Annotated in this window: 55 protein-coding genes; 34 read left to right on the plus strand and 21 right to left on the minus strand. The window is 40.6% G+C overall.

The window, feature by feature from the left end; genetic code table 11:
- Positions 1-44: 44 nt before the first annotated feature.
- Positions 45-425: a hypothetical protein gene (locus I8751_RS12845; RefSeq protein ID WP_214439549.1), complete on the minus strand. Its 381-nt coding sequence runs from the start codon at positions 423-425 to the stop codon at positions 45-47.
- A 682-nt stretch (positions 426-1107) separates the two neighbouring features.
- On the opposite strand from I8751_RS12845, the gene I8751_RS12850 reads away from it, so the two are divergent.
- The 4 genes from I8751_RS12850 (at position 1108) to petJ (ending at position 3399) form a co-directional block, all read left to right on the plus strand.
- On the plus strand, positions 1108-1374 hold the full coding sequence (locus I8751_RS12850) for a hypothetical protein (RefSeq protein WP_318780320.1): 267 nt from the start codon (positions 1108-1110) through the stop codon (positions 1372-1374).
- A gap of 126 nt (positions 1375-1500) precedes the next feature.
- Positions 1501-1992 (plus strand): photosystem II cytochrome c-550, encoded by a 492-nt coding sequence (gene psbV / locus I8751_RS12855; protein ID WP_214439550.1) that lies wholly within the window; start codon positions 1501-1503, stop codon positions 1990-1992.
- A gap of 375 nt (positions 1993-2367) precedes the next feature.
- A complete protein-coding gene (gene petE / locus I8751_RS12860; RefSeq protein WP_214439551.1) occupies positions 2368-2787 on the plus strand; it encodes a plastocyanin in 420 nt (139 codons plus the stop codon).
- Between the two features lie 267 nt (positions 2788-3054).
- Complete coding sequence (gene petJ, locus I8751_RS12865; RefSeq protein ID WP_214439552.1) at positions 3055-3399, plus strand: cytochrome c6 PetJ; 345 nt, start codon at positions 3055-3057, stop codon at positions 3397-3399.
- 144 nt (positions 3400-3543) lie between these two features.
- Here petJ and I8751_RS12870 read toward each other — a convergent pair whose 3' ends face one another.
- Positions 3544-5019 (minus strand): hypothetical protein, encoded by a 1476-nt coding sequence (locus tag I8751_RS12870; RefSeq protein WP_214439553.1) that lies wholly within the window; start codon positions 5017-5019, stop codon positions 3544-3546.
- A 468-nt stretch (positions 5020-5487) separates the two neighbouring features.
- Here I8751_RS12870 and I8751_RS12875 point away from each other — a divergent pair, with 468 nt between their 5' ends.
- On the plus strand, positions 5488-6183 hold the full coding sequence (locus I8751_RS12875) for an esterase/lipase family protein (protein ID WP_214439554.1): 696 nt from the start codon (positions 5488-5490) through the stop codon (positions 6181-6183).
- A 100-nt stretch (positions 6184-6283) separates the two neighbouring features.
- Positions 6284-6898 (plus strand): cytochrome b N-terminal domain-containing protein, encoded by a 615-nt coding sequence (locus I8751_RS12880; protein ID WP_214439555.1) that lies wholly within the window; start codon positions 6284-6286, stop codon positions 6896-6898.
- A gap of 11 nt (positions 6899-6909) precedes the next feature.
- On the opposite strand, the gene I8751_RS12885 is transcribed toward I8751_RS12880, so the two are convergent.
- Complete coding sequence (locus I8751_RS12885; protein WP_214439556.1) at positions 6910-7836, minus strand: amino acid ABC transporter permease; 927 nt, start codon at positions 7834-7836, stop codon at positions 6910-6912.
- 73 nt (positions 7837-7909) lie between these two features.
- On the minus strand, positions 7910-8977 hold the full coding sequence (locus tag I8751_RS12890) for an amino acid ABC transporter substrate-binding protein (protein ID WP_214439557.1): 1068 nt from the start codon (positions 8975-8977) through the stop codon (positions 7910-7912).
- A 699-nt stretch (positions 8978-9676) separates the two neighbouring features.
- Here I8751_RS12890 and I8751_RS12895 point away from each other — a divergent pair.
- A complete protein-coding gene (locus tag I8751_RS12895) occupies positions 9677-10234 on the plus strand; it encodes a hypothetical protein (RefSeq protein WP_214439558.1) in 558 nt (185 codons plus the stop codon).
- A 77-nt stretch (positions 10235-10311) separates the two neighbouring features.
- On the plus strand, positions 10312-10956 hold the full coding sequence (locus I8751_RS12900) for a DUF3318 domain-containing protein (RefSeq protein WP_214439559.1): 645 nt from the start codon (positions 10312-10314) through the stop codon (positions 10954-10956).
- A 256-nt stretch (positions 10957-11212) separates the two neighbouring features.
- On the opposite strand, the gene I8751_RS12905 is transcribed toward I8751_RS12900, so the two are convergent.
- The gene (locus I8751_RS12905; RefSeq protein ID WP_214439560.1) at positions 11213-12010 is read right to left on the minus strand and encodes a 7-carboxy-7-deazaguanine synthase QueE; all 798 of its coding nucleotides are present in this window, start codon (positions 12008-12010) and stop codon (positions 11213-11215) included.
- A gap of 210 nt (positions 12011-12220) precedes the next feature.
- Here I8751_RS12905 and I8751_RS12910 point away from each other — a divergent pair, with 210 nt between their 5' ends.
- On the plus strand, positions 12221-13258 hold the full coding sequence (locus I8751_RS12910) for an anti-sigma factor antagonist (protein ID WP_214439561.1): 1038 nt from the start codon (positions 12221-12223) through the stop codon (positions 13256-13258).
- Positions 13259-13404: 146 nt separating this feature from the next.
- Here the strand turns inward: I8751_RS12910 and I8751_RS12915 are convergent, their stop codons facing one another.
- The 5 genes from I8751_RS12915 to I8751_RS12935 all read right to left on the minus strand — a co-directional run bounded on the left by I8751_RS12915 (position 13405) and on the right by I8751_RS12935 (position 17806).
- Positions 13405-14451, minus strand: coding sequence for an ABC transporter permease (locus I8751_RS12915; protein WP_214439562.1), 1047 nt, complete (start codon positions 14449-14451; stop codon positions 13405-13407).
- Between the two features lie 52 nt (positions 14452-14503).
- Entirely contained in the window at positions 14504-14749 is a 246-nt protein-coding gene (locus I8751_RS12920; RefSeq protein WP_214439563.1) for a DUF7219 family protein, read from the minus strand.
- A 30-nt stretch (positions 14750-14779) separates the two neighbouring features.
- Positions 14780-15532, minus strand: coding sequence for an alpha/beta fold hydrolase (locus tag I8751_RS12925; RefSeq protein ID WP_214439564.1), 753 nt, complete (start codon positions 15530-15532; stop codon positions 14780-14782).
- Between the two features lie 176 nt (positions 15533-15708).
- Positions 15709-16221, minus strand: a complete 513-nt coding sequence (gene fldA / locus I8751_RS12930) for a flavodoxin FldA (RefSeq protein WP_214439565.1) — start codon at positions 16219-16221, stop codon at positions 15709-15711.
- 688 nt (positions 16222-16909) lie between these two features.
- Complete coding sequence (locus I8751_RS12935) at positions 16910-17806, minus strand: alpha/beta fold hydrolase (protein ID WP_214439566.1); 897 nt, start codon at positions 17804-17806, stop codon at positions 16910-16912.
- Positions 17807-18202: 396 nt separating this feature from the next.
- Between I8751_RS12935 and I8751_RS12940 the strand changes: the two genes are divergently transcribed.
- Entirely contained in the window at positions 18203-18793 is a 591-nt protein-coding gene (locus I8751_RS12940) for a hypothetical protein (RefSeq protein ID WP_214439567.1), read from the plus strand.
- 100 nt (positions 18794-18893) lie between these two features.
- Positions 18894-19688 (plus strand): armadillo-type fold-containing protein, encoded by a 795-nt coding sequence (locus tag I8751_RS12945; protein ID WP_214439568.1) that lies wholly within the window; start codon positions 18894-18896, stop codon positions 19686-19688.
- Here I8751_RS12945 and ftsE read toward each other — a convergent pair whose 3' ends face one another.
- The 5 genes from ftsE to I8751_RS12970 all read right to left on the minus strand — a co-directional run bounded on the left by ftsE (position 19689) and on the right by I8751_RS12970 (position 22688).
- A complete protein-coding gene (gene ftsE, locus I8751_RS12950; RefSeq protein WP_214439569.1) occupies positions 19689-20438 on the minus strand; it encodes a cell division ATP-binding protein FtsE in 750 nt (249 codons plus the stop codon).
- A 336-nt stretch (positions 20439-20774) separates the two neighbouring features.
- On the minus strand, positions 20775-21188 hold the full coding sequence (locus I8751_RS12955; protein ID WP_214439570.1) for a type II toxin-antitoxin system VapC family toxin: 414 nt from the start codon (positions 21186-21188) through the stop codon (positions 20775-20777).
- On the minus strand, positions 21185-21466 hold the full coding sequence (locus I8751_RS12960) for a hypothetical protein (RefSeq protein WP_225894132.1): 282 nt from the start codon (positions 21464-21466) through the stop codon (positions 21185-21187). The genes I8751_RS12955 and I8751_RS12960 overlap by 4 nt, the downstream gene beginning before the upstream one ends.
- A 227-nt stretch (positions 21467-21693) precedes the next feature.
- On the minus strand, positions 21694-21852 hold the full coding sequence (locus I8751_RS12965) for a hypothetical protein (RefSeq protein ID WP_214439571.1): 159 nt from the start codon (positions 21850-21852) through the stop codon (positions 21694-21696).
- A gap of 80 nt (positions 21853-21932) precedes the next feature.
- On the minus strand, positions 21933-22688 hold the full coding sequence (locus I8751_RS12970) for a WecB/TagA/CpsF family glycosyltransferase (RefSeq protein ID WP_214439572.1): 756 nt from the start codon (positions 22686-22688) through the stop codon (positions 21933-21935).
- A 646-nt stretch (positions 22689-23334) separates the two neighbouring features.
- On the opposite strand from I8751_RS12970, the gene I8751_RS12975 reads away from it, so the two are divergent.
- The 3 genes from I8751_RS12975 to I8751_RS12985 all read left to right on the plus strand — a co-directional run bounded on the left by I8751_RS12975 (position 23335) and on the right by I8751_RS12985 (position 26360).
- The gene (locus I8751_RS12975) at positions 23335-24054 is read left to right on the plus strand and encodes a response regulator transcription factor (RefSeq protein WP_214439573.1); all 720 of its coding nucleotides are present in this window, start codon (positions 23335-23337) and stop codon (positions 24052-24054) included.
- A gap of 197 nt (positions 24055-24251) precedes the next feature.
- The gene (locus I8751_RS12980; protein ID WP_214439574.1) at positions 24252-25925 is read left to right on the plus strand and encodes a SpoIIE family protein phosphatase; all 1674 of its coding nucleotides are present in this window, start codon (positions 24252-24254) and stop codon (positions 25923-25925) included.
- A gap of 3 nt (positions 25926-25928) precedes the next feature.
- Positions 25929-26360, plus strand: coding sequence for an ATP-binding protein (locus I8751_RS12985; protein ID WP_214439575.1), 432 nt, complete (start codon positions 25929-25931; stop codon positions 26358-26360).
- 100 nt (positions 26361-26460) lie between these two features.
- On the opposite strand, the gene I8751_RS12990 is transcribed toward I8751_RS12985, so the two are convergent.
- On the minus strand, positions 26461-26910 hold the full coding sequence (locus I8751_RS12990; RefSeq protein WP_214439576.1) for a nuclear transport factor 2 family protein: 450 nt from the start codon (positions 26908-26910) through the stop codon (positions 26461-26463).
- Between the two features lie 198 nt (positions 26911-27108).
- On the opposite strand from I8751_RS12990, the gene queG reads away from it, so the two are divergent.
- Together queG and I8751_RS13000 are read left to right on the plus strand one after the other, a co-directional pair.
- Complete coding sequence (gene queG, locus I8751_RS12995; protein WP_214439577.1) at positions 27109-28080, plus strand: tRNA epoxyqueuosine(34) reductase QueG; 972 nt, start codon at positions 27109-27111, stop codon at positions 28078-28080.
- Positions 28055-28690, plus strand: coding sequence for an HAD-IA family hydrolase (locus I8751_RS13000; protein ID WP_214439578.1), 636 nt, complete (start codon positions 28055-28057; stop codon positions 28688-28690). Before queG ends, I8751_RS13000 begins: the two co-directional genes overlap by 26 nt.
- An 86-nt stretch (positions 28691-28776) precedes the next feature.
- Here I8751_RS13000 and I8751_RS13005 read toward each other — a convergent pair whose 3' ends face one another.
- Complete coding sequence (locus I8751_RS13005; RefSeq protein WP_214439579.1) at positions 28777-29157, minus strand: hypothetical protein; 381 nt, start codon at positions 29155-29157, stop codon at positions 28777-28779.
- A 219-nt stretch (positions 29158-29376) separates the two neighbouring features.
- On the opposite strand from I8751_RS13005, the gene I8751_RS13010 reads away from it, so the two are divergent.
- The 4 genes from I8751_RS13010 to I8751_RS13025 all read left to right on the plus strand — a co-directional run bounded on the left by I8751_RS13010 (position 29377) and on the right by I8751_RS13025 (position 32294).
- Complete coding sequence (locus I8751_RS13010; protein ID WP_214439580.1) at positions 29377-29907, plus strand: orange carotenoid protein N-terminal domain-containing protein; 531 nt, start codon at positions 29377-29379, stop codon at positions 29905-29907.
- Between the two features lie 118 nt (positions 29908-30025).
- Positions 30026-30223 carry a DNA-binding protein gene (locus I8751_RS13015; protein ID WP_214439581.1) on the plus strand — a complete coding sequence of 66 codons (198 nt, stop codon included), beginning with the start codon at positions 30026-30028 and terminating at the stop codon, positions 30221-30223.
- Positions 30220-30606, plus strand: coding sequence for a type II toxin-antitoxin system death-on-curing family toxin (locus I8751_RS13020; protein ID WP_214439582.1), 387 nt, complete (start codon positions 30220-30222; stop codon positions 30604-30606). The genes I8751_RS13015 and I8751_RS13020 overlap by 4 nt, the downstream gene beginning before the upstream one ends.
- A 176-nt stretch (positions 30607-30782) precedes the next feature.
- Positions 30783-32294 carry a hydroxysqualene dehydroxylase gene (locus I8751_RS13025; RefSeq protein ID WP_214439583.1) on the plus strand — a complete coding sequence of 504 codons (1512 nt, stop codon included), beginning with the start codon at positions 30783-30785 and terminating at the stop codon, positions 32292-32294.
- A gap of 508 nt (positions 32295-32802) precedes the next feature.
- Here the strand turns inward: I8751_RS13025 and I8751_RS13030 are convergent.
- Both I8751_RS13030 and I8751_RS13035 read right to left on the minus strand, forming a co-directional pair.
- Positions 32803-33243, minus strand: a complete 441-nt coding sequence (locus tag I8751_RS13030) for a hypothetical protein (RefSeq protein ID WP_214439584.1) — start codon at positions 33241-33243, stop codon at positions 32803-32805.
- Between the two features lie 143 nt (positions 33244-33386).
- Positions 33387-34241: a DUF72 domain-containing protein gene (locus tag I8751_RS13035; RefSeq protein ID WP_214439585.1), complete on the minus strand. Its 855-nt coding sequence runs from the start codon at positions 34239-34241 to the stop codon at positions 33387-33389.
- A 245-nt stretch (positions 34242-34486) separates the two neighbouring features.
- On the opposite strand from I8751_RS13035, the gene I8751_RS13040 reads away from it, so the two are divergent.
- A complete protein-coding gene (locus tag I8751_RS13040) occupies positions 34487-35299 on the plus strand; it encodes a DUF1838 domain-containing protein (RefSeq protein WP_214439586.1) in 813 nt (270 codons plus the stop codon).
- A 131-nt stretch (positions 35300-35430) separates the two neighbouring features.
- Here I8751_RS13040 and I8751_RS13045 read toward each other — a convergent pair whose 3' ends face one another.
- On the minus strand, positions 35431-36411 hold the full coding sequence (locus I8751_RS13045; RefSeq protein WP_214439587.1) for an aldo/keto reductase: 981 nt from the start codon (positions 36409-36411) through the stop codon (positions 35431-35433).
- Positions 36412-36590: 179 nt separating this feature from the next.
- Complete coding sequence (locus I8751_RS13050; protein ID WP_214439588.1) at positions 36591-37619, minus strand: D-alanine--D-alanine ligase family protein; 1029 nt, start codon at positions 37617-37619, stop codon at positions 36591-36593.
- A 141-nt stretch (positions 37620-37760) separates the two neighbouring features.
- On the opposite strand from I8751_RS13050, the gene I8751_RS13055 reads away from it, so the two are divergent.
- The 13 genes from I8751_RS13055 to I8751_RS13115 form a co-directional block, all read left to right on the plus strand.
- Positions 37761-37904, plus strand: a complete 144-nt coding sequence (locus I8751_RS13055) for a hypothetical protein (protein WP_214439589.1) — start codon at positions 37761-37763, stop codon at positions 37902-37904.
- 43 nt (positions 37905-37947) lie between these two features.
- On the plus strand, positions 37948-38415 hold the full coding sequence (locus I8751_RS13060; RefSeq protein ID WP_214439590.1) for a GNAT family N-acetyltransferase: 468 nt from the start codon (positions 37948-37950) through the stop codon (positions 38413-38415).
- Between the two features lie 288 nt (positions 38416-38703).
- Positions 38704-39297 (plus strand): PEP-CTERM sorting domain-containing protein, encoded by a 594-nt coding sequence (locus I8751_RS13065; RefSeq protein WP_214439591.1) that lies wholly within the window; start codon positions 38704-38706, stop codon positions 39295-39297.
- A 290-nt stretch (positions 39298-39587) separates the two neighbouring features.
- Positions 39588-39761: a hypothetical protein gene (locus tag I8751_RS13070; RefSeq protein ID WP_214439592.1), complete on the plus strand. Its 174-nt coding sequence runs from the start codon at positions 39588-39590 to the stop codon at positions 39759-39761.
- Between the two features lie 1043 nt (positions 39762-40804).
- On the plus strand, positions 40805-43825 hold the full coding sequence (locus I8751_RS13075; protein ID WP_214439593.1) for a peptidase domain-containing ABC transporter: 3021 nt from the start codon (positions 40805-40807) through the stop codon (positions 43823-43825).
- 91 nt (positions 43826-43916) lie between these two features.
- Positions 43917-45503 (plus strand): HlyD family efflux transporter periplasmic adaptor subunit, encoded by a 1587-nt coding sequence (locus I8751_RS13080; protein ID WP_214439594.1) that lies wholly within the window; start codon positions 43917-43919, stop codon positions 45501-45503.
- A gap of 96 nt (positions 45504-45599) precedes the next feature.
- Entirely contained in the window at positions 45600-46097 is a 498-nt protein-coding gene (locus I8751_RS13085; RefSeq protein ID WP_214439595.1) for a DUF427 domain-containing protein, read from the plus strand.
- A gap of 103 nt (positions 46098-46200) precedes the next feature.
- Positions 46201-46530, plus strand: coding sequence for a hypothetical protein (locus tag I8751_RS13090; protein WP_404800431.1), 330 nt, complete (start codon positions 46201-46203; stop codon positions 46528-46530).
- 230 nt (positions 46531-46760) lie between these two features.
- Entirely contained in the window at positions 46761-47111 is a 351-nt protein-coding gene (locus tag I8751_RS13095) for a YtxH domain-containing protein (protein ID WP_214439597.1), read from the plus strand.
- A gap of 11 nt (positions 47112-47122) precedes the next feature.
- Positions 47123-47701 carry a DUF948 domain-containing protein gene (locus I8751_RS13100; RefSeq protein WP_214439598.1) on the plus strand — a complete coding sequence of 193 codons (579 nt, stop codon included), beginning with the start codon at positions 47123-47125 and terminating at the stop codon, positions 47699-47701.
- 466 nt (positions 47702-48167) lie between these two features.
- Complete coding sequence (locus I8751_RS13105; protein WP_214439599.1) at positions 48168-48977, plus strand: TPM domain-containing protein; 810 nt, start codon at positions 48168-48170, stop codon at positions 48975-48977.
- A 112-nt stretch (positions 48978-49089) separates the two neighbouring features.
- A complete protein-coding gene (locus I8751_RS13110) occupies positions 49090-49716 on the plus strand; it encodes a precorrin-8X methylmutase (protein ID WP_214439600.1) in 627 nt (208 codons plus the stop codon).
- Positions 49717-49814: 98 nt separating this feature from the next.
- Positions 49815-50017: helix-turn-helix domain-containing protein (locus I8751_RS13115; protein WP_214439601.1), on the plus strand; the 203-nt coding region annotated here is incomplete at its 3' end.

Here is a 50017-nt window from a genome sequence, read left to right on the forward strand (position 1 = left end):
CCCCCCGCACCCTGCCCCAATTCCTCTTACCCATGCCCCATGCCCTATTTTTGAGGATTTGCTCCTCGACAAACAATTTCCATTGCATTCGCTTCTGGAGTACCAGGTTTAGGAAAAATTTCGCGCTTAGTTTGATCGTCACGGATTAAATGTCCAGCCGAGGTATAAACAGACAATCTTTTGGAAAACAACCTCTGCTGACCACAAGCAGCACGAAGAGTAGTTTGTGCTGTACCTTTATCATGCTTCTGTAAAAGGATATACTCGTTTCCTTTAATCGATGCCAAGTCAAGCACAATTGGCTCGCCATTACCATCAGAGCCTACTTGAATATACAGATTGTTGTTATTTGCCTGGGCGATCGCTGTGCTACCCAATGAAAGTGCAAATACTGTTATTAGACTACCAAAGCTCTTTAAAAACATAAAGTTTAAAAGTGAAAAACTGTATATTCTTTTGTATTCATGTAAAGGTAATTTATGGTGCAGTGAAATTACTAAATATTTCTTATTGAATAAATAATTGACAAATAAATTACTAGTAGTTGTGGTTAAAAACTTTGGCATTGTGCTACAATGTAATTTACAAAATTTACGGTTTTATACCTACACAATAAAAATGTAAACAAATAACAGTTTTTTACTCCTAGTAAATATAAAAAAATCCAGCCATTGTTAAACAAAGCTGGATTACAGGGTATGAATTATGATTTGAAATATATTTTTTCCTAAATTAATGCTGAAATTCACTTGTTTACCGTAATTCGGTTGTTATTCAAATAGTTATTAACTTGATAATAAAGAAGCGATCGCAGAGTGTACGTACTCAAAAAGAAAACCCCGCCTATTAAGCGGGGTAGCATTGACGACAATGTTGTGAGTATTCCACTGCATGAGATCCTAAAAACACAGCAATTATCAGGATTTAACAAAATATTACCTTGTTGATCAAAGTATTTTGCCTCTCTTATTGTATATATAGTTATCTATCGTTAGTAAGATGATTTTCTAGGTGTGATCTTAGCAAAGAGCGATCGCTGTTTTCAGAAGCCTCTCCTGCTCCCTCGATCCCCAAACCATATTTTGGGCAACAAATTGCACTCTTAACGTGATATTGGTATTACAGCGACTCAATCTCTATCTGTCAGTTAAAAACATTATGGGTTTTGCCGACCTATCGATCGCAGAGATAGCAGCAGACTACAGTATTCCTGTAGAAGAGGTGTTTTCTCTGTGCGACCAACTGGGAATTGCCTATAAACACCAAAAGACCCGTTTGGCGTTAGAGGATGCAAAGGCAATTATTTCGCAAATATTGTCTGAAATATACCCAAGAGGTACAAGCGACTCGATGGGTGATACCGGAGTCACCTAAAGGGCTATATTCGGGCTTTGGCTAATCGCTAACGACGAAGAATAATCAGCCATTAGCAATTAGCAACGTGGAGATTGGGCATCGCTTTCTTAGCTGTGTTGAGCGTCAAAATCTTTAAGGGGAAACATGTTTAGAAGACTAATTGGCGTTGTTGTAGCTGCCGTTTTGCTGACGTTCCAGCTAACTGTAGGTAGCGCGACAGCGGTGGAACTGGACAAAGCGATCCGAACAGTGCCATTAAATGATCAGGGCGATACCGTCGTACTCAGCCTAAAACAAGTCAAAGAAGGCAAACGCTTATTTCAATACGCTTGTGCCCAATGTCATGTTGGCGGCGTTACCAAGACCAACCAAAACGTAGGACTTGAACCAGAAGCGCTAGCACTGGCAACACCAAACCGTAACAATATTGAAGGTTTGGTGGATTATATGAAAAATCCTACTACCTACGATGGTGAAGAGGAAATTTCCGAATTACATCCCAGCATCAAGAGCGCAGATATTTTCACAGAAATGAGAAATCTGACAGATGATGACTTGACAGCGATCGCAGGTCATATTCTCCTGCAACCCAAGGTTGTTGGTGACAAATGGGGAGGCGGTAAAATTTACTACTAAAAACCTCAATCATTTCTGAATGCTGAGTCATTGGGTATCAGGCACTTGTACTGAGCCTGTCCTGAGCGCAGCCTCTCGTAAAGAAGGGCGTAGCCGAAGTATTGGGAAGAAGGGTAAAGGGCAGGAGTAAGGGGGAATGGGTTTGTTTCTTCATCCTTTACCCTTTAACCTTTAACCTTTAACCTTTTCCCAAGATTGTTTATCCCCTAATCCCTAAACTTTTCTAATAGTTATTGCTATTTGTACAAGTTTTTGCTATCAATTTTTCATCATTGTTAAAAAAAAAAATTGCATCTACGACAGATTGTCATATTTAGCGTTGATTGTATTTAAAATGGAATAAGGAAAATAAAAACTATTTGTTAGGAGAGAGCCATGAAATCGATTGCGGCAAGCTTGCGACGCTTTAGTTTAGCTGTATTGACGATTCTTTTAGTTGTTAGCAGCTTTGCTGTTTTTACTCCTAGTGCTGCGGCTGAAACACATCAGGTGAAACTGGGTAGTGATAAAGGAATGCTGGCATTTGAACCGGCAAAGTTAACGATTAAACCAGGCGACACAATTGAATGGGTGAATAACAAAGTTCCTCCCCATAATGTTGTATTTGATGCTGCTAAAAACCCAGAGAAGAGTGCCGACCTAGCAAAGTCTCTATCTCATAAACAGTTGTTGATGAGTCCTGGTCAAACCCAAACCACAACTTTCCCCGCAGACGCACCTGCTGGTGAATACACCTTCTATTGCGAACCACACCGTGGTGCTGGCATGGTTGGTAAAATTATTGTCGAAGGCTAGAAACAACTCTGTCGAGACAAGATGATTTTTCTGGGATGACTCCGCGAAACTAGCATAACGTGCCGCATTTTTAGTGGCGCATACGATAGGCAAATGGCGGTGACGAGTTTTATTTCCGCCCAGAATGCTCAACGCCCCCGGCGATGAAAGGAATCAACTCGTCACCGCTAATTTTGTTCAAATTTAACCTATATTAATAATGAATAGCGTTTATACTCTCCAGAATAGTGGCTTGAGGTTTATAGAGGCTGCTTGTAAGGAGACATCTTGAGAATATTTTTATTGATATTGCTATCAGTGATCGCTTTATTTAAATTGACATCTATTCAGCCAGCGTTAGCCGCTGAAACATCCAACGGTGCCAATATCTTCAATAATAACTGTGCTGCTTGCCATATAGGTGGCGGCAACATCCTAATTTCTCAAAAAACATTGAAAAAGGAAGCATTATCCAAGTACCTGGAAAACTACAACACCGACTCAATTCAGGCGATTATCTACCAAGTACAAAACGGCAAAAATGCTATGCCTGCCTTCAAAAGCAAATTGAGCGCTCAAGAAATCTTGGAGGTAGCTGGTTACGTTTTTCAAAAAGCGGAACAAGGTTGGTAGATGATAGCAGAGGGAGCAAGAAGAGGGGGAAAAGGTTAAAGGGTAAAGGGTAAAGGATGAAGAAACAAACCCTTTAACCCTTTAACCCTTTCCCTTTCCCCCTTACCCCTTCTTCCCAATGCCCAATGCCCTATGCCCCTTATTTTATTTATCTGTATCAGAACTTTTTCTTTGTTCTCTGAAATCCCGCAACTTTTCTATTAGCTTTTGATCAGATTCTTCAGAGGGCGACAGTTGGGTGCTATTAGCTCCCGGTGTAGATAATGGTTTAGTGGTAACTGTCGGCTTAGGTGCTGGCTGATCGTTTCTAATTCGCAGTGCGGGTAATGGTTTAACAGTCGCTGCTGGTGTTGGTTGATTAGTAGTAACTCCTGGAGTAGACAATGGCTTGGGAAGAACTACATTTGGTGTTGGTTCTTGAGTCGCTTCAGCAGTATTGTCGATGTTGTTTTGAAAACGCAGGCTAAAAGGATAACGGTTAGTCTGCTTATCTGCTTTCGGAGCCTTTGCATTAAAATATTCTCTGGCTTTTGATCGTAGATCAGGAGAAAGGGACTTGTCTTGGAACTTAATGTCTAAAACTTTACCTTCAGAATCTACTACTAAAAAACCCAAGACCGTACCTTCAAGACCAGGTTTATTTATGGAGATAATGTCACGAATGACGGCTTTTTCTTGGGAGTTGGGATATTGCTGCTGGACTGCTTTTCTTAAATCTTCGTATGAGTTGACTTGTGCAATGAGCGCTTGTTGACTTGTTTTTGTGGATAACTCAGGCATCACAGGTGTAGACCCTTGCTGCCATTTGGGAACAGTTTCTCTTGCTAGGATTAACTCATCTTCCACTTTTGGAGTTTTTGCTACAGGTGCTACCAGTGGCTGGTTTGGAGCCAGTTTAGATGCATCATTGCCAGGCAAAGTAGGTTGTGGAACTGTATTGTTAGTGGTTGGGGTATTAATAGGATTGGGAGATGGAGCATTCAGCAGATCACGGGGTAGTTTAGCCGAGTTTAATGCTGGTAGTCTATCTACGGGTAGTGGTTTGGATGCTGCTATTTCTATTTCCTTGTCGTTAAAACGAGGAACTGACGGAATCTGGGTAAACTTTTTATCGGCAGCGTTGAAACCAGAAGTATCAAAGCTAAAGTCTTCTTTGGGAACTATCTGTGAAGATTGTTCTTGAGGTGAAGATGCAATCCGATAGTTGTCAGGTCTGCTGACAATTGGCGGTAGTATCGGCTGTGTATATGCAGGTAGTGGTAATGGGGGTAATATAGTCGTCTGGGCATCCAAGTTGGGAGGAACTTGCTGAGAAAATTGCTGTTGGGAAGGTAACTGTGGTTGTAAAGGTAACTGTGCTTGCAAGGGTAGTTGCGGTTGTAAAGCAACTTGAGGTGCAGTACCTGGAGTTTGTGGTAAACGATTTTGGTCAGCTTGGCTTAATTCCAAAATTCCGACTGATTTTGGTGATGCTGACTCTTTAGGTTGACTGGAATTTACAGGCATCAATGGCACAATCAATGCAATAGCACCGTGGATACCAAGAGAAGCTATTGCCGCTATTCCAGTTGGCTGGCCTAATATTTCTGGTATATTTTTTAGCAAGGAGACGTAAGACATATTTGTTATCGTTCACTCAGCTCAGTTGCAGTTGAATTAGCAAAGCATTTGATCTTAATTGCAATAGATGCGTTCCTTTAAAAATAATAACTTTCTACGCTAGTACTCAAAACAGCAAAATCGTTTTTTTTCAAGTTTTTATTTTAATGACGCAGTGTTGCACTTGGGAAGTTGCATTTGCTGATGAAGTTCTGGAAAATGATTACTTTTAAAAGGCGCTTTTTGTGAAAAGATGCACAGCGAAAACTGAAACTTAGGATAGTTGTCAGTATTGGGTGATGACATCAGTCTAAATGCATATCCATGTTTGTTTGAGTCGCTTGTTTCAGTAGCCAACTGTTTTTTAGCTAGTCACGCTTCCGTAACAGATGGCAAGCTTGCTGATCAATAATATGGACTGTGGCTGAATCATACCACATCAGTCCAGTTGCAAACTGTTGTTCACTTTACTGTTTTTCAAAAGCCAAAATGCCATTACCTACTGTTATTGTGCCTGGATATTTAGAAAGCGCGATCGCCTATCGTGAATTAGAACACTCTCTAGAGCAATTGGGTTTTCCCACAATTACAGTATCCCTACGCCGACGCGACTGGATACCTACAATTGGTGGCAGATCTGTAACACCAATTTTGCAACAATTAGATCACACAGTCAAAAAGATGTTGCAAAAACATCAGGCTACTCAAGTCAACTTAATTGGCCATTCCGCAGGGGGTTGGATCTCTCGCATTTACCTAGGAGATCAGCCTTATGCAGCCAGAGGTGAAGTCAAATCCTTTGTTTGGGAAGCTCACCCTTTGGTTGCTACTCTCATCAGCCTAGGCACACCCCATATTAGTCAAGAACGCTGGACACGCCAGAATTTGGATTTTGTTACCAATAATTACCCTGGAGCATTTTACAAACATGTTCGTTATGTTTGCGTAGCCGGAAAAACAATTTTTGGGGCCAGACAAAGAGGTAGTTGGCTAGCTTACAGTAGTTATCAACTAACTTGTGGCATCGGTAATACCTGGGGAGATGGCATCACACCCATTGCATCTGCTCATCTAGAAGGTGCGGAAAATCTTGTTATTGCAGGAGTTAGACATTCTCCTAGGAATCGGGGAATTTGGTATGGTTCCTCAGAACCATTAAAAACTTGGGTAAATTATTTAATTTAAAAAACTTTATTTCTTACAAAGTGTTGCAACATATTTTAATAAATCTTAGTTACAATTGTAATAAAAATACACTTTAAATCACAACTTAGAGAGGTCAGCCATGCAAAGCACCCAGTTCGATAGGATTTTGCGGCGACTAGCAACTATACTCTCAGTCGTTATTCTTACCTTGTGCTTGATTTATGTCTCCACCGGAGTTTTGCTGTCTTTTTACTACGAACCGACAGCAGGCGGCGCTTATAATTCACTCAAAACAATTGATACAGAGGTAACATACGGCTGGTTATTTCACAGAGCGCATGATATTGCTGGTAATTGGGCAATTGCGATCGCTCTAGTGCAAATTGTAGTGATGTTTTTGAGTCGGCAATTTCGCCAGAGTTGGCTAATCGCTTGGATAAGTGGGATTTTCTTTACCCTAAGTGCGATCGCTTTAGATTGGACATCAATGATTTTAGATTGGACTCAAGAAGGATATTGGCGTTTTAGCATTGAGCTAGGAAACATTCAAGCAATTCCTTTGATTGGTAATCAATTACGAGACATTTTGACGGGTGGTGGTGCAATCAGCAGTGTCACCGTCCAACACTTATACACGATACACAGTTACATTATTCCTATTGCTGCCATACTGTTTGCGGTAGTACATTTATTGGCTCTCTTGTGGCAAGAACAGCAAATGTATCAACAAGAGCCTGAAAGCGAGTTGACTTAATGCTGACTTGCTTATCTTTCTTGAATTTGCACTGTGCGATTGAACAAATTCATCACCACAGAGATAGTTAAACTGAGGGTAAGATAGGTAAGCATGATGATCAACATCACTTCTACGGCTTTTCCCGTTTGGTTAAAAGTGGTGGAGGCGACAAAATAAATATCAGGGTAGCCGATCGCGATCGCTAAACTAGAATTTTTCGTCAAATTTAGATATTGACTTGTTAATGGTGGGATGATTACCCGCAAAGCTTGAGGGAAAATTACTAGCCGCATCACTAATCCCGGTTTTAACCCCAGCGATCGCGCTGCTTCCCATTGTCCTTTAGGTACTGATTGAATCCCGCCTCGGACAATTTCTGCAATAAAAGCACCCGTATAAAAAACCAACCCCAGCAGCAAAGCCGAAAACTCTGGAGATAAATTAAACCAGGGAAGTTCTAAACCATTTTGACTTAGACCAGCAAATCCCCAAACAGAAATCTGATTTTCTTGCTTGGGAAAACTTAAGAAAACGGCAAAGTACCAAAACAGCAATTGCAATAGTAAGGGTGTATTGCGGAAAATTTCTACATATACTAGGGCGATCTTCCTTAATAACCAGTTATCAGATAACCGGGCAATCCCAGCAGTTATCCCCACAATTGTAGTTAAGACAATCCCCATCAATGCTATCCGCAATGAGTTAATTAACCCCACCCACAAAGCGCGACTGTAGGTATCGGTTGGGTTGTAATTAATTATCGTCTCACCAATATCAAATGAGGCTTGCTGTTTGAGAAAATCAAATCCCAACTGAATGCCTAATTGCTGCAAATTACGAATGAGGTTGCCCCAAAGTATTGTTACCACAATTACGGCTAAAAATACGGCGATTAATTGCGTTGCAATCAACCAAAATCGATTATCACGCCAGATAGGTGGTTTGGAATTTGTCATTGGTCAGTTGTCAGTGGTCAGTTGTCAGTGGTCAGTTATCGCCATGTCTCCCTCATCTATCTTTCCTTGCTTCCTACCGGAATGGTGGAGAATACAGCAGTCCTCCTTGACTCCATAATTTATTTTCACCGCGAGCTAAATTGAGTTTGGTCTTTGGCCCCAGGTTGCGATCGTAAATCTCACCGTAGTTACCGACATGTTTGATTATTCTGGCAGCAAAGTCATTTGTTAAACCAAGTCCCTCACCAAGATTTCCTTCAGTGCCCAAAAAGCGCTTAATATCTGGATCGTTACTATTGGCAAACTGTCCCACATTCTGGGAATTAATGCCCAATTCTTCGGCTTTAATTAGAGAATAAACCGCCCACTTGACAGTATTTGCTAATTTAGGATCTCCTTTGGCGACTGCTGGCGCAAGTGGCTCCGAAGAAATGACTTCATCAAGAATCACGTTATCTTCTGGCTTGGGTAGAGTTGTGCGCCGAGCTACTAATGCCGAACGATCAGCTGTAATACCTTGACAACGACCTTCAGCATAAGTGGCAAAGGTAATATTCACGTCTTCAAAAACAACAGGTTTGTAGGTGATGCCTCTTTTTCGCATTTGGTCTGCTAAGTTTTGCTCGGTAGTAGTACCAGCTTGAACACAGATTGCTTTATCTTTTAGATCTGCTAGGGACTTAATACCGCTATTTTTACCAACCATGATGCCTTGACCGTCATAAAAGACGACAGGCGCAAATTCTAAACCAACTGAGGTATCACGACTGAGAGTCCAAGAAGTATTACGGCTGAGAACATCAACTTCCCCGGTTTGTAAAGCTGTAAAGCGCTCTTTGGCATTGAGATTACGAAATTCTACTGCATCTGGATTATCAAACAAAGCTGCCGCCGTAGCACGGCAAACATCCACATCAATACCGCTGTACTTCCCATCAGTTCCTACAAAGCTAAACCCTGGAACTTCGCCACTAACACCGCAAATTAATTGCCCACGGCTTTTGACTGTATCCCAGCGATTACTAGTTGCTTGTGTTCCTGAAGTATTGGTTGTGTTTGTTGTTTGTCCTGAATCTCCACTACAAGCATTAATGACCAAGATTAAAGGCGCGATCGCTAGGATTAAAGCTGATTTTCGCATAAACTTCAAGGAAACAAAAAATAAAAAAAGTATGGTTGACTACAATAATTGTGTAAAACAATGTAGATGCTTGTAATATAAAACTTTTTCACCCCTTGTGCGGTATTTTCCTTTGAGCAAGCGGTATTAGAGGATTTTACTTATTTTTTTAATCTTTACAAGTCATGTAAAAATTTTCCTAACTCTATTTTTATGCCACGAAGCACTGAATATATTTACACTTGACTCTTAAACAAAAAAAGTCCATCTAAAATTAGAAACAAGTATTAATAAATAAGGATTTTTAATATTTTATTCTCAAAATGTTTGTTAGCTTTTTATTATATAAAAATTATTTTACTTGATAAACAAATGTTAGTTTAAACTCTACAAAAATAATTAAACAATAATAATAATGTTCGATTCATAATACTTGTAGAAATTGCTATTAATCTTGCAGCAAGCCCCTAGCAACAAGAAAGTAGGCTCACTGGTGAACCATGAAATTGCCAGATATATTGTCCTAACGCTTACTTTCTAGATCAAAATTTACTCAGTTCATGGAATCTAGATAAATGAGTAAAAAAGCTAAGCTATTGTGCAAAAATTCATTGCATACTTCTAAAACAGGAGCAGTAGCTACACCAACCTAAGCATCTGCCGCTAGCAGGTTAAACTAGTTCTGGTAACAGCCGCTCCACCGTTCCTTATGAGGCTTTTATGGGAGCTAATCTCAAACAGATTGCTAATTACTTAGACAAACTAGGTTGGGACTACCGATTTGATGATGAAGAAGACCGGATTATCACAGGTGTAGAAGCTGATAACCTAGAAGATTTTCTAATAGTTGTCCAATTGGATGAGCAGGGAAAATTTTTTCGAGTTTTTGCACCTCAAGTTCTGGCGGGAGTTCAAGATCATCCTTACAAGGGAGTCATCCTACAGACAATGCTGGCAATTTCTTGGGAAACTAAGATGTTGCAATGGGAATATGACCCATCTGATGGGGAAATCCGTGCCATTATTGAGTTTCCCTTAGAAGACTCGATTCTCACAGAAAGGCAATTTCACCGTTGTTTGAGTGGATTAATTCAAATTGTTGATAACATAGCGTTACCTCGGCTGAAAGAAGTGATGGTAACAGGTCAAGATCCGGGAAATTTAGAGCTTGGGGAAAGAATGTTACTGAGTATTCAAGAAGAGGCTCCTGGATTGCTAGAAATTCTAGAAAGAGCAATGGAAGCTAGGAAAAAGCGCGGAAGTTTTCCCAGCGAATGAGGCGAATGGTCACTGAAATAGCTATACTCCAAAGTGATACCCTCACTATATACTGAAGTTTTCTAGGGCTGGATTTTATGACATCCTATGCAACCTCCTCTGCCAAGGCGGAAATGAGTGAACTCCGGCGGTTGAAAAGCTTACTACCGCCAGAATTGCAGAGCTGGGTCACGGTTGAAGGCACAACTGAGGTCAATCCACCCCTGATCCGCTGCGAAGAAATTGGCAAAGACCAGGTAGAAATTCAAATTGACCTGGTGAAATGGGATGCTCTCGCAATGGATCAGCGTAACCTGCTGTTCTGGCATGAAGTAGCCCGCGTTCAAAATGATACGATTCCCAAAGATGGTTGGGAAATGGCAGCATTGGCTATTGGTTTAGGCGGTGCTGTAGGTGAATTGTGGGTACAGGATGGATTGTTGCTAGTATTAGCTTTGGCGCTGTGTGGCGTTTCCGGCTGGCGACTATACCAAAAGAATAATGGAGGCAAACAACTTGTGGAATTAGTTGATGCTGACGAGAAAGCGATCGCCTTGGCTACTCGCTTTGGTTACAGCCTCCCTAACGCCTACAAGAGCCTAGGTAGTGCCTTAAAAACCCTGATCGATAATACTCCTAGCAAGCGCCAACGGTCTAAATATGAGGCAAGACTTTCTGCCCTCAAACGCAGTGCCAACAAGGCAAAAGCTAAATCTAAGCCAATCGACGAAAGCGGAATGTAGACACCAAAAAATAAATTGGGTGGGTATTACCCACCACACAAAATCTTTAATTATTATTTAATTTGTTTGTAGTAAGCACTTTAGTGCTTAAAAATCAACGACTAAAGTCCTTACTAACAATACGTATCACCATGAATGAGAAAGCCCATTAGGGCTATGGATATAGCGGTTTTCTTATAGATGAAATACACTACTCTAGCCCCTAGCCCCTTTTCCTGACTGGAGTGTATTGCACACAACCAAGAAGCGCTATAGTTTACAGCTGATTTAACATTTTATGAGTCTGGGGTATAACGCGGACGTGGGGCACAAACTTTTTCATTAAAGCTTGCCACATTAAAACTTGGTCTGGAGTAGGGGCAAGTATAGGCTCTGGAGTTAATTGTTCAGAGGCGGCTAGAGGTGTCACAGGTTGTAAAAAGACTGGGATATTAGAACTAACATCTGCTACTAAAGAAGCTGCATGTTCCAACTCGGCTGGGTCTGTATGACTAGAAATAATAATCTTCACAAAAGCCTCTAAATGTGAAGATTGGCATAATTGCAGAAATTTTGCATGTTCTTGCCAATGGTTTTCACCGCTGACACTAGGTAGTTTTAAATCCATGCCCACAGAGTCAAGATAAGGCAAAATAATAGCTAATTGCTCTGGGCGATGTCCACCAGTCTCTAGATACACAGGTAAACCTGTAAGCGATCGCACTTGGGGCAAAAATTCCTTTAAGAAAGCTGCATGAAGAAGTGGTTCGCCTCCGGTTAAGCTAATGCTATCGTGTAGACAAGGTAGATTTTGGCTTTCAACCCATTCGACTAAAATGGGCAGTGGGACAGGGTTCGAGTGGATTTCAAAATTACGTAATCCAGGCGATCGCTCTATCCGACAGGTAGGGGGCGCACTCCAAGTATGGGCACTATCGCAAAAGTGACAGCGCAAGTCACAATAAGCGAAGCGAATAAAAATTTGACGTGTCCCGACATTCAGTCCTTCCCCTTGAATAGCAGAAAAGACCTCAATCAGGCGTGCAGTAGGTTGAACTGTAGTTTTAGCGGTCATGGGATATTAGCAATGCGATCGCGCTGCGTCGACACAAAAGCAGGTATGTTTTTTTTACTTCTTGTTCTATTGTGAATCTTCGCTGGCAATCTCCGCTTTTACTCTGGACAACTAAACTATTAACTCTTAATACCTACAAATCTAATATCCAGTTAATATGAGGTTACGTAATTTTCTAGGATAAACTAATTTTTGGCAGATTAAATTTACATGGCAACGAAAGTGCAAAGCTTCATGACTAGCCAACCCACAGAAGCAGAATTTCCTATAACTTCCCTAAATGAAACGGCAGTATTGCAAATGCCAGCGCGGTTAAGCGTGCTTGAGGCGGTAGGCTTTAAGCAAACCTTCCACGATTTAACCCAAGCAGATTCGCATCCCAAGCGAATCATCATTGATTTTCAGCAAACCACTTTTATGGATAGTAGTGGTTTAGGTGCCCTCGTGAGTAATTTCAAAACTGCTCAAGAAAAAGGCATTGTCTTGATTTTGCAGAATGTTACACCCCAAGTCACGGCAGTACTCAACCTCACAGGATTAGATCAAATTTTTGCTATAGAATCTCATAGTGAAACGCCAACAATAGAAGCAGATACCCCTAAGAATATTTCCCGTAAAGTAGAGCAGCTACCAACAACTCATCCCTCTGTAGCATCTTGGATGAAACGCTTTATAGATATTGTGGGTGCATTGGTGGGTTTGGTGATTACAGGAGTTTTGTCTATTCCTATAGTGATTGCGATTCAAATTGACGATCCCGGCCCCATTTTCTTTAAACAAATCCGTTGTGGTTGGATGGGTAAGCGGTTTAAGATTTGGAAATTCCGTTCTATGTGTGTAGATGCGGAAGCTAAAAAAGCCCAAGTCAAAAACCAAGTACAAGGTGCGTTCTTTAAGAATGAGAACGATCCTAGAATTACGCGAGTAGGGCGCTTTCTCCGGCGCACCAGCCTAGATGAATTACCGCAATTTTGGAACGTTTTAAAAGGAGATATGAGTTTAGTTGGTACTAGACCACCCACACCTGATGAGGTAGAACGCTACGAAGTACCAGAATGGCAACGTTTGGATGTTAAACCTGGTATGACTGGAGAATGGCAAGTGAATGGGCGGTCTACAGTACGCAGTTTTGAAGATGTGATTCGCTTAGATTTGCTATATCAAAAAAACTGGAGTTTACTGTATGATTTGCAGTTAATTTTCAAAACTATAGCCGTTCTATTTAATAAAAATAGCGGTGCTTATTAGCCAATTGCTATTATTTGTAATTTGTTAGTAAATTGTCACTGTCTAAATTATTATTAACTATGCCCAAGCTCCTTGCGTGTTTGGGCATAGTTTTTATTGTTTACGAATTACGAATTACGTAGCTTGCTTCTCGCCCTTGGCGAGTATTACGAATTACGAATTATTTTAACCCGATGTTCTAATGCCAAAGCAATAGCAATAAATAGTACAGTCAAACCTTGAATAGCGTATACTACAGTCACCGATACTCCTGCACTGCGCTGCATGACATTAGCACCACTGCGGAGGGCGGCAAAAAATAAAGCAGTTAGCACTACACCAAAAACACTACCACGACTTAAAAAAGCGATCGCGATCGCATCAAAACCATAACCCGGTGAAACTTGTTCAAATAGCCGATATTTTAACCCCATCACCTCAGTTGCACCCGCCAATCCAGCTAAACCGCCAGCTAAAGCCATCACTAGCATAATGGTACGCTCAACAGAAATTCGGGCATAACGGGCAGCAATAGGATTGAATCCTACAGCGGTGATTTGATAACCTAAAGGCGATCGCACTAACAATACCCACAAAATCCCTGCTGTGATTAACCCTAGCAAAATACCTGCATGGGCGAGACTCCCCGGTAAAATAATTGGCAACTGAGCAGATTTTGCAATCAATGGTGAATATGGACTAGGTGCTGCTGGTGCTTTTAAAGGGTTTTGTACTAAATAGCTAACTAAATTTACCGCAATGTAATTTAGCAGCAACGTAGTGATTACTTCATTGACTCCGCGCATAGCTTTGAGATAACCAGGAATCCAACCCCAAGCCGCACCAAAAATAAATCCTGCAAATAATGCCAAGGGGACGTGAATGAAAGCAGGCAATCCTTGGATATATAACCCGATTAAAGTACTTCCCAAAGCACCCAGATAAATTTGTCCTTCGCCACCGATATTAAATTGACCAGCACGCAACGCTACCAACACCCCTAAACTTGTGAACAATAGCGGTGTCATCTTGGTAAGAGTATTACCAAACCCAAAGTAGGTAGAAAGTGATTCTTGAAATAAAGCGGTGTATGCTGCGATCGGATTTGCCCCAGCAACTAAAATGAGGATGGCACCAACAATTAGGGCGGAGGCGATCGCAATTAGCGGTGATAAAATTGGCAATAAAATTTGAACGCAATTTTTTTGGGTCATTATGTAATAATTGCCCATCCTCAACTTCAAAAAAGAGGATTTCTATATTAAATTAACTAATATCTAGTGCCTTTTTAGTATGTTTTAAATGTTTCCAGAGGTGGTGAATTTGTTTGTAAGCTTCTTCTGGAGAAATTTTACCATTAGTCTGTAGACCGCAAATATAGTTTACTCTTTGAGAAAAATCTTGAAGATTTGCATTAAATGCCAAATATTCTGGCTTGAACTGTCCATAATATGGACTACGAGGATACAGAAAATCACATAAATCAGATAGAAATTCAGCTTTTGTATTCATAAAAACCTCAATAGCTCCAAACAATACTTATTAATTTATTAATTTGTGGGAATTTAATTGAGATGTCAACATTGGTTGTAGTTGATATGGTTGCCAAAAATCTAACATTGTTTCACCTACTTTTTGAGGATAGAAGTAATGAAAAAAATGATGTCCTTTGGGACATTCCCAAAGATTGTCTTCAGGCTTAAATAAATTCAACCATTCCTGTAATGCTGGTGGATGAACAATAGAATCATTCTTGCTGCCACATACCAACATAGGCATAGAAACTCCACCTTTAGGTAAATCAACTAACTTAAAAAGAGAATGCAATAAAGGAGATTGCTCTAAATCTCTATCCAAGACCGATATTAACTTTTTAGTGGTATGACGCGGTTGCTCACCAAATAGATGACGAACACTACTTGCCAAAACCTGCTCACGACTGATGGTAAATAGTTGTCTTTGAAGATAATAGTGGACATGCCAAGTATTTGCAGGTTGAGAGGCTACAGCCAATAAAGTAAGCGATCGCACTTTTTCAGGATAACAACGAGCATAACTTAAAGCGATCGCACCACCTGCACCATGTCCTGCTAAATGTACTGGATGAGAAGATTGGACTAAAAATTCATTTAGCAAAGCCACAGCTTCATCTATTGAACTACCTTCATCTTTGTCTTGACGATATTCCCACTGAGTGACATTCATATATCTCGATATGTATTGTAATAGTGGTCGATCAAAACGCTGCAATACACGGCTAGAACTGATCCAAATAACATCACAAGCATCAGACATAAATACACCTTGTAAGAAGAAAGGGATTAGGGGCTAGGGGCTAGAAAAATGTACCTCATCCATAAGAAATATGCTGTATGAATTGGTATTTCAAATAGAACCACAAATACATACAAATAAGTTATCTGTGTGCATTTGTGGTTTTTGTCTCTCGCCTTCTAATAACTCGCAAGTTTTTACAAACCAAATTCTGTTTTCAACTGAGCAACCCAAGCTTTGATGCGATCGCCAGTTAAGTCAGATTGGTTATCTTCATCAATAGCTAGTCCAACAAATTTGCCGTTTCTTAAAGCTTTAGAATCATTAAAATCGTATCCCTCTGTTGGCCAATAGCCCACAGTCTTACCACCTTTTTGGGAAATTTTTTCTTCTAAAATTCCCATTGCATCTTGAAAATTATCTGCATAGCCTATCTGGTCTCCAGTACCAAAATATGCGACTAGTTTACCAGTAAAATCTATGTTATCTAGTTCCGGAAAAAAGCCTTCCCAATCGCTTTGGAGTTCACCAATATTCCAAGTAGGACAGCCGATAATGAGATATTGATACTCATCAAAATCAGCAGTTTCTGCTTGAGAAATGTCTTGTAATGTTACCACGTCATCACCAAACTCATCCTCAATGATTTCAGCCACAGATTCAGTTTTACCAGTTTGAGTACCGTAGAATAAACCAATTTTTTTGGACATTTTGACACCTGAGTATTGAAAAAACAAAGGAGTGCATCTCACTTTTGTGCCGACACCCTAAAAGATGTGACTGGCTACGTGAACAAAGCCTACACGGGTGGCTGTCTTAGCGGCGTAGACTTGAGAATTGTGCTTTTTAATCAGCTTATTGAATATTTATATCAACAAGCTTTAAGAGTATATTACCAGACTTATTGAGATTTATTTTTATTTGATAAAAGTAAAGTTTTGTAAAAGTAAGGCGCAATAACAATTAATAGACCTAAACAAATGTGAGTTCGATGAACCTCTACTCAACCCCTCTCCGACGCGGAAAGGGGCAGAAATTTTTCAAATTTTGACGAAAAAATCAAGATTTCAAAGCCTCTACTACTGTGGTACTACTGTGAGGGAGAGGAGTTTTTGAGAGCCGTCAAACTCACCTTAAACAAGAGTTTTTAGCCACATTTCTCTGGATAAATTTTGTTTTAGCGTCTAGATACCTGCAATTAAATTTACAATTTATAGCAATAAGCTTATGCTGGGTTAAAACATGTTTCCCAATTTGCACCGTTGGGTATCCAAGAGAGATTTAATCGAGTGTCAAATCATTTAATAGCGATCGCAAAGTCACACAAAAAATTTAGCTAGTAAACTGCGATCGCTAATAGTAACCAGTAGCCACTTGCGACTGACTACTGACTACTGACTAATTAAGCAAAGGCAAAAACCGTCGAATTAATCCAATTGTCACTGCTGGTAGTTCCAACTGCGGCGTTAACCCTACATCTTCTAATTGTTGAAACACCCGAATCGCTTGAGGATTTTTTTCGGCGAGGCGGCGACCAATTTCTGGGCCAGTAAATTGTGACTTTTGTCCCCAAATTATGGCGGTGGGAGTAGTCAACTGTTGAATGTAAAGAGACAAATCAAAGCACAAGTCACCCCTTACAAAAGACAGAGCCGCGTACTCGGCATTAGGCTGTTGAGCAGATTGGAGATAAGCCTCTACAATTTCTTCATATATTCGATTAGGTTCAGCAAATTGCCGTTGTTCTAAAAAACTGCGAATCCCATTACTCGTGGCAATTCCGGTGCTGTAGAGCAAGCGGTCAACAATGGGAAGATTAACTAACTGAGCAAAAAAGCTACGGGAGTAGTCTTCGCCGAAGTCAGAAAGTCCCGCAGGTGTAATCAAGATTAAAGACTTAAATAGATCAGGATGGGCGATCGCAACTCGAATTGTCAACGCCGCAGTTAAAGAAGAAGCGATTGTTGTGACTGGGCCTGTACAGGTCTGCTCAAAAAATTCCCGAATCGTTATTAAATAATCTTCTAGCTTGTAATTGTGGGCTGGATGCTCAGATTTACCCCAGCCAATTAAATCTGGTGCCAAAATACGGTATTCAGCAGCGAAGGCAGGATACACTTTCGACCATTCATAACTAGAAGACCCACCACCAAAGCCGTGTAGGAAGACCAAAGTTTCCTGGTCAGATTTTGCGATCGCATCGTCCTGCCAAAGTGAGCCAGTGGCAGTATAGTAAGCCATTTTACCTAATGAGGTAACTATAGACTTTTGCTCAAATCCCTGTGGCTGAAACATAGGTAAGTTTATATTTATTTAATTTGTACTCTCGATTGCTATTATCAGCGAATCCATGACTCTTACACCTCTCACCTTTGTCAGATTAAGTAGATGTAAAATTACTGAAATACTTGTGAAGATTTGGTGATTTTTTTCATTTTTTAAAATCATGAATTGGCTGAAATTATTGACTAGCAAGGATTGGGGTTAGTTACTAGTATTACTTAGTTGATAATTACAAAGCAATTTATTTTATGGTAGTCTATCAGAAAACTTACGGATAACTTTGAGCGTATAAAACAATTAAGCGCTCATTATAAAAAGTTGCTAATTCTAGTTTTATATCTAGAAAAAATAGTTTTTGATCTAATTAATTATTTAATAATTTTTTAAGTAATGCTAGGGCGGGGTGTCATGGTGAAACAAGCTACTCTTCAATCGAATACAGTACAAGCGTTTGAAGATGCAAAATTTGAGCTTGAAAACTGTGATGTGCAAAACCATAACCTAGTTAAGGCTTCAGCTTCGCGGGTTCAGTTTGAAGAAGTAGTTGACAACGCTGAATTTGTTGTACCTGGGTGTATTTGTCTGAATTTGGAAGATTTGAAGTGTTTTGAATCTGTAGAACATCAGTATGAACACTGGGGTGTTATTTTTCACAATACCCTAGCAATACAACCGTCAAACCCAGCATTTCCAACCCTTTCAGGGTCAACAGTACTAATGAGTTTATCCAAGGGCGGATTTTTAGAAGCTAATTTTTTACAACCTGTTAACTGTGTTAGTGCCTTTGTCACCAGTTCACAACGGTTAGTATTGTCTGCCTACGATCGCGATCGCCAATTGCTAGCTCAAACAATACTCCCAGGAGCCAATCTCGCTAATTCCGACTCGGCTGTCCCCCCCAACACCTTGTTATCCATAAAAGCGCCTGACATCTACTCTGTAAGCTTCTGTGCTTTTGATGGTCAATTCACTCTTGATAATTTTCGTTTTTGTATTTAACTTAAAACTCTAAAAAATCAGTAACAAAATTGCTCTGACTCGACCTAGCCCAGGTATTCTTACTACATTAGGCAATTTTGTAATTAAGTAGGTCAACACTGTGGCAAAGGCTTCGGCTTTTTGGCAGCAATTAATTAACCAGTACCCCAACTGGCCGCTTTTAGACTTCAAGACAGGAGGAAGCCCAAAACAACGAGTCTTTAAGCCTTTCTCTGGTGCAAGAGGCATTTTCGGCTTTCTAACCATTGTCGTTGCTATGTTGTTGTGGAACTGGAAACTGCTATTGGCGCTTTTGGTAGGCGTTGGGGTAATGTTACTAGTCTACTCAATGCAGAAATGGGACTGGCAGCTGCGCTGGTCAGAGATTCAGAGGATTTTAAATGGGCCCAATCGTCGGTTAGCTTTAGCTGTTGGTAGTGGGGGTATTGCCACCATCAGCACTTATATGGCAGCCGCCATCTGGGTTGACTCCAACAGCCCTTGGATTGCTGCTGGTGCTATTGTGCAAGGTTTAGGAACGCTGTTAACTTTAATTTTGTTGGTGTGGCAAATCATCAACTTTTACGAAAATCGAAAAGAAGATAATTTTGAGTGTTTATTACTTAATTTAACGGAACAAGACCCCTTAAAGCGTTTGATTGCCGTCCGTCAACTCACTAAATTCATCACCCGTCGAAAAATTGATGCTGCGGTGCAGCAAAATGTTGTTCAATGCTTACAACTTCTACTCACCCAAGAAAAGGAGCCAATTATTAGAGAGGCAGCTTTTGAGAGTTTACAAACTTTGGATAGCCCACAGATGCTAGCATCCAGCGCTGCAACTCCACTTTGCTACCCCAAGTTAAAAGTTAAGCCTCAAGAGTTCAAAGTCAATATTTCAAATTCTCACCATTGACTATTTCCTATACAATTGTCCATCGCGGACTTGTACTACTGGATGATTACACCGACGTACCAGTTGTTCATCGTGGGTAGTAACAATTACTGTTGCTCCAAAGGCATTTAACTTTTGGAGAATCTGCATCACTTGCCAAGAATTATCTGGATCGAGGTTTCCTGTTGGTTCATCTGCCAATAGCAGCGGTGGTGTTCCTACAATTGCTCGTGCAATACTGACTCGCTGTTGCTCTCCCCCAGAAAGCTGATCGGGAAAACAATCGGCTTTAGAAAGCAAACCCACCAGTTTTAAAGTTGGTTCTAAACGCCTGTGAATTTCTTTGCGGGTATACCCTTGGGCTTGGAGTACAAACATTACATTTTCCGCCACTGTCCGCTGGGGAATCAGTTTGTAGTCTTGAAACACAATGCCAATACGCCGCCGCAATAATGACAAGCGATCGCCCCGCAAAGCCGCTACATTACAGTCATCAACCATCACCTCTCCCTGTGTTGGTAACTCCTGACCATACAACAGTTTTAAGAGTGTTGATTTCCCAGAACCGCTGGGCCCGGTGATAAACAGAAATTCTTTTTGTTTAACCTCTAAGTTCACATCCAGCAGAGCGTCATAGCCATTGGTATAGGTTTTTGTCACAGAACGCAGTTGCACCATTGCAGCTGTATTACTACTATGCCGTTGATTTTCACTGTCCTGTTGATGAATGGATTTGTCAGTCTTGGTTGGAGTTTTAATAGCAGTTGTCATTGGAATTAAGGTATAAACGGGGTTATGATGCGCTCATCTGTGAGATAAATACTTATTACGGTTCTTCTTTGCTGGGTGACGGCAGCTGTCTAAAAATCCCTATTCAGTATTAAAATAAACTTTAATCAAGTAGCCTCAAGTTCTCTATTGAAGATTCACCTTAAAATAAGGATTCCCAGGCGCAACCTGGGAATATCAAATAGATAAACTAAAAATAAAATTTTTTTAAAGTTCCCGTATTTTTACGTAAGATATAATCGGTTTTTCGTTGATGAACCGTTCTTCGAGTAGAGACATCTCCAAGTCTTCCAGCACGCTAATAGATTTGTTGTTGGGTCAGGGTAGTAGCTCAAAGTAATCACAATGATTTGGGCGAATGATCGAAAAATCTCTACGATCAAGGGTATAAATGCGAGTAATAACAAGTCTCTCCGCTAGAGTAACAATTGCTGCATCTGTGAAATCAAGTTGAGTATCGGCATATTTTTCTAAAACTTCATGTATTCGCGCCAAATCTTCTGATAAAACAGGCTCAATTTCAACACTACTGCTTGTAAGATTAGACACGAAATGCCGCATTGCCTTGTGTCCTAATCTTGATGCAATCAGATAACAAATTTCAGGCAAGACAACCACGGGTAGAATCAACGCTTCATTTGTGCTTTGAGCAGTAACTAACACACGCTCATGATTACGATCGCCTTGATCCGTTAATGCAAATAGAAAACTGGTATCGAGTATTGCTGTCATGCAGAGTTATTTAGTTTGAGGTTCCAGCCATAAACAGGATGAATTTCATTGCTTAGAATCTCCTCATCTCGCTCTGAAATATCGTGTTGACCAGAGTTACCCAAACCTGCAACAGTCAATAAAAAATCGGCAGCATTTTTGTTTTCAGGCTGTTTGAGGTTAACTGACTTGTAACGAAGATAGTCAAGAAAATTAGCAAGCTCAAGCAAAACATCGTCAGGTAGGGTGTTAACTGCTTCAACTAGCTTTTGTCGCTCTACAGTAATTCCATCCATCATCAATAATTAAAGAAAGGATTGACCCTATTTTACTTCCCTAAAGTCTTATCAAGCGCCAACCATAGCGGAAACATGAATACCGTTTGATGTTATAAATATTACATTTGGATCATAAAATGTTTCTTGTCTCTTGAAGCCTCCAATCTGTATTAGGGTGGTTTCTCTTATGCGTACTGCAAATACAACTTCATTTGATCTTCGCAAGTTAAAATCGTTGCTTTTACAACTTAACCTGCACTAATGCGATCGCTGTTCAAGTCGGATCTCAAAATTAAACCTTCAACCTCTAGTTCTCGAAAATGCCCTTTAAAATCAATGTTTTGAGCGACATCTACACTGACTAGAAGCTCAAGCGCTGATTTTGCCAGAGTTGATGTTGATTGCATTGTCTCAAATAAGATCAAGACGGTGCAACTCAACACAACCAGACAATAATTTCAAAGCGAACTATTCGGTTCATCAGTTGCTAGCCAATTGCATTCCTGACAGTTAAACGATAAACAAAAGCTTTCCAAGCAAACTCTGGCAAAGCTAACATCCGTCGCCAGCGCCAAGGTTCTTGATAAAGCCGATACAACCATTCCAAATTGTTTTTTCCCAACCAAGCGGGAGCGCGAGTTTTTGTCCCTGACCAAATATCAAAACTGCCACCAACGCCAATCCAAATTGCTTGGGGACATAAATGACGGTTTTGGGCAATCCATAATTCTTGACGTGGCACTCCTAAGCCCACAAAAATTACTTGCGGCTGCAATTGAGTGAGAGTTTGTCGCAATTGCTCTTCTTCTTCTGGAGAATGATAACCGGAGTGAGTACCTGCCATCCTCAAAGTAGGAATTTGTTGTTGCCAAAACTCTGCGGCCTTGGCTGCGACCCCAGGCGCTCCTCCATAAAAAAACACTTTTGCATCTGGCTGCTGTTGACCAATTTCTTGCAACAGTGTTTCTGCTAATTCAATCCCCGGACAACGTTTAACTTTTTGCCAAAAAAGCCACCGCAAATACAGAACTACCCCTGCACCATCTGGAATCACTAGCTCAGCATCTTGAATTGCTTGAGCTAAACAGGTATTCCGTTCTGCTTGCATTGTCATTTCTGCATTGAGTGTAACCACATGAGCGCCTTTGCTAGCATGCAGGCATTCTAGCAACCAGCCTGGATAGTTACTCATGACATGAACTGGTATTCCCAGTACCGAAAACGCGTTAGGCGGTTTAGACATAGCCTATTTTGATTATTCTCACACCAGATGATCTCGAACGATAGTTTATCAAATTTTTTAATAGGTGTCTGTGGAAATTTTAGCAGCAAATCATTCGACTCGTTAGCCAATGAAAACTAAGCAATCTATCTTTCTTAAGTAAATGAAGGTGCTAGATTAAGACAGGATACTGAGTATTTTCGGTAATAAAAATATCTTATAATATGCAAATAGCTTTTAATCGCCTATTTTAGACAAATATCTAGGAATACAAACCCAATTTTTGTCAATGCTTAGGTGTCTGTTGACATAACGGTGAGTAATTAAGGACTAAAACTCGGTTTCTAACTAAATCACTATAATTCGTAGCTAAGGAGATTAACCACAACACAAGTACTGGTCTGCATTCATTTAGCGAAAAAAAATCTCTAATGAACAGACAGCATCCTGATATTTATTTTTATACAGATGTCTATGCGATGTGCAACTTATTCTTGAAACGGAGAGAGGCTTTGATTTTTGCTCCCCTTGCCTTGCAGGGAAGGGGCTGGGGGTTAGGTTTTAAAGAAAGTCGCACACGGTGCGATGTCTTTAAAATTCATCTACATCAGACTTTTGAGTAAACTCAACTTTACAGTTAAGGTAGTGTAAAGGGCGGAAGTTGGCTATGAGTAAAATTCGCATTGCTCTGATTGAAGATCATGACCTTACCCGTGTGGGTATTCGGACAGCACTACTACAAAAAGAAGAAATTGAAGTTGTCGGAGAAGCTGCAACTGCTGCGGAAGGTCTGAGAATGTTAAAAAAGGTACAACCTGATATTGCAATTATTGATATTGGTTTACCAGATAAAGATGGCATAGAACTGACAAGGGAATTAAAATCCGCTTCTAATGGAGAAGATTCGCCAACGAAAGTGTTGATTTTAACACTGCGGGATAACAAAGAAGCGGTGTTGGCAGCTTTTGCAGCTGGTGCAGACTCCTACTGTATGAAAGATATCAAGTTTGATAATTTGCTGGAAGCAGTGCGAGTCACTTACAATGGCAACGCTTGGATCGATCCAGCGATCGCAAGGATTGTATTACAACAAGCCCAACAAAATCCCCGATTACCAGAAGGAGGACTTACAGATCAGAAAAACCAGACTCAAAACCCAGATTTCGGAGAAAATCAGGAATTTATTGACTCTTATACCCTGACAGAAAGAGAATTGGAAGTGTTACAGTTGATCGTCGAAGGTTGCAGCAATGCAGTTATTGCAGAACGCCTTTACATTACAGTTGGAACTGTGAAAACACACGTCCGCAATATTTTGAATAAACTATGCGCCGATGACCGTACCCAAGCAGCAGTACGCGCTTTGCGCTCTGGGCTAGTGGGATAAAGCGAATTTTGGGGTTTAGCGACTCTTAAGTAAATTAAAGTAAAGTTAAAGACTGGGAGTAAAGTTATACGTTTAAATTGGGTAACTTTTCTTTAAAGATTACTTTTACTTTTTGATTATTCGTTGATTAAGGGGTGGGATAAAGTTTGCAATATCCTATCTCACAATTTCAAGTATCTAAAAATTTAAAGTCAAATATGACTGAAAAAGAGGTAGAAAAACTCAAGCTCATGGTGGTAGATGATGAGCTAGACAACTTAGATTTACTTTACCGTACTTTTAGGCGGGACTTTCAAGTCTATAAAGCCAACAATGCCCTGAGTGCGCTCGAAATCTTAAACAAAGAAGGCGAGATGGCTGTGATTATCTCGGATCAAAGAATGCCAGAGATGAATGGCACTGAGTTTCTCAGTCATACAGTGGAACGCTTTCCCGATACGATTCGGATCTTACTAACGGGTTTTACTGATGTTGAAGATTTGGTAGATGCAATTAACTCTGGTCAGGTGTTCAAGTATATCACCAAACCGTGGAATCCCGAACGGCTGAAGGTATTAGTCGATCAAGCAACTGATACATACCGTCTAGTTAAGAAACGTACTCAAGAACTGCGTCGGGCCCTGCGGCGAGAATCTTTATTTAATGCAGTGACAACGGCAATTCGGGAGTCTTTGGATTACAGCAGTATGCTGCAAAAGATTGCAGTCACAGTTGGGCGAGCATTTGAAGCTACTTGTTGTTTGCTTAGACCAGTAGAGGGCGATCGCCTCACACAAGACCGATTTTCTTACCAAGATCCTAAATATAATTTAGCTTGTATTGACTTCGATCCTAGTCTTTTAATTGAAAAAGTTCTGGAAACCCGTCGTTATCAGCTAACTGAAAATACATACAATGGTGAACCATATAATCAACTAATTATACCTATTTCTTATCAGCAACACCTGCTAGCTGTACTTGCTATCTACCAATGGGGACGTAATTGTTCTTGGCAAAATGAAGATATCCAACTGATTACAGGTGTTGCTGAACAAGCAGCTTTAGCTCTCTCTCAGGTAAAACTCTACCAAAGCCTCCAAGAAAAACAAGAGCAGATTAGTGCAGAATTGGAAGTCGCTCGCCAAATTCAAAATAATCTGCTACGCCAAACCTTACCTGATATCAAAGGCGCAAAATTACAAGCTTGTTGCTACCCAGCTCGTGAAGTAGGCGGTGATTTTTTTGAAGTTTTTGTCCATCCCAAAGGCGACTTGTGGTTAGCAGTAGGTGATGTTTCCGGTAAAGGTGTTCCCGCTGCTTTATTTATGGCCAGTGCGATTTCAGTGTTACGCCGGGAATTATCTCAAGAAACACCAGCCGAGCCGAATGTGGTTATGCATAACCTTAATCACGCTCTGTGCAACGACTTAATCAGCAATAACTGCTTCATTACCGTAGTTCTAGCCTGTTATACCCCTACTACCGGGGAGCTAGTGTACGCTAATGCTGGTCATATCTATCCCTTGCTTTGGTCACGGCAAACTACTGTAACGGAAAAACCAAATTATCTAAAAGTACGCGGTATCCCCTTAGGCATTTTACCTCGATGGCAGGCACAATCGGGTAAGTTGGTTCTTGCTTCTGGAGACACCTTACTGTTAGCTAGTGATGGTATTACCGAAGCAACTGTATCAAATCAACTATTTCAGTCCGAAAAAACCGGGGGTGGCATTCACCCAGTTAGCCGTTCTATGCTGAATCAAGATGGTCTTTGGCAACTATTACAAGATGAGCTAAAACCACTTTCCCTTAATAATTTACTAGCTCGCATCCAGGCGGATAACCATGTTCAGGAAGATGACCAAACTATACTTTCACTGGAGGTTTTATAAGTAATGAAAAGTGAGCTGCATATACCAAGCGATTTGAATTATTTAAATATCGTCGAACACTGGTTACTGGGATGCTTGAAAATCCAACTAGGAGAATCAGTTGATTGGTCACGGCAATCAAGTCGTTTACGCCTAGCTTTGGTGGAAGCATACTCTAATGTAGTACGTCATGCCCACAAAGAACAGTCAAATGTACCAGTTTTACTGCGGTTGGAACTGAAAGAGCGAGATATTGCCTTAGAAATTTGGGACTACGGCGAAGGTTTTGATATGTCCACTTATCTACCGCCAAACCCCATAGACAAACAAGAAGGCGGTTATGGATGGCTAATTATGAATCGTCTGATGGATAAGGTAGAGTATCAGTTGCAAGTGGATGGTGCTAACTGTCTCAAGTTAGAAGCCACTCTACCAGAACTCCAGCAGACTGGTTAATACCAATTTTGGATAGTCAAATGTGGGATTGGGTATTGCCAAAGGTATTTATGCAATATCCACAAACCCTCATGGCAGTTTTATGGTTGAGAGACTACGGTTAATTTTCTGGACGCAATGAAAGTAATTCTTGGGGAGAAGCTAAGAGTTTCACTTGAGTGTAGATGATTTGCTTTTGTTGATTAAGGATAAATAGCCATAATACATTCACACCACACCAAGAAGTTTGGGCTTTACCTGTTACTTGAACTTGGATTTGGTCATTTTCTAAGTTTTCGATTATTCCTTGGTGGGGATTTGCTTGAATATTTTGAGCTTCTTTGTGTAAATAGGTTGCGATCGCATCTGGCCCGACAATATCAGATTCAAAGGGCGGATGCATCACCCCATCGTCAGCGAATAGAGCAGCAGTTGCCTGAAATTCTCCTGCATTTAAAGTTTCAAAATACCTCAGGATGCTGGCTTCTGTAATTCCCTCAATCTGAAGTTCTAGTTTTGCTATGTTCACATCAGTTTTGTCACTAGTAGCCAAAGATTCAGCAGCATTCATAAAATTACCTGTATCAAGCTAGCTAAATATCAATTTGAATATAAAAATAGATATAAAATAACCTGCTACTGGGGTAGATTGCCAGAATGCTCAAAAATATACCTATCAAAACATGCAATGAGTAGAGTATTTCATTAGTTCATTGCAAATCTAAATTTTGGCAAAGCTCTAAGTCCCTGTGGATTTAAAATCAAGAAAATGAATCAGTATTCCGTAACAAACAGCAGTGCAGTCAAACAAAAAACTAAAGAATTGGGATTCCACAAAGTAGGAATTACTGCTGTAGAGGCAATTAATACAGATGCCCAAAGGTTACAAGCATGGATAACGCTGGGTTATCACGCTGATATGGAATGGATGAATAATCCCAAGCGTCAAGATATTAGCTTAATTATGCCAGAGGCGCGATCGCTAGTGTGTGTGGCCCTTAATTACTACACACCACATCAACGTCCTGAAAGCGACGAATATGCCAAAATCTCCCGTTATGGCTGGGGGAGAGATTATCACAAAGTGATGCACAAAAAACTCAAGGCGCTGACTACTTGGTTAGAATCACTTGATCTAGGCATCCAAGCTAGATATTATGCAGACACAGGCCCAGTGCAAGATAAAGTTTGGGCGCAACGAGCTGGAATTGGTTGGATTGCTAAAAATGGTAATGTGATTACACGAGAGTATGGCTCTTGGGTATTTTTGGGAGAAGTGTTGACAAATCTGGAATTAGAGAGCGATCGCCCCCATACAGAACACTGCGGTAGCTGTACTCGTTGTCTTGAAGCTTGTCCTACTGGTGCGATTACCCAGCCGTTTGTAGTAGACGCTAATCGCTGTATTGCTTATCATACAATCGAAAATCGGGCGGAAAAATTACCAGAAACCATCACACCCCATTTGCAAGGCTGGGTTGCTGGTTGTGATATTTGCCAAGATGTTTGTCCTTGGAATCAACGCTTTGCCAACACAACTGATGTCGTAGATTTTCAGCCTTATCCTGGGAATCTTGCGCCCGAACTGATAGAATTAGCGGAAATCTCAAATGAGGAGTGGGATAAACGATTTCCGGCATCAGCTTTGCGGCGGATTAAGCCAGAAATGTTACGACGGAATGCCCGTGCTAATCTTGACGCATCCAGGCGAGAGAATGACCCAGAAAGTAATTATTTTTGATTTTGATGGCACGATTGCAGATACAGTAGATGCTCTCGTAAGCATTGCCAATCGGTTAGCAGTAGAGTTTGACTATGTACAAATAACCCCACAAGAATTAGCTCTTCTGAGGAATTTAACTTCTAGAGAAATTATCAAATATTCAGGTATTTCTTTATTTAAAATACCCTTCCTGCTTAAAAAAGTTAAAGGAGAATTAAAAAATAAAATCCAGGAATTTAAACCCATTCCTGGAATCCAAGAAGCATTAATTGATCTCCAAAATCATGGTTATAAGCTAGGAATTATTACGTCTAACTCTAAAGAAAATGTTACAGCTTTTTTGAACAACAATGAATTGGATAATCTATTTGATTTTATTTACTCAGGAGTAACAATTTTTGGTAAAACAACAATCATTAATAATGTATTAAGGCAAAAACAACTCAAACCTCAAGCAGTGATTTATGTGGGAGATGAAACCAGAGATATAGAAGCATCGAAAAAAGCCAATATCAAGGTTATCGCTGTAACTTGGGGATTCAATTCTCAGAAAGTTTTAGCCCAGCAGAACCCAGACTTTCTAATTCATCAACCGAATGAATTATTAGAAGTTATTAAAAATTGTTGATTAATCAATAGCCAAAGCTTAATTACTCCAGGTAAAAATATTACCCTAATAAAATTTATTGTTGGCTATTGACTCTCTGCTCAAAGTTAATTTTTTCTTTCACCTTTTTCTAAAGCTTTTTTTACTAGATCGTCACTGACATCAGCTACACCCTCTGTCTTTGAACCACCAACTTCACCTGCCATTTCTGCATAATCACCAGGATTACCAGTAGCTTTGGCTTCAGTATTAGTTTCTTTTGCTTGAGGAACTTCACGTTTAGGTGCTGTTGCTGCTTTGGCTGCTGCTGCACCTTCATTTGTGCGGTCAATTTCGCTGACACTAAATTTTTGTGCAGCTGCATAATCAGCATCAAAATCAACACTTGGTGTTTTCTCTTCACCACTAGCCATATTTTCAGCTGCTAATTGTGCATCATGGGTAGGAGCTTCATTGACATTAGGTTTTACTTTATCTTTATCAGCCATAACTTTAAATACCTTGAGTAATTTTTTGGATGTCGAGGACGATCGTAACAAATTTTCTATTAAGACCTTGGCATCTTGAGAAAGATCTTAACCTCTCCTAAAAGATAGATAAAAGCATAAATATTTAATTAATAAAAATTGTTCCCTTGGAAGTAGATTTTAATTGTGCAACTTTGGTAATTATTAATTTGGCCTATAAAATTTTTGTGGAAATAATTTATGACTGCTAGTTCTAAAAAAACAGTTTCTCAAGCCCAGAGCAATGAAACTCAAAAGGCGGTAGAAGCATTTAATGCCTTAGATACCGATGCTAAATTAGCTTGGCTATACTTTGTTTATGAAAAAATGGGTGACTCCATCACTCCCGCGGCTCCAACTGCTGCTGATCCCGAATTAGCACCGCTTTTGTTAGGAGATTATTTGCAATTATCCGATGATCAACAACTAGGGATTATGCGGGATATAGTTAATTGCAAAGACACAGAATCTTCTCGTGCTTATGGCGCTTTAAAAGAAAACAATCAACTGTTAGTTTGGTATGCTTGGGCAGTTGCTATGGGTGATACAGTAGTTGATATGCCAGGCGATTACAATTCAACTGGTGCGATTAATAATCTACTTTCCCAAATTGAAGAACTAGATTTTGAAGGGCAAATTTCGGTATTACGGGCGATCGCTGGTGAAATGGGCTATAGCGATGTTAAGCCTATTGAAACACAAGCACAAACTGGTAAAACCTCAAGTCTTTAATCTGTAGAAGCTCTGAATTGTTACGTTAGGTAGAAAAAGACAGATTTAGAGGCTGTGATAGCTAATGAAGGATGAATGCAAGATAATGTAAGACAAAGACTAGCTAGGAAGAGGAAACATGGCTGCTATAACAATTAATATTACAGATCACCAACTGCAAAAATTACAGGAATTAGCGCAAAAGTTAGGGATCTCTACTGAAGAATTGTTATCTGCGAGTCTAGAAGATTTGTTAAACTACCCAAAAAGTGAGTTTAACCAAGCCGCTAGTTATGTGCTGCGAAAAAATGCTGAACTTTACCAACGATTAGCATGATTCGCTACTTATTACTTTTTGAAGTTGTCGAACTTCATCGTCAAATTATCGAGCAGTCTGGTGGCGCATTGGGTATACGAGATTTGGGTGCTTTAGAATCTGCACTCGCTCAACCTCGTATGACTTTTGGCGGGCAGGAGCTTTACCCGACACTTGTTGATAAGGCTTCGGCAATCGGGTTTTCGCTGGTAATGAATCATCCATTTATCGATGGTAATAAACGGATTGGTCATGCAGCAATGGAAGTTTTTCTGGTCATGAATGGTCTAGAAATTGATGCTTCTTTCGATGAGCAGGAGGTAATTATACTATCGCTAGCATCGGGTAAGCTTAAGCGTAAGGCGTTTACACAATGGTTGAAAAATCATGTCAAAGTTATCTAATGCCTTGCAAATAATAGGGGTCTCAAAACCACAATCAAGTAAGCGGTGGGTTCGCTTACTCTTTTTTTCTTTGTTCTAAAAAATAATTCTTCTAACTCTCAACTCCTAATCTCTGTCTACGACTGAACCCAAGTTCGTATACATTAGTTGATGGACTGCAACAGGCGGAGGATGAGATGTCAGAAGGGTCGCAACAAAAACGAGTGGTAGTTGTTGGTGCAGGTTGGGCTGGTTTAAGCGCAACCTACCATTTAGCAAAACAAGGGTACGATGTGACACTTCTAGAAGCAGGTTCTTATCCTGGTGGGCTTGTCGCAGGTTGGAAAACCGCAGGGGGAAAATCTGTAGAAGCGGGCATTCACGGCTTCTGGTATCCTTACAGAAATATTTTTGCCCTGATTAACGAATTAGAAATTAATCCCTTTACTACCTGGACTCGTTCTGCACAGTATTCACCTGCGGGGTTAGAAGTTGAATCACCAATTTTTCAAGATTTACCCAGACTTCCTTCACCGCTGGGCACTTTTCTCTACACTCAGTTTCAACGTCTACCACTTATTGATCGCCTCAGTGCTTTGCCTTTACTTTACGCTGTTGTGGATTTTGATAATTCTGATGCAGCTTGGCGGCGTTATGATTTTGTAACCGCCCGTGAATTATTTAAAGATTTTGGCGTTTCTGCTCGACTTTATCGAGAAGCCTTTGAACCCATGTTGTTGGTAGGTTTGTTTGCTCCAGGTGAACAATGTTCAGCCGCCGCAACTTTAGGGATGCTTTACTTTTTTATTTTGGCTCACCAACCTGATTTTGATGTGGTTTGGTGTCGGGGAACTGTGGGAGAAAAAATATTTCATCCTTGGGTAAAACAAATTGCCAAAACTGGTGCTAAAGTGTTGCCTCAGCGCCGAGTTACTGACTTAATTGTTGATAGTAATAATCAGGCAAAAGGTGTAGTTTGTGGTGATGAAGTATTTGATGCCGATGCTGTAATTTTTGCTGTGGGTATCAGTGGTATGAAGAAAATTGTCTCCACAAGTGCTAGCTTACAAAGTCGAGAAGAATTTCGGAATTTGGGCAATTTAGGGGCAATTGATGTTTTAGCAACTCGGCTGTGGTTTGACCGTAAAATTAATATTCCTCGTCCTTCTAATGCGTGTTTTGGGTTTGATGTAACTACAGGATGGACGTTTTTTGATTTGAATGCTTTACATGATGAATATAAAAATGAGCTAGGAACAGTAGTTGAAGTTGATTTTTATCACGCTAATCAGTTTCTTAATTTGAGTGATACAGAAATTGTGGCGATAGTTCAGCGCTATTTGGCAACTTGTGTACCAGCATTTCGAGAAGCCAAAGTAATTGATAGTAGTGTGATTAGATTACCAAATGCAGTGACTCACTTTGCACCTGGTAGCTATCGCTATATGTTGCCATCTCAGACCAGTTTTGCAAATGTTTTTATGAGTGGCGATTGGATTGTCAACCGTCATGGTTCTTGGTCACAAGAAAAGGCTTATGTTACTGGTTTAGAAGCGGCAAATTTAGTGGTATCTCATTTAAAAGCAGGTCAGCCAGCTAAGATTTTACCTGTAGAAGGAGATGAAGCGCATATACAAGTGGCGCGATCGCTCAACCAAACTGTGCGTGATTTGGGTAAATCTATTTTGCCTGATTTTTGGCTACCATAAATTTTGGGGCGTTGCTGAGTGGATATATGAATTTGTATCACGCAGAGGAGCCAGTGCGTTGGGCAGCTTCGCTGACTTGTAGCAACTGGCGTAGCGCAGAGTCGCAGAATGGAAACCCTAAAGGATGGTCAACCGCCAAGCCCTGAAGCTTAAGTATCCAAAACACTTTCCGCGCAAGGGGATGGAAACATGATGGCGTGGAAAAATGAATCATCCCTCACCCTTTGCTATCCAAAACACTTTCCCCGCAAGGGGATGATCACTCATCTAAAAGAAAAGAACCCCGTTTATTCAAAAAATGGAGTTGGAGAGACGCGATAAATCGCCGTTTCTACAGCAAATCTATTCGTAAATTATTTCTTGATATATTACTAGATCTCAAAACGCCATCAATACTTATGATGATGTCGCATTGTTTTGTGAATCTTCTTCCAGCATTATTTTTCAACTCACTAAAGGTAATACTTTCACAAATCAAGCCATTATGAGTTACGCCAAATCCAAACCTTTAGCTAGCTTGTTGTCGGATATATTGCCCATTTAGTCCTTGCTTAATCCAAATCAAGCATTCGTATTCGGATTTGAATAATTTCGGTGCTGCGATATTATTTAAGAATTCCGGAGGGTAATGATCATAAAAGTATTTACCCCTTTCTTGAAAGACAATAATTAAGTTGTGGTGGTAGATATAGCGGGACTTAAAATTATCCCCTTGGCTGACAAACTCGGAATTTTTGTCAATATGTTCTTGAGCAATATCAATAATATTACTGATACTACTGCTATAAATACCTGCTGGATTCTCTGTCTGATGAAGTTTGCTTTTACGCCCAATTTCTGATAAAAGTTTATACGAATAAATTTCGTAACCATCTGCGTTACCAAAAACAAATGGAATGATGAGATATCCTCTATATGAAACTGAGTTTTCATAGAGTAGACGACTCATTTTAACCTCCTTTACAAAAATTACTTATGGAGAGTATGATCCCTTTTTTTAGAAAACGCGAATATATAAAGTTTGATCAAAAAAGTATTGCAATAATTATTATCGCTCTTTTTGAAATCAGTGTTAACTGTTTCCTGCTGTTTTTACCACAAACTAAGCTGATTGGGGGGATAGTCAAGGTTATCCCAAGGTAGAGGTGGGACTGCGAGATTATTCTGTTCTAACAACTGTTGAAAGTAACGCGCTGTGCTAGGCGATCGCTCTTCTAAAGGACAATGGACAAAGAAATAAATTTGCGTTTCTGTCTGTAACCACTGTTGAATCTGTGTTACCCACTCTTCCATAAAAGGCTGATTCACAGGTAAATCTGGATGAGAAATAAATCGAATTAGGCTAAAAGGTGCTGTGACACTAAATTGCACTGGTAGTTTAGGTTTGCGACGTTCCGATTGTAACTGTGGGTCATCATCTCCAATGTAGATGGGACGCGAGTCTAATATTACTCGTCCCACACCTAAGTTTTCTAATACTGCTGTTAAATTACTAGTATGAGGTTCATTAAACCAATCACGATGCCGAACCTCTAGTGCTAGTGGTGCTTCTGTACGCGGCCAAGCTTCCAAAAAAGCAGTCAAATCTTCCAAGAATACAGGTGCATAAGTTGGTGGTAATTGTGCAAATATAGGGCCAAGGCGCTGACTTAACGGGCGCATGACCTCCAAAAACTTTAAAGCATTAGGAATATGGGGTTTTAGTAAACCTTGATGAGTGATATCCCGTGGCAATTTGAGGCAAAATTTAAATTCTGGTGGTGTTTCAGATGCCCAACGGGTGATAGTTTCTTGGTTGGGTACGGCGTAAAAAGTGGTATTACCTTCCACTGTAGTGAAGCGACGGCTATAGAGAGAGAGAAATTCGGTAGCACGAGTTCCTTGGGGATAAAGTTCACCTACCCAGCCTTTATATGCCCAAACTGCACATCCGATAAAAAAGTTCACAAGCATCTAGAGAAAAAATTCAGTGAGCAACTCAAAGTGCTGAACAGCTTTGATGTCTCATTCTCAATTGTACAGGTCAGTCAGAGGATGGATGAGTAAGTTTGTAGTAGGGACTTTAGTATTTTCCTTATTTTTACTGGATTAAATTTGTCTAGCAATATTTGCAGAAAATCAGTTCCAGTAGTTCTTCTAGGAGTTTAAAGTGTAGATTGGTAACTTACTAAACATACTGAAGGATATTGTAGATGGTTGCCCAAATCCAAGAATTAGATGCTGAAAAATGGGTGAAAACTCGTTCTTCCCTTGATCCTACCCAATCCACATTTTTGATCTGGACGGGTAAAATTTACAGCTTTATCCCAGGTGAGAAAAGACAACTCCTGTTTAGAATGGTGGGATTAAGCGTTAGTAGATGTATTCCGACAGCAGAAGATAGCTGGAATTTCACTTCTAGGGAACTGACTTACTACCTTGACCCAGAGACAAATGAGACTGTACGAAAATGGGAAAACCCTTGGACAGGGGAGACAGTACCAGTATTACACGTTGCGAATAATCCCGTGCAGGGTAAATTTGGGGGTAAATTTCCTGCACAAGTAGAAGGGGATGCTACAACTTTTGTTTTTGATATTTTTCCTACTTACCCTAATCCTTTAGCAGAAGATCCGAAATTCGCTGCTTACAGTCCATATCCAACTTATCAAGCAGCAGAATTATTTAAACTAACAGTACCAACCGCAGATTTAGATAATATAGAAATTCCCTCAGTTTCTCAACTCAGGCTCAGTTGGGATCGAATTGGTCAGTGGCTTCCTTGGATGAAAATGGGCGATCGCCCTGGTAATCTAATCTATAGTGCCGCTGGTAGTAAAATCAGTGGTTTAACAGAATTACCCCAGTTTCTTCAAGACGAAATTAATCATCGCGTTCCTTTATACAAACAAGCTCCCAAAGCATACACGGAAGGGGAAGATATGACCTCTTGGTTGTACTTCCAAAAACACTTTCAGGCTTACTTAGCTGGGGAAATCTTTCCGCTTCCCGAAGCGGAGGAGTAATATGGCAGGGGAGCAGGGGAGTAGGGGAGCAACAAGAGAGGAAAAGGTTAAAGGGTAAAGGATGAAGAAACAAACCCTTTAACCCTGCCCCTTTCCCCTTCTTCCTAACCCCTAGTCCCTAACCCCTTTTCTTACTTAGTCTGAAAAATGTTTTGTACCATGACTTTATCTGTACTTGCAGCCGCTTGATCTAACGCTGCAATTTCATTAGAGTCTAATTGCCAACCCAAAGCGCCAATATTTTCTTGTGCCTGTTGCACTGATTTAGCTCCAGGTATAGGAATAGTGCCTTTACAAATGCACCAATTAAGCGCTACTTGTGACATAGTTTTGTTTCTAGATTCTGCCACCTCTTGCAAACATGCCAAAAGCAATCGCACTCCTGGTAATAACTGCCTAAATAACAAACCCCGGATACCCTTGGGAAACGGGCCTTTTTCAGAGTATTTTCCTGTTAATATTCCCAAAGCTAAAGGACTGTAAGCAATTAGTTTAATTCCTAGCTGATCGCAAACATCTTTTAATCCTAATTGAGTCACAGGATATGTGGACAGTAGGGAGTACTGAACTTGCAAAGTTTTAATCGGTACTCCTCGCGCGGCAAACTTTTGATGTACACGTTGGAGTTGTTGAGGGCCGTAATTAGACAGCCCCACACCTTTAACTTGCCCTTGCTCATATAAATCTGCTAGACCATCTAATAGCCCTACTTCTTGCCAGGGTGCATAATTGGCCGTTGACCAATGCATCTGTACCAAATCTACTTTTCTTCCCAAACGTTTGGCAGAAGCATGGCAAGCTTTTACCATTGACTGGCGTGTCCATCTCCAAGGGTAAGCAGCAAGTTTAGTGGCAATACAAATATTTTCTTGATTTACACCTTGATATTCTCTAGAAAATCTTCCTAGAAGTAACTCGCTACGGCCGTTTAATCTCCCAGTTCCGTAAGAATCGCCTGTATCAAATAAAGTGACACCATTACTCACACAAAGATTAAAGACAGCTTGCAATTGTTCATCCATGTTTTCTTTATATCCCCAGAGCAGTTGGTTTCCCCATGCCCAAGTCCCGCAACCCATGCTAGGGAAGGATAGTTCCTGGTTAATATGCATATATCTCACTATAAGCTTTCTAAATATCTTATAGCGATTCCTAGTTGAGTCAGGTAGAGACCATTGTAGAAGCAACCGACAAGAATGCAAGAGAAACTCTTACTCTCTGCGACTCTGCGTGTTAGCGTAGCGGGGCGTAGCCCGGCAAATTCATATTCTCACTCAGCAACGCCAATTTTTTATTGATCGCCCAAAGTTTCATTGATACCTATCATTAACAACTCATTTAAAGAAATTCCCGCAGCTTTAGCCATAGAAGAAATCACGCTTTTAGGGGCAAAAGAACAATACAACCCAGCTTCTAAAAACCAAGGTTGTCCTTTTGGGTCTATGCGGAAATCAAATAAACTGTAATGGCGACAGCCTAGAGCCTGATGACACTTCTTGGCCACTTCCTGAACCTTTTGGGTAATCGGGTCGTTAGGGTCTACAATCCAAGACTTGATATTATCTTTAGCGGCAAAACGCAAGTTGCCATCATCTGTTTGTTGGAGTTTATCAGCATAATTGCGGATGGGTTTCTCGTGGGGGTCTACCAGATACTCTTCAAGGGGTAAGCCCACTAGCTCCCCGTCTTTGACGATGATGCCGCATCTAACTTCTCGGCCGAGTTCTATGAATGCTTCTACAACGACCTCCGAATTATATTCAAATGCTTTCTTCAAAGCTGCATCATATTCATTAACATCTTTAACTAAGACTACCCCTAAAGAGTTATCGGAACTTACGGGTTTAACGATTGCTGGAGGTGGAATTGTGGGCACTTCTCCTGGGCGGAGCAGTTCTCCACGGGGCACTTTCACCCCTGCTGCTTCGACAATTGCTTTGGCTCTGGCTTTGTGGGCTGCGATCGCCATAATATCTGGAGTATTGCCGATGTAAGGAATCTTCAGCAAATCGAATAAAGCGCGGTAATGAGTCATTCCAGGAATACAAAACATTTGTGGTAACACAATGTCAATATTTTGCGCCGTTATAAACTGTATGGCTTCAAACAAAGGCATTGCTTGGGCGACAGCGATATCTTCTAGACTGAGGGAACTAGGAAATCGCCACTGGCGATCAGGTGTGATGTATGCAATCTGAAACTCATAACGCGATCGCTCTGCTGTTGCAGCCAAACAGTCTTGGGCGTAAAGACGTGATAAATTACAGTAAAAATCATCCTGTGCAGAACCAACTAAATGAAGAATACGAAGTAAAGACATGGATTTAAGTAGAACGGCGTAAATATTTGTAGTTGGGACGAGGCAGGAGGCAGGAGGGAAGAGGGTTTGAGCTTTGTTTACCTTTCTTAATATAACCGAATGGTGGGGATAGTGACTGGTTTTGTTGTAGGTGAGTTGAGAATGTCTAGAAGTAGAAGTGTCTGCACTGATAACGCCAAAATTGTGCGGGTAATCGATGCAGAAACTGGCGATACTTTTGCTAATAGTATTTACTGTCCCCCAAACAACGAAATAAATTTTATGCAAATACCCCAAACACCTTAAACTGTGTGAGAAAATTTTGAAGCGATCGCGCACGGATTAACTAATGCAAATTAGACCTGCTACTCTTGATGATGTGTCGCTAATCTTCTCATTCATCCAGAAGAAATCAGAATTTGATCGAAATATTGGTGCATTTTCTGGAGTGTTGCGAGTCTCCGAAGACAAAATACGCCAGACACTTTTTAGAACAAATCCTTTTGCTTACGTTTTATTTGCACAGTTTTTAGAATGTGAGATTGGATTTGCTTTGTATGGATTTAGGTACTCATCATTTGTAGGTCAACCAAGTATCTGGCTTGATGATCTGTATGTTGATCAAGATGTGAGGAATCAAGGTGCAGGAACAGCATTGATGGCTCGACTCGCTCAAATTGCCAAGGAAAATAACTGTACCCATCTTGCTTGGAATGCTGACGCTCGAAATACCCGTGGGCTTAGTTTTTATCATCGCTTAGGTGCAGAAATTACCGAACAGCAAGGTAATCGCTGTTTTTTAAAATTGGTTAAATGAGAAAGTAATTAAGTATTTTGAGAAAGAAATCAGGTATTTTGCTTATTAACGGGGAACAGGGAATAGGGAACAGAGACTGTCTATAACGGGAGATTTAAGCTCTCGTCTTCTCTGCGAGACGCGCAGCGTCTCGCAGAGAAGACTTACCATCTATAGGTGGGGTATTCCAACCCATTGGTGGGTCTTGGGAACAAACGGACGAAGTGTTGCCCGTTAAGAGTTCCCTCTCCCGCAGGGATTTGACAATATTCACAACTGAAATATCTGCGATCGCACTAACTGACCTCCATGAAAAATCTAGCTCTACTATCTACCACAGCCCTCGCCACCATATCTGGATTAATTTTCGGGACAATACAAGCTGCCTCTGCTTTAAGTTGGAACTGGAATTATTCTGGTACTGGCATAACTGCGAACGGTACTTTCACCACTAATGACACCCCTGACAATTTGGGTTTTTATCAGATTTTGGGAATTACTGGTACACGAAATGGTGAAACAATTACTAGTCTGCAAGCTGCTGGGACTCCAATACCGGGAAACGAACCTTTTGATGTTGACAATTTAATTAGTCTGAATACCCAGCAGTTAACAGGTGACGGTTTTGGGTATTTCACTTCAGGAGGAAACTATTCTAGTCCATTTTTTGCTAGTTTTTTGCCGACACCGGGTTATTTAGAAGTTTTTTCTGCGCCACCATTTATACCAGGTTTTGAAAATTTTGGTTCGGAAGATAGCGAGTTACCCATTAGTTTTTCTGCAACCATAATCACCGTCCCAGAACCTACCTCTATCTTTGGCTTAATTGCCCTCGGTGCTATCAGCATACCTTCAGCACTCAAACGTCATCAGCGAACCAAATTCACTCATAAGAAACTATAAAAAGTGTCTTAAAACCATCAATAAAAACTCACAATCACTCTTTCATCTACTCTCTTGAAGGAGTTTTTTTGTAACCTAATCCAGTTAGGCACATCAATTATCTGGTTTTTCGCGTCGGTTTTACCCCACTCTAACCCTCTTTCAAGGGTAGGGGTTTAAGAAAGGGGCAGTTTAGGCAGTAAAATAGACTACTGTTGTCAGCCCGCAAAAAGAAGCAAGGCAGATGCGGCGAAGAACTCAAAGGGTGTGGGAAGCAAAATGCCAAGAGTAAAGAGTGAAGAATTAAGACAATGGACGAGAATAGTAATAGAAAAGATGCCGTAGCAATGTGGAGTTTTGGAATAGTGATGACCCAATCAAGTGGGCTGACAACAGTTTCAGCATTTTTAGCCGAACTATTGGGGAAAAAGGAAAATACAGTACGTCAACAACTTTTTAATTCCCTACCCTTGAAAGGGGGTTAGGGGCAGGGCTGTTTCATTCCCTAAAAGGCGCTGATTTACAAGCGTTTCAAGCAAAAAAAACAGGTGACTAAAAAATCTGATTGGGCAAGAAAATGGTGAACGCACTTAAATTTGCTGGTTGAGGTGGTAGTTTTTCTTTTTCCCACTCAAGCAAATTTCTGATTCATACTCTTGACAAAATCTCTAAGAGATCGAATGAATCAGCCCTGGGGGGTTAGGGGGGATCAAACATTGTGGAGCTAGGTTATCAGACTTGTGTGTATACCATAGCAAGGCATTGGGGAGCCACTGCGATCAACGAAGAGAAGTGCGGTTTTTCTTTTCTTCTGTTCCCTTTCCTACGCCAGTTCTCGCCCCGAAGGAGCTTCGTAAATTGTATTTCTAAAAAAGTATTAATCTCTCAACAATTAATATTAAAAATTAAAACCAGTGTTTTTACTGAAAACATTTGGACTTAGTTATGATTAACATGCGTAAGCCTGTTTCTATAACTTTGAAAAAAAATTATTTATTTGTACACGAAATTTAGTTGGGACTGTTTCGCAGTATTTATAAAGTGTTTTACTCAGAATGATTGCTGCTAGCTTCTTTACAAGCAAGCTTGCGATCGCGGCTAAGATATATCAACTCACAGCATCTTAAGCTTTGCGGTAATTATCCTGTTATTAAGCAAATGTAAAAAAATTACATTATTTAATCGACGATATTAAGTATATTATCTTAAGTGTTTATCTTCAAGAAAAGTTGTGATACCTTGGTTGTCAGTATTACTTAATCATAAATTTAACAAGTTTTGGCACGAAATGAGCCTCTATCAGCTAATTTTCAACATATAAAAAAAACAAATCAGTGTACAAAATCCCTAAAATTATGACAACTTAACCCAGTGATAAACTATCGTCAATCTTTTTACAGTATTGTCACTTTGATTTAAGACAGTCCATAAAAGTGTCAAATCTAATTAAAAGTAATATGATGCCAGATCTGATACCAAGCATCAACGATTACGAAACACGTAGATAAACTGATTGACTAAACTAAGAATGACTTATATTAAGAGCGAATTTCAAGAATTTATCACTACCCTAGAGGGGTTTGACCAACTACCAGCTGAGGCGATCGCTACTTTATCAGAACGGCTGCAAGCTTGGCGATATCGCATTGGTCAGAAAATTGTTGGCAAGGAAAGAATCCCCGATCAAGTCATAATTCTCTATGAGGGTCAAGTCCGTCTGTTAGGATATGACCCCCAGACACAAATACCAACTACTCTAAAATTGCTACAACCAGGAGCAATTATTGGTGAAGTGGATTTGTTGCGTGAGGTAGCTTGTGAGACAGCGATCGCCTCTACTGAAGTGGTATGTTTGACCTTGAGCGCTACTGAATATTTACGTCTTCTCTCTACCTACCCAGCCTTTGCTAATGCACGGCAAAACCACACTCATCTAGTAGAAATCTTTGATATCCTGGGTTCGCAACTAGAAAAACAAGCTAACGCTACAATCAATCTCAAAGAACTCGTACAACAAGTTCTACCAGAAGCAAAAGTACATTACTTACCTCTAGGAAAAACCCCCTTCAATCAACTAGATAGTGAAAGTATCTGGTTTGTGAGTGGCGGTGGTACAGTCACAGATTTCCCACCAGGTTCTCGTTTAGAACCGATTGACGGCAAACAAACAATCGAAGTTAAAGGAACTAATCCGGCTCGTTTGATTAGTTTATCTCCGGCAGATTTATTATTCCTCGATAATGAAAGTCATCAGTTGCAGCAAGAACAACTGACCCTCAAAGAGACTCGACCAAATCTTGCAGATGACATAGAAATTCCTTATGCGTCGGATGAAGAGGTTCCTCAGTCCGCATCTTATTCTTCAACAGAGTCACAAAAAAACCAAAAATATCCATTTGTTGGCGGTAAAGGAGAATTAAACATAACTTCTGCCTGTTTCCAAATGCTCTCGAAACACCTGCAAATTCCGTTTCGTCGGGAGGTGGTTCGCCGCATTTTAAATGAGCAGATTAAACGCCAAGGTAGTATATCGTTTCAAGTTTGTGCATACTTAGCAGAATTAATCGGATTAAAAGCGCAATTAGTAGATTTACCAATCGCCGCAGTCACACGCATTCCCACACCAGCATTGATTCGCTATGGTGATAGTTTTGCTGTTTTATATGCAGTAGATGCCAACAATGTTGTTGTGGGTGTGCCATCCCAAGGAATTGTTCGCTGTAAACCCGCGCAGTTGGTAGAACAATTAGAGGTTGATGAAGGCAATTATCCGCCTCAGATGAGAACATTGTTGCTAGCGACTACTAAAGAAACACCCCAAGAACGCTTCGGTTTGCGGTGGTTTCTTCCTTATATGTCGCGCTACCGCCGAGTTCTGATAGAAGTCTTTATTGCTTCTTTCTTTGTACAGTTGGCGCAATTGGCAAATCCTCTAGTAATCCAGCTAATCATCGATAAAGTTATCGTTCAAAATAGTATTAGTACCCTAAATGTTTTGGGTTTGTTACTATTAGTTGTAGGTATATTTGAAGCAGTTTTAACTACGTTACGGACTTATTTATTTGTCGACACTACCAACCGCATTGATATGGGTTTGGGGTCACAAATTATCGACCATTTATTACGTCTACCCTTACGCTACTTTGAACGCCGACCTGTCGGTGAATTAGCCACCCGCATCAATGAACTAGAAAATATCCGTCAGTTTCTAACTGGTACAGCTTTAACAGTCGGTTTAGATGCTCTGTTCTCGGTGGTTTATATCATCGTCATGCTGTTCTATAGTTGGCAATTGACTTTGGTAGGCTTGGGTACGATTCCCGTCTTTGTAGTTATTACTTTAATTGCTTCTCCTACTGTTAGTAGACAGTTACGTTCTAAAGCCGAACGCAACGCTGAAACTCAATCTTATTTAGTTGAGGTGATGTCAGGTATTCAAACAGTGAAGGCACAAAATATCGAATTGCGATCGCGCTTTTCCTGGCAAGAGCGTTATGCTCGGTATGTAGCTGCTGGTTTTAAAACCGTTGTTACATCTACCCTGGCTAACTCTACTAGCAACTTTCTCAATAAACTCAGTAGCTTGCTAGTTTTATGGGTAGGCGCTTATTTAGTACTCCAAGGCGAACTAACTTTAGGAGAATTAATCGCTTTTAGAATTATTTCTGGTTACGTTACTGGCCCCATATTACGCTTGGCTCAACTCTGGCAAAGCTTCCAAGAAACTGCACTGTCTCTAGAACGTTTAAGCGATATTGTTGATACACCACAAGAAGCAGAAATAGACCGTCACAATATTCCTTTACCCTCCATTGTCGGTGCAGTGAAATATGAAAATGTTTCCTTCCGGTTTGCGCCGAGTGGCCCCATGCAACTTTCTAATGTCAATTTGGATTTTCCAGCGGGGAAATTTGTCGGCATCGTCGGACAAAGCGGTTCTGGTAAAAGTACGATGATGAAATTACTGCTGAGACTATACGAAGTAGAATCTGGCAGGATTTTAATTGATGGTTACGATATTTCTAAAGTAGAACTTTACTCGCTGCGGCGACAAGTTGGTGTAGTTCCTCAAGACCCGTTATTGTTTGATGGCACAGTTCAGGAAAATATTGCTCTGACCAATCCCGATGCCACAACAGACGAAATTATCGAAGCTGCTCGTGTTGCAGCTGCTCATGAGTTTATCATGAACTTGCCCAATGGTTACAATACACGAGTTGGAGAAAGGGGTTCTGGACTTTCTGGTGGACAACGACAAAGAATTGCGATCGCTCGTTCTATTTTACAACGACCAGAATTGTTAGTTCTAGACGAAGCAACAAGTGCTTTAGACTATCCTACAGAACGACAAGTTTGTTTGAATTTAGCTAAAGCATTTCAAGGTAATACTGTATTTTTTATTACACACCGTCTCAACACCGTCAGCCATGCAGATGTTATTGTCGTGATGGATGGTGGCAGAGTCATAGAAAAAGGAAGTCATCAAGAACTAATGACTGCTAAAGGTCATTATTTTTACCTATACCAACAACAAGAAGTTAACTTGTGATAGTCATTTGTCAATGGTCAATAATTCAAAATTATTGACCATAATCAATACTTTCCCAGTCCCAATTCTACAGTTAAAACATAAAATTACTATGACTCAACTTAATAATGGAAATCGCCTAAATAGCCATAATGGTAACGGCAAAAAAGAAAACAAAGTCAAAGCAGATTCATTGATAGCTATAGATCAAAAAAAGGCTGCCAAAAAACCTTTAATTAACCCATACGACGGTAATTTTGAGCAATCAGTTGTGCTGCGCCAATCTCCAGTTTGGTCACGCACAATTATGATCACTCTGGTAGGGTTAGCATGTGTTGGCATTGCCTGGGCGTATTTCGCTAAAATCGAGCAAGTCGTGCCTGCTACTGGTCAGTTAAAGCCCGAAGGTACAGTTAAAGAAGTTCAGGCTCCTGTCAATGGGGTAGTAAAAACGGTACATGTAAAAGATGGACAAACTGTCAAACAAGGAGACTTGTTATTAACATTTGAGAGCGTTGCCACACTTGCTCAATTAAATTCTTTAAAACAAATTCGTACTGCATTAACGCAAGAAAACCAAATTTATCGCCGCTTGATGAATGCAAGTGGTGCAGTAACATCGGAAGCAGAATTTTTACGTAGTAATTTGCCCAGAGATGCTGCCTTTTTATTAAAAAGTCGGGCAGCATTAGTTGCAGAAAATGAATTGTTACGTACTGAATTGAACAACTCTACTGCGAATACAGGGTTAGGAATTGATGAACGACAACGTCTCCAAATTTCTAGAAGAGAATTACAATCTCGCGCTGCTGCTGCACAATTAGAGGTTGAGAAAACCAAAAAACAACTTGCTCAAACTGTAGTTAAATTGGCCGATACCAAGTCAGGTTTAGCTATCCAACAAGAGATTTTAGATAAACTGAAAATCCTATCCGAAGAAGGTGGAATTTCTCAGCTTCAGTATCTTAACCAGAAACAACAGGTGCAAACTTTAATCGCAGAAGTAGCACAACTAGGTGAAGAACAGCAACGTCTGCAATTTGATATTGAGAAAGGAAGACAGGATTTAAACAATACTGTTGCTATTTCTTATAAAACCATTTTAGAAAAAATAGCTGATAACAAAAAGCGCATTGCTGACATTGATAGCCAATTTATGAAAATTGTCTTAGACAATGAGCAAAATTTGGCAGATATCAATAGTAAAATTTCTCAAGCTCAACTGAACTACAAATATCAAGAACTTCATGCCCCTGTAGCTGGGACAGTTTTTGATTTACAAGCTAAAAATCCTGGCTACGTAGCCAATCCTACCCAAAAACTTCTCCAAATCGTACCTAACGATAAGTATATAGCTGAAGTATTTATCACAAACAGAGACATCGGTTTTGTGAAGAAAGGCATGAAAGTTGATGTGAGAATTGATTCATTTCCTTTCAGCGAATTTGGGGACATTAAGGGAGAATTAGCTGGGATAGGGTCAGATGCATTACCACCAGATGAAACACATAAATTTTATCGATTTCCAGCAAAAATTAGTTTAAATAAACAATCTCTAAATATAAAAGGCAGAGACATCCCTTTGCAGTCAGGTATGTCAATTAGTGCAAATATCAAAGTCCGAGAAGAACGGACTGTGATGAGTCTGTTTACGGAGATGTTTACCAACCAAGTTGAAAGCTTGAAAGAAGTGCGATAAAAGTTAGTTGTTAGTTGTTAGTTGTCAGTTGTCAGTTGTCAGTTGTTAGTTGTTAGTTGTTGTTCCTTTTGCACCTCTGCTCCCTCCCATCCTCCTATGCCCTACCCTCAACGTATTAACCCTGCTCCTGGACAAGAATCAGTTTGGGATTACCCACGTCCTCCTCGCCTGGAGGATACAAACAAACATATCCAGATTATTTTTAATGGAGTGACAATTGCAGATACCCACAGCGCTAAGCGTGTTTTAGAAACTAGTCACCCGCCTGGTTACTACATCCCCCCTACGGATATAAAAATGGAACACTTGCTACTGACACCACAATCTAGTTTTTGTGAGTGGAAAGGAAACGCAGGTTATTACACCATTCGTGTAGGTGATAAAGAAGTGCAGAATGCTGCCTGGTTTTACCCCGACCCGACACCAGCTTTTGCATCTCTTAAAGATCATGTAGCGTTTTATGCCCATCTCATGGATGCCTGTTATGTCAATGACGAAAGGGTACAACCGCAACTAGGTAACTTTTATGGTGGTTGGATTACCAATGATATTGTTGGGCCATTCAAGGGTAGCCCTGGTACTTGGGGATGGTAAAGTATAGTTCAATAAATTTCAGAGTTGATTAAGGCACATACTCTGCCGCTATCATGAAATCAGAGCCAATTAAACCTAACCTTGGTGAAGGTAAACAATGGTAATGATAGTTGTCGTCATTAACACCCTCATCTCGTTAATACTATTTTATGTGGCTTGGCGAGTATGGAAACTCAAGCAGTTGATAAGGCAAATCGCCAATAAACTGACAGTCTATGAACGTAATACTTATGCAGCACTGTATAATGCACCGGAAAATATTTATATTGGACAGCGCAATATTCATAACTTACGCCAGGGAAACCAAGGGCTACAAGTAAAAATTCAGCAAGTGCGGCAAATTGTCGGTCTGCTGTTTCTGGGACGACGAGTCTGGGGGCGATCGCTTCGCAGACCAGGGGCTACATTAGGGAAAAAGGTGATCGCAAAATAAAAACTCTACCCACAAAGGGATATAGTTTTGTCAGTGGTCAGTGGTTAGTAATTAGTAGCCCAGATCAAAAACAACTGACAACCGACAACTGACCACTGACTCGCTAAGCATAAATCACAGCAACATTTCTAGCTGGTATATTGTCACCATACATTAATTAGATAAAATCATTTGGGTCTTGCAAGGGGAGGAAACCCACCTAAAATGATTGTAAGGAGATAAAAAATAACATGTCTAATAACCGTTCTGGAGTATTTTTTGGCGGTTTGATGTTGGGAGCTACTATCGGTACCTTGACTGGTTTGCTAGTTGCTCCACGCACAGGGCGCGAAACGCGTAAACTTTTAAAAAAATCTGCCGATGCCTTACCAGAATTGGCGGAGGATTTATCAACGAGTGTGCAAATTCAGGCAGACCGTCTTTCTGCCAGCGCACTGCGAAACTGGGATGAAACTTTAGATAGATTACGAGAAGCGATCGCCGATGGTGTAGATGCCAGCCAACGTGAAAGTCAAGTCTTGAAGCGTCAAAAGACTCAAGAAAACTCAGATCCTCTTCCCCAACAACTAGAACACTCATAAATAGCATAACCGTGATTGATCCCCTGTTTTGGCTGGGACTATCTCTACTTTTAGTCGCTACCAGTCTGACTGCTGTTTTGGTAGCAGCCATACCAGCTTTACAGGAGTTGGCACGCGCTGCTCGTAGTGCAGAAAAGCTTTTTGATACTCTTTCACGAGATTTACCACCGACGCTAAACGCCATCCGTACAACTGGCTTGGAAATTACAGATTTAACTGATGATGTCAGTGAAGGTGTAAAAAGCGCTAGTCAAGTTGTTAAGCAAGTTGACCAAAGCTTGGATGGTGCGAGAAAACAAGCTCAAAATGTTCAAGTCGGTACACGCAGCATCTTTGTTGGTGTCAAAACTGCGTGGAAAACCTTCACGCGCCAAAAACCTGCACGGCGACCTGTTGAACGTCTGCCCATTAATGAAACACCATCACTGACGTTGCGAGAACGCGAAGTACTCAGACAAGAAGAGCGCCGGACAAAAGCTGAGGCGTACCGCATTAAGGATGGTTACAATCAGCCTCCTAGCAGGGAGGACAATGATGAAAATTTTCTCTCCAAACCTATAGCCTCTGATGATTGGTACAATCAAGAGTGAACTACCCAGACTGACTTGGAGTACCAAGTGCAGTGTTGGCTTCCAACTTCACAGAAGATTGCCGCATCTTGGATTTGCGTCCGCGAATTGGTCTTACATCCTCTCCATTGGCGTTAGCCTCCCCCGTCCCAGAGGAGGACAGCAGTCTTGTATACGTTGGGTTTCACTTTGTTCAACCCAACCTACGCATCTGTCTCATTTTTTTCTGGAATTGGTATTACGGCCAATCAGTTAAATTTTGATGGCGATTAGGTACTAGAAAAGAAGAAGTATCGCAGCATAGGGTAGACATCAATTTCTCAGCCCCTAGTTTCTGATCCCCAAAAATTAAGAAAGCAAGACTGAGGCTTTGCTTAGATCCCTTAGATTAGAGTAAAGTAAACAAGTGTAAAGAACTATCACTTTTCCCGTACTCTTTTAAAACAACTTGTTCACTTTTAACCTTGATATTTATATACAAACGTCCATGCAATTTTGTTTTTGGCGACGACTTCTAGTATCCATTGCGGTATTTTTCTTGGCTGGGTCAATTTGGGCGATGCATTCTTCCCCAGCACTGGCTTATGAGAATCCCGACTTATTACCAAATACTTTTACTCCAGTTGTAGATTTAGCTAGCTCTCTCCCTGATTTGCAAGAAGAAAGGCTTGTCCAAGATTTAGAGCAATTTGAAGCCGATACTGGTTGGAAATTGCGAGTATTGACTCAGTATGACCGCACCCCAGGTCGCGCAGTGATCAACTATTGGGGTTTGGATGACAAAAGTATTTTGCTAGTTGCTGATTCTCGTGGTGGTAACATCCTCAGCTTTAGTGTCGGTGATGCTGTTTATGAACTTCTACCGCGAACTTTCTGGATAGAACTACAAACCCGCTTCGGAAATTTATATTTTGTGCGAGAACAAGGCGAAGACCAAGCCATCTTGCAAGCCTTAGATTCAGTTAAAGGCTGTTTATTGAAGGGTGGTTGTAATGTCGTTCCCGGACTACCACGAGAGCAATGGATTCTTACCTTGATTACCTCAGTCATTGGTGGATTTATTTGTGGATTTGCAGCTCAACCCCGCACTGAAGGACAAGTTTTCGCTTGGCAATGGGCTTTAATTTTTTCGCCTTTGTGGGGAATTTTGTTTATTGCCTTCGGTATTGGGCCAGTAGTAACACGCACCAGCGATTGGTTGCCCTTAGTTCGTAATATATCTGGTTTTCTGATTGGCGTTCTGGTTGCTTACTTGTCTCCGATGTTTAGTCGCCCCCCTTCTTCTAATGCCAGTTAAGAGTTAAAAGTTAGGAGTGAGGAGTTGATTAAAAACTTATAACTCTTAACTACTTACTCCTCACTCTCTGAAGCTGATAAGCTGAAAGCTGGTATCTCAGAGCGCAATAGCAATGGAATGGCACGTAACTGATGCTCAAAGTTTAGCAATCATTGATAGTGAAATCGGCGATCATGTCTTTTCACCCGCAGAGTATGAAATTGTTCGGCGGGTGATATATGCCACAGCTGACTTTGAGTATAAGTCTTTAATCCGCTTTTCTGAGCGTGCCTTGCAAGCTGGTGCGGCAGCATTAGCGGCGCGTAGCACTATTGTGGTAGACATCCCAATGGTACAAGTAGGTATCGCTTACGACATTCAAAATACTTTTGCTAATCCAGTCTATTGCAGCATGGAAGCTCTGACGCGTCCTCAGAAAGAAAAAACTCGTGCAGCTTGGGGAATTGAAACTCTAGCCAAGCGTTACCCAGAGGGAATTTTTGTGGTCGGTCAAGCCCAAACAGCATTGACTGCACTGGTTGATTTAATCGAAGCCGAGGAAATTCAACCTGCTTTAATCGTTGCGACTCCAGTTGGGTTTGTTAATGTAGATACTGCAAAAGGTCGCTTGCAAGACTCTTTAGTTCCTCACATTATTATTGACAGTCGCAAAGGTAATGCAGTTGTGGCAGCTGCGATCATTGATGGACTGGTAGACTTGGCTTGGCAAGCATACGAGCAAGAGGGGAATAGCGAATAGGAGAGCAGGGGAGCAGGGGAGCAAGAGGAATAACAACTGATACCAATTCACTAAAAAAATGATAGAAATAGTTAAGTCAGAAATATGAGCAGAAGTTCATGGCTGGAGTCACCAAAGTAAAAATAGAAGAATCGGCAGAGGAATTACGTGAACTGCTGAAAAAACAGAAAACAGCATTAGGAAAAGAACGTATTCAAGCATTGTATTTACTAAAGATAGGTCAGGTAAGGACAATACAAGATTTAGCGGTAGTGTTGGGAAGAGGAAGTGCCACAGTACAAAGGTGGTTCAAGGCTTATAC

This window comes from Atlanticothrix silvestris CENA357 (assembly GCF_016056295.1).
In the GTDB taxonomy this organism is placed as follows: Bacteria; Cyanobacteriota; Cyanobacteriia; order Cyanobacteriales; family Nostocaceae; genus Atlanticothrix; species Atlanticothrix silvestris.

What these genes read in the sequence shown, in the direction of transcription:
- I8751_RS12845 (WP_214439549.1), bottom strand. Translation starts at nt 425, where the DNA reads ATGTTTTTAAAGAGCTTTGGTAGTCTAATAACAGTATTTGCACTTTCA.
- psbV (WP_214439550.1), top strand. Translation starts at nt 1,501, where the DNA reads ATGTTTAGAAGACTAATTGGCGTTGTTGTAGCTGCCGTTTTGCTGACG.
- petE (WP_214439551.1), top strand. Translation starts at nt 2,368, where the DNA reads ATGAAATCGATTGCGGCAAGCTTGCGACGCTTTAGTTTAGCTGTATTG.
- I8751_RS12870 (WP_214439553.1), bottom strand. Translation starts at nt 5,019, where the DNA reads ATGTCTTACGTCTCCTTGCTAAAAAATATACCAGAAATATTAGGCCAG.
- I8751_RS12875 (WP_214439554.1), top strand. Translation starts at nt 5,488, where the DNA reads ATGCCATTACCTACTGTTATTGTGCCTGGATATTTAGAAAGCGCGATC.
- I8751_RS12880 (WP_214439555.1), top strand. Translation starts at nt 6,284, where the DNA reads ATGCAAAGCACCCAGTTCGATAGGATTTTGCGGCGACTAGCAACTATA.
- I8751_RS12885 (WP_214439556.1), bottom strand. Translation starts at nt 7,836, where the DNA reads ATGACAAATTCCAAACCACCTATCTGGCGTGATAATCGATTTTGGTTG.
- I8751_RS12890 (WP_214439557.1), bottom strand. Translation starts at nt 8,977, where the DNA reads ATGCGAAAATCAGCTTTAATCCTAGCGATCGCGCCTTTAATCTTGGTC.
- I8751_RS12895 (WP_214439558.1), top strand. Translation starts at nt 9,677, where the DNA reads ATGGGAGCTAATCTCAAACAGATTGCTAATTACTTAGACAAACTAGGT.
- I8751_RS12900 (WP_214439559.1), top strand. Translation starts at nt 10,312, where the DNA reads ATGACATCCTATGCAACCTCCTCTGCCAAGGCGGAAATGAGTGAACTC.
- I8751_RS12905 (WP_214439560.1), bottom strand. Translation starts at nt 12,010, where the DNA reads ATGACCGCTAAAACTACAGTTCAACCTACTGCACGCCTGATTGAGGTC.
- I8751_RS12910 (WP_214439561.1), top strand. Translation starts at nt 12,221, where the DNA reads ATGGCAACGAAAGTGCAAAGCTTCATGACTAGCCAACCCACAGAAGCA.
- I8751_RS12915 (WP_214439562.1), bottom strand. Translation starts at nt 14,451, where the DNA reads ATGACCCAAAAAAATTGCGTTCAAATTTTATTGCCAATTTTATCACCG.
- I8751_RS12920 (WP_214439563.1), bottom strand. Translation starts at nt 14,749, where the DNA reads ATGAATACAAAAGCTGAATTTCTATCTGATTTATGTGATTTTCTGTAT.
- I8751_RS12925 (WP_214439564.1), bottom strand. Translation starts at nt 15,532, where the DNA reads ATGTCTGATGCTTGTGATGTTATTTGGATCAGTTCTAGCCGTGTATTG.
- fldA (WP_214439565.1), bottom strand. Translation starts at nt 16,221, where the DNA reads ATGTCCAAAAAAATTGGTTTATTCTACGGTACTCAAACTGGTAAAACT.
- I8751_RS12935 (WP_214439566.1), bottom strand. Translation starts at nt 17,806, where the DNA reads ATGTTTCAGCCACAGGGATTTGAGCAAAAGTCTATAGTTACCTCATTA.
- I8751_RS12940 (WP_214439567.1), top strand. Translation starts at nt 18,203, where the DNA reads ATGGTGAAACAAGCTACTCTTCAATCGAATACAGTACAAGCGTTTGAA.
- ftsE (WP_214439569.1), bottom strand. Translation starts at nt 20,438, where the DNA reads ATGACAACTGCTATTAAAACTCCAACCAAGACTGACAAATCCATTCAT.
- I8751_RS12955 (WP_214439570.1), bottom strand. Translation starts at nt 21,188, where the DNA reads ATGACAGCAATACTCGATACCAGTTTTCTATTTGCATTAACGGATCAA.
- I8751_RS12960 (WP_225894132.1), bottom strand. Translation starts at nt 21,466, where the DNA reads ATGATGGATGGAATTACTGTAGAGCGACAAAAGCTAGTTGAAGCAGTT.
- I8751_RS12965 (WP_214439571.1), bottom strand. Translation starts at nt 21,852, where the DNA reads ATGCAATCAACATCAACTCTGGCAAAATCAGCGCTTGAGCTTCTAGTC.
- I8751_RS12970 (WP_214439572.1), bottom strand. Translation starts at nt 22,688, where the DNA reads ATGTCTAAACCGCCTAACGCGTTTTCGGTACTGGGAATACCAGTTCAT.
- I8751_RS12975 (WP_214439573.1), top strand. Translation starts at nt 23,335, where the DNA reads ATGAGTAAAATTCGCATTGCTCTGATTGAAGATCATGACCTTACCCGT.
- I8751_RS12980 (WP_214439574.1), top strand. Translation starts at nt 24,252, where the DNA reads ATGACTGAAAAAGAGGTAGAAAAACTCAAGCTCATGGTGGTAGATGAT.
- I8751_RS12985 (WP_214439575.1), top strand. Translation starts at nt 25,929, where the DNA reads ATGAAAAGTGAGCTGCATATACCAAGCGATTTGAATTATTTAAATATC.
- I8751_RS12990 (WP_214439576.1), bottom strand. Translation starts at nt 26,910, where the DNA reads ATGAATGCTGCTGAATCTTTGGCTACTAGTGACAAAACTGATGTGAAC.
- queG (WP_214439577.1), top strand. Translation starts at nt 27,109, where the DNA reads ATGAATCAGTATTCCGTAACAAACAGCAGTGCAGTCAAACAAAAAACT.
- I8751_RS13000 (WP_214439578.1), top strand. Translation starts at nt 28,055, where the DNA reads ATGACCCAGAAAGTAATTATTTTTGATTTTGATGGCACGATTGCAGAT.
- I8751_RS13005 (WP_214439579.1), bottom strand. Translation starts at nt 29,157, where the DNA reads ATGGCTGATAAAGATAAAGTAAAACCTAATGTCAATGAAGCTCCTACC.
- I8751_RS13010 (WP_214439580.1), top strand. Translation starts at nt 29,377, where the DNA reads ATGACTGCTAGTTCTAAAAAAACAGTTTCTCAAGCCCAGAGCAATGAA.
- I8751_RS13015 (WP_214439581.1), top strand. Translation starts at nt 30,026, where the DNA reads ATGGCTGCTATAACAATTAATATTACAGATCACCAACTGCAAAAATTA.
- I8751_RS13020 (WP_214439582.1), top strand. Translation starts at nt 30,220, where the DNA reads ATGATTCGCTACTTATTACTTTTTGAAGTTGTCGAACTTCATCGTCAA.
- I8751_RS13025 (WP_214439583.1), top strand. Translation starts at nt 30,783, where the DNA reads ATGTCAGAAGGGTCGCAACAAAAACGAGTGGTAGTTGTTGGTGCAGGT.
- I8751_RS13030 (WP_214439584.1), bottom strand. Translation starts at nt 33,243, where the DNA reads ATGAGTCGTCTACTCTATGAAAACTCAGTTTCATATAGAGGATATCTC.
- I8751_RS13040 (WP_214439586.1), top strand. Translation starts at nt 34,487, where the DNA reads ATGGTTGCCCAAATCCAAGAATTAGATGCTGAAAAATGGGTGAAAACT.
- I8751_RS13045 (WP_214439587.1), bottom strand. Translation starts at nt 36,411, where the DNA reads ATGCATATTAACCAGGAACTATCCTTCCCTAGCATGGGTTGCGGGACT.
- I8751_RS13050 (WP_214439588.1), bottom strand. Translation starts at nt 37,619, where the DNA reads ATGTCTTTACTTCGTATTCTTCATTTAGTTGGTTCTGCACAGGATGAT.
- I8751_RS13055 (WP_214439589.1), top strand. Translation starts at nt 37,761, where the DNA reads ATGTCTAGAAGTAGAAGTGTCTGCACTGATAACGCCAAAATTGTGCGG.
- I8751_RS13060 (WP_214439590.1), top strand. Translation starts at nt 37,948, where the DNA reads ATGCAAATTAGACCTGCTACTCTTGATGATGTGTCGCTAATCTTCTCA.
- I8751_RS13065 (WP_214439591.1), top strand. Translation starts at nt 38,704, where the DNA reads ATGAAAAATCTAGCTCTACTATCTACCACAGCCCTCGCCACCATATCT.
- I8751_RS13070 (WP_214439592.1), top strand. Translation starts at nt 39,588, where the DNA reads ATGGACGAGAATAGTAATAGAAAAGATGCCGTAGCAATGTGGAGTTTT.
- I8751_RS13075 (WP_214439593.1), top strand. Translation starts at nt 40,805, where the DNA reads ATGACTTATATTAAGAGCGAATTTCAAGAATTTATCACTACCCTAGAG.
- I8751_RS13080 (WP_214439594.1), top strand. Translation starts at nt 43,917, where the DNA reads ATGACTCAACTTAATAATGGAAATCGCCTAAATAGCCATAATGGTAAC.
- I8751_RS13085 (WP_214439595.1), top strand. Translation starts at nt 45,600, where the DNA reads ATGCCCTACCCTCAACGTATTAACCCTGCTCCTGGACAAGAATCAGTT.
- I8751_RS13090 (WP_404800431.1), top strand. Translation starts at nt 46,201, where the DNA reads ATGATAGTTGTCGTCATTAACACCCTCATCTCGTTAATACTATTTTAT.
- I8751_RS13095 (WP_214439597.1), top strand. Translation starts at nt 46,761, where the DNA reads ATGTCTAATAACCGTTCTGGAGTATTTTTTGGCGGTTTGATGTTGGGA.
- I8751_RS13105 (WP_214439599.1), top strand. Translation starts at nt 48,168, where the DNA reads ATGCAATTTTGTTTTTGGCGACGACTTCTAGTATCCATTGCGGTATTT.
- I8751_RS13110 (WP_214439600.1), top strand. Translation starts at nt 49,090, where the DNA reads ATGGAATGGCACGTAACTGATGCTCAAAGTTTAGCAATCATTGATAGT.